Here is a 55903-nt window from a genome sequence, read left to right as displayed (position 1 = left end):
GCCTCGTGCAGGGGCCAGGGGGCGTGCTCCACCTCGGCCGCGGCGAGCCGGCCCGCGACCACGGTGAAGAGCCGGTAGCGGTCGGTCAGGAAACTCGCCAGGTCGTCGCGGGCAGGCCCGGTCAGCTCCGCGCCGACCTCGACCCGGACGTCGCCGCGTGCCCCCGGCCGGCCGGACAGGTGGCGGCGGCTCCGGTACCACCACCGCGTGCCGTCGATGTGCACCGACATGTCCGACCAGAAGTACGGCAGCCAGTAGCCGGCCCGGCCGCCCAGCGCCGCCGTGAGCCGTCCGGCGTCCAGGGAGAAGAACCAGATGCCGCTGCGGCCCCGGCCGTCGCGGACGTAGGTGCGCACGTTCGTCTCGGGGAAGCGCGACAGCCAGGGCAGGGCCGGCACGCCCGGCGGCCGGACGTCGTCCATCAGGAACGGGGTCATGCCCACCCAGGCGCTCCCGTCGAACGTCTCCACCTCCAGGCCGCCGGGCACCATGGCGCGCAGGGTCTCGGCGGGGTAGCGCCAGTGCAGGAAGGTGATGTTGGCCCAGCGGTGGTGCATCACCGGCACGGCGACCTTCGGGGTGGGGCGTACACGCATGGCCCGCTCCTACCCCGGTGCGGCCCGGTATGCGCGCGGGGCGGCTCGGGGCGGCCCGCACGCGCGGGCCTTGTCAAGGCTCCTGTTACGGTAGGGCCCGCAGCCCGCCGGGACACCCGGCCGGCCCGTTTCCTCGCACCATCTCCCGCGATCAGGAGAAGTTCGTGACGGTCGCGTCATCGTTGCTCCAGCGTTTCCAGCACCCCGCGCAGGTGATCACCACCGGCTTCGGGTTCGTGGTGCTGGTGGGCACGGCGCTGCTGACCCTGCCGATCGCCACAGTCTCGGGTGTGTCGGCCGGATGGGTGAACGCGCTGTTCACCGCCACGTCGGCGGTCTGCGTGACCGGCCTGGTGGTCGTGGACACCGAGACCCACTGGTCGGTCTTCGGCGAGCTGGTGATCATGGGGCTGATGCAGGTCGGCGGGCTCGGGATCATGACGCTGGCGACGCTCTTCACGCTGCTGATCTCCGGCCGGCTCGGGCTGCGCGCCAGGATGTTCGCCCAGGCCGAGACGAAGACGCTGGCCATGAGCGACCTGCGCCGCGTGGTGCGCAACGTCGCGCTGTTCACCCTGGTCTGCGAGGTGATCACCGCGGGCGTGCTCACCGGGCGGTTCCTGCTCGGGTACGACGAGCCGTTCGTCCGGGCCGTGTACCTGGGGGCCTTCCACGCGGTGTCGGCGTTCAACAACGCGGGGTTCGCGCTGTGGTCCGACAGCCTGATGAGATTCGTCACCGACCCGTGGATCTGCCTGCCGATCGCCGGGGCGGTGATCGTGGGCGGGCTGGGCTTCCCGGTGATGTTCGAGCTGTTCAGGTCGTGGCGGCGGCCGAGCCACTGGTCGGTGCTGACCCGGATCACCCTGGGCGTCACGGCGCTCCTGCTGGTGGTCGGCACGCTGGTGTTCCTGGTCACCGAGTGGCGCAATCCCAGGACGCTGGGGGCGCTCGACGACTCGGGCAAGGTGCTGGCGGCGTTCTTCACCGCCGTCATGCCGCGCTCGGGCGGTTTCAACAGCCTGAACATCGCCGACATGTACCCGTCGAGCTGGCTGGTGACCGACCTGCTGATGTTCGTCGGCGGCGGCAGCGCGGGCACCGCCGGCGGCATCAAGGTCACCACGTTCGGGCTGCTGGCGTTCGTCATCTGGGCGGAGATGCGCGGCGAGTCGGATGTGAACATCGGCCACCGCCGCCTGCCCCAGGCCGCGCAGCGCCAGGCCATCTCCATCGCGCTGCTGAGCGTGGCCCTGGTGGCGGTCGCCACCTACCTGCTGTTGGTGCTCACGCCGCACGGGCTGGACCAGGTTCTGTTCGAGGTGGTCTCGGCGTTCGGCACCGTGGGGCTGTCCACCGGCATCACCGCCAGCGTCGGACCGGTCGGTCACGTGCTGCTCGTGGTGCTCATGTTCATCGGCAGGACGGGACCGCTGACGCTGGGGACCGCGCTGGCGCTGAAGGACCGGACGCGCCGCTACCAGCTTCCCGAGGAGCGGGTCATCGTCGGCTGAGCGTCTCCCCCGCGGACCGCGTGCCGGCCTCGTCGCGGGCGGGCCGGGCGCCGCGGGTGGCGCTCCAGAGGGCGACGGCGATGTAGAGGACCTGCTCGGGGACGCGCAGCCACAGCGGGGTGGCCTCGCCGCCGTTGAACGGCGTGCCCGCCAGGGCCGCGTGGACGTTGGCGGGCAGCAGCAGCACGAACATCACGGCCAGGCCGAGGCCGGCGAGCCGGCGGGTGCCCGCCATGACCAGGCCCGCCGCGCCGAGCACTTCCAGCACGCCGGTCAGGTACACCATGGCGGCGGGGAACGGCACGAACGGCGGCACCATCCGGACGAGGTCGGCGTGGTTGGGCATGACCGTGACGCTCTCGGGGACGAAGTGCGCCGAGGCGGTCATGAGGAGCATGACGGCCAGCGCGTGGGCGGCGCTGACGGACCACGAGGCGAACCGGCTGACGCCGAGCGCCCCCAGGCCGCGGAACACGAGCAGGGCGGCCAGGAGGACGAGGGGAACCTGCATGACGACTCCAAAACGGATAGCTCCACTATCTAGATAACCTAGATAGTGGAGCTATCCAAGGGAGATGTCAACCCGCCTGCGGCCCGGGGGAGGCCGGGAGGGGGATCAGCCCTGCAGGACCGGGTAGCCATAGCCGGCCACCTGCGAGACGGGCCGCACCCGGCGCTCGACCTTGCCGTTGCCGGTGTTGCCCTCGACGGTGCTGATCGTCCCGTCGCCGTTGTCCTTCTTGACCAGGCCGACGTGGTCGATCGCGCTCAGGTTCCTGCTGCCGTCCCAGTCGAAGAAGACGACGGCGCCCGGCTTCGGCGTGGTGCCCCAGCGCTTGTTGGCCTTGAACCACTTGGCGTAGGTCACGGTGTAGGCGTCCCAGCCGACGGAGGGGCGGGCGCCGGCCTTCTCGCCGACCCACGAGACGAACATCGCGCACCACGGCGCGTTGGCGTAGGCGCGGACGTTGCCGCCGTCGCGGGCGACGGTCTCGGCGGCCCGCTGGGAGGACATGTACCAGCTGTGGAACGGGGTGCCGCCGCCGGCGGCGTTCTCCTTGACGCCCACCTGCGACTCCGCCACCCTCAGCAGGGCGTCGGCGCTCAGCGGCTTCTGGTAGGCCGCGGCGGCGGCCCGGGGCTGCTCCTGCGCCTGCGGGGCGGTGTCCGCCGGCATGCCTACCTGCGCCTGGGCCGGCTGCGCGATGGTCATGGCCGGGACAGCACCGAAGGCGGCGCCTGCCGCCACGGTCAGACCGATGACGAACCGCGGGAGGTTCGCGGGCACGATGGCACGGGAGAGGTCACGCTTGGTCATACTGGGGTTTACTCCTTGCTTCCATGCCGCCTACCGGGTTAGCTGACGGATTCGGGCCTGGAAGTGCCCTACGGCACGCCGCCGCCTGTGGCGGGCGTGCCGATTCACCCCATGAGAGATTGGGTCCCCGGTTCCGCGATCTGTCGCGGATTCGGCGGCCGCGTCGTCCCCTGCGCATCGATCATGCAGGCGGCGCGAACGCGGTCTCGGCGTTTGGCTAGGGCATCACGCGGCGGAGGTACTGACATGCCGGACGTGTGCCTCGATGTCCTCAAACGTAAGCGAAGCGTATAGAGCGGTGCAAGCGGAGTCCGGGTCCGCACCTGTGAACCCCCCGCTCCACCTGGGGTTTAGCGCTGAAGTTTTTACCTACCTCCCCTGGCGAAAGTGGTTTCGAGATGCTGTCCCCCCGTTCGGTAAAGAGGCCCGGGACCTGATCGGCGCCGTGGCACACTGGCCGGACGTCCGACTCCCCGAGCGAGGTCGCCCCCACGATGAAGCGCATCCTCAGCACCACCCGAGGCCGCGTCGCCGCGTCGATCGCCGCCGTCCTCGCCCTGCTCCTGCTGGCGTACGGCATGCCCACGCTGGCCCTGGCCGGAGAGGTGCCGCCCAGCACCGACGCGGGCGGCGTCGACATCGGCGGCCTCTCCCCCGAGGCCGCGCGGGCCAGGCTGGAGGAGGAGTTCGGCCGGCCGGGCCCGCTGAAGGTCGAGGTCGCCGGCCGCACCGTCACCATGAAGCCCAAGGACCTCGGCGTGACGCTCGACGCGGGCACCACGGTGGCCCGCGCCATGGACGGCCACACCACTCCGGCCGGCATCGCGCGCTCGCTCTTCGGCACCCGCACCGTCCCACCCGTCGTCGAGGTGGACGACGAGCTGCTGGGCGAGCGGATCGCCGCCCTCGCCAAGCGGGTCGACCGGAAGCCGCAGGAGGGCGCCATCGCCTACCGCGGCCTGGAGCCAAAGGTGACGCTGCCCAAGGCCGGTCGCGCCCTCGACCGGAAGGAGGCCGCGCGGGCGATCCGCGAGGCGTTCCTCGCCCGGCGCGACGAGGTCACGCTGCCGGTCCGCACGACGCCCCCGTCGGTGCCGGCCGCGAAGGTGAAGGAGATCGCCGGCTCCACCGCGCGCACCGCGGTGGCCGCGCCGCTGACGCTGTCGGCCGGGGACAGGCGGGCGACCCTGTCGCCCGCCCAGCTCGCCGCCCACCTGCGGTTCGTCCCCGACGGGCGCGGCGACATGCGGCCCTCGTTCGACGCCGCCGAGCTGGTGGACGGCCTGCGTGACACGCTCGTCGAGGAGGACCGGCGCCCCAGGAACGCGGCCTTCCGGATCGCCGGGGGCCGGCCGAGGGTCGTGCCGCACCGCGCCGGCCGTGACATCGACCCCGACGGGCTGGCCAAGGCCGTCGCCGCCGCCCTCACCGGCGGCGAGCGCGCGGTGCGGGTCCCGATCGTCGAGGCCCAGCCCGACCTGACCACCGCCAAGGCCAGGCGGCTCGGCGTGAAGGAGAAGGTCGGCTCCTACACCACCCAACACCCGTGCTGCGCGCCGCGGGTGACGAACATCCACCGGATCGCCGAGATCGTCGACGGTCACCTGGTCCTGCCGGGCCAGACGTTCTCGCTGAACGGCCTGGTGGGCAGGCGTGACCGGGCGCGCGGCTTCGTCGAAGCACCGATGATCATGAACGGCCGGTTCGTCAACGACGTCGGCGGCGGCGTGTCACAGTTCGCGACCACGATGTTCAACGCGGTGTTCTTCGGCGGGTTCCAGGACGTGCAGCACACGCCGCACCAGTTCTACATCTCCCGCTATCCAGCGGGCCGCGAGTCGACGGTCTCCTTCCCGCAGCCGGACTTCCGCTGGCGCAACGACTCGCCGTACGGGGTGCTGATCAAGACGTCGTACACCAACACGTCGATCACCGTGCAGTTCTGGAGCACCAAGCGGTGGGACATCGAGTCGGAGAGCTCGGGCCGCTACAACGTCAAGGACTTCCGCAAGATGAAGGACTCCGGGCCCGACTGCCTGCCGATGGAGGGCGTGCCGGGCTTCGCCATCGACGTGTGGCGGATCTTCAAGAAGGGCGGGAAGGTCGTCAGGAAGCAGCGCTTCCACACCGTCTACCAGCCCGAGCCCCGCCTCACCTGCACGGCGCGGACGTAGCCGCCCCCCGCGGCCCGTCAGAGGACGTAGCACTCCACCTCGGCGCGGCGGTAGGACAGGCCCCCGGCGACCGAGTCGTCGATGCAGGCGCGTTCGGCCTCGCTGAGGGGCAGCACGCCGCACACGGTCACGCCGGAGTAGGTGCGGCAGTCCAGCGTGGGGTCGGCCCGGCCGACGCGGTAGGAGGCCCGGACCGAGGCGCGGCACCTGGTCCGCACGGCCGGGGCGTCCGCGTGGCGGCACTGGGCCAGCAAGATCCGGTACTGCCGTTCGCTCACCTCGCCCTGGGAGCCGCCCGCCTGGGCGGAGCCGGCGAACAGGGTGAGCGTGAAGAGGGCGGACAGGGTCCCGAGCCCGACAGTGATGATCTTCCTCATGGTTCCCCCCTTCCCCACGACGTACCGCCGTGGGACCTCGCCAAACCAGGCCCACCGCCGACCGGGCGGCCCACGGCGATCGTGGGGACATGCCCCCTCCGCGCTCCACCGGTATGAGCTGGCCTCTCCTGGTGCACAGGGCTGGAGCAGGGCGCGACATCCAACTCTTCGGCGCCGTCCTGTTGTCTGACCAGGCGTCCGGCGGGCATGGTGGGGCAGGTGAGCGCAGATGAGACGCGTGACGGGGTCAGGCTGACCAACCTCGACGGGCCGCTGTTCGACGGGGCCGAGGCGACCAAGCGGGACCTGGTCGACTACCTCGACACCGTCCGCGACCGTATCCTGCCGGTCCTGCGCGGCCGGGCCCTGTCGGTGATCCGCGTACGGCCGGGGCAGGCGCCCTTCATGCAGAAGAACCTGCCCACGTACGCGCCGCAGTGGATCCGGAGGGTGTCCGTCTGGGCGGAGGCGTCGCAGCGGCAGGTGTCGTACGCGTTGTGCGACGACCGGCGCACCCTGCTGTGGTTCGCCAACCAGCGGGCCGTCGAGTTCCACCCGGCGCTGGTGCTGGGCGACCGGGCCACCCACCTGGTGCTCGACCTCGACCCGCCGGGCGACGGGGCGTTCGGCCTGGCCGTACGGGCGGCGCTGCTGGTGCGCCAGGCGCTGGACGACGCCGGGCTGGCCGGCGCGGTGAAGACCAGCGGCGCCAAGGGCGTGCACGTGTTCGTGCCCATGGCGGAGGGGGTGGCCATGGACGACCTGGCCGCCGCCACCCGCGCCCTGGCGGCCCGCGCCGAACGGCTGGACCCGGCCCTGGCGACCACGGCGTTCATCCGGGAGGACCGCGAGGGCAAGGTGTTCATCGACTCCACCCGGGCCGGCGGGGCGACCGTGGTGGCCGCCTACAGCCCGAGGATCCGGCCGGGCACGCCGGTGTCGTTCCCGGTGGCGTGGGCGGACCTCGACCGGGTGTCACCGGCCGACTTCACCGTCCGGACCGTGCCGGACCTCCTGGGCGACGGCGACCCGTGGGCCGCCCTGATGCCCGGTCCGCAGCGGCTGCCCGCCGACCTCGTGGAGGAGGGCCACACGATCCCGGTGGCCCGCGTCCAGGCCATGCACGAGGGCAAACGCCGCACCCGCGCCCGCCGCGGCGGGTGACCTACCTTGGCGCGCGGGAGCGCCGTGGCCGTCTCTTCGTGATCACTCCTGGGTGGGGGCGACGACCGCCACGCCGCCCGGGGGGACGTCGCCGGTGAAGGGGGCGCCGGTGAGGAGGTCGGTGCCGGAGAGGCCGGTGACCGTGGCGGGGGCGGGGCCGTGGTTGATGAGGAAGGTGTGCGCGCCCCGCCGTACGAGCTCCAGGTTCTCGGGCAGGTCGCGGGGCCGGGAGACGCCCGCGCGGTCGAGCAGCGCGCCGAGCAGGGGGCGCAGGCCGGCGGGGGTGAGGCCGGCGGCCAGGTAGCGGGCCGTGCCGGCGCCGAAGTCGTGGCTGGTGTAGGCCGGGTGGCCGGCGTCGGGGCCGTCGGCGAAGTGCTGTTCGGCCCTGGCCCCCACCAGGTGGACCCGCTCGGACCAGACGCGGCCGGTGCCGCCTCCGGTCAGCGTCACGGTCTCGTGCTCGCGCAGCGGGTGGAACTCCTCCACCGACAGGCCCAGCAGCTCGCGCAGCGCTCCCGGGTACGGGCCCTCGTGGACGGTGTCGTGCTCGTCCACGACGCCGGAGAAGTACGAGACGAGCAGGTGGCCGCCGCCCTCGACGTACCGCTGCAGGTTCTTGGCGGAGCCCTCGGTCAGCAGGTACGAGCTGGGCAACACCACGACCTTGTACGCCGAGACATCGGCGGAAGGGTGGACGAAGTCGACGGTGACGTGCTCCCGCCACAGCGCCTCGTAGAAGGCGTCCACCCGCTCCCTGAACGCCAGGTCACCTGTCGGCCGCCACTCCAGCTCCAGTGCCCAGTACGACTCCCAGTCCCAGGCGACGGCCACCTCGGCGGTCACCCGGCCGCCCCGCACCGGGGCCAGGCGGCGCACGTCCGCTCCGAGCGCGACGACGTCCTGCCAGATCCGCGTGCCGGTCCCGCCGTGCGGCAGCATCGCCGAATGCCACTTCTCCGCGCCGGACCGGGAGGCCCGCCACTGGAAGAACAGCACGGAGTCGGAGCCCCTGGCGACGTGGGCGAGGCTGTTGCGGCGCATCTCGCCGGGCCGCTTGGCGATGCCGCGCGCCTGCCAGCTGATGGCGCCGGTCGAGTGCTCCATGAGCATCCACGGCTCGCCGCCGGCGAGGGAGCGGCTGAGGTCGGCCGACATGGACAGCCAGATGTGGTTGTCGGGCTGCTCGCCGTTCAGGTAGTGGTCGTTGGCGATCACGTCCAGTTCGGGCGCCCACCGCCACAGGTCCATGGACTTGCAGTTGACGGTGCCCGCGAAGTTGGTGGTGACGGGCTTGCCGGTGCGGCGCAGGATGTCGCGCTGCAGCCGGTAGTGCGACAGGTGCTCCTCGCTCGCGAAGCGGGCGTAGTCGAGGCGCTGGGCCGGGTTGACCACGGTGTGGCTCCACCGGGGCGCGTCGATCTCCTCCCAGTCGCCGTAGCGCTGGCCCCAGAAGGCGGTGCCCCAGGCGGCGTTGAGCGCGTCCAGGTCCTCGTGGCGCCGGCGCAGCCACAGCCGCCAGGCGGCCGTGCTGGCGGCGCAGTAGCACTCGCCGAGCGGCGCGCCGTACTCGTTGTGCACGTGCCACATCACCACGGCCGGGTGGTCGCCGTAGCGCTCCGCGAGCCGTTCGGCCAGCCGGGCGCTCGCCGCGCGGAAGGCGGGGTGGCTGGAGCAGGCGTGCTGCCTGCCGCCCGCGCCGACGCGCACGCCCTCACGGGTGACGGGGAAGGCGTCCGGGTAGGCCCGGGAGAACCACGCGGGGGGCGCCGCGGTCGGGGTGCCCAGGTTGACCGAGATGCCCGCGTCGTGCAGCCGGTCCACGATCGCGTCCAGCCAGCCGAACTCGTAGACCCCTTCGCGCGGCTCCGTCTGGACCCAGGAGAAGACTCCCAGGCTGACCAGGGTGACCCCGGCCTCCCGCATGAGGCGGACGTCCTCTTCCTGCACCTCGGCGGGCCATTGCTCCGGGTTGTAGTCCCCGCCGAACGCGATGCCCTCCGGCACGGCCGGGTATCGACTCACAAGTCCCCCTATGTTGCGATATATGGGTCAGGCCTTGACGGCGCCGCTGCTGAGGTCTGTGCGCCAGAACCGCTGCATGGTCAGGAAGAGCGCCACCAGCGGGATGAGCGCCACGAACGTGCCGACGAGGATGAGGTTGTAAAGGCTCGGGTTGTTCGCCCCGGCGTTGAGCATCGTGAACAGCCCCACGGTGAGCGGGAACTTCGTGTCGTCGCCGAGCATGATGAACGGCAGCAGGAAGTTGTTCCAGATGGCTACGAACTGGAACAGGAAGATGGTCACCATCCCCGGCGCCATCAGCGGCAGCGCCACCCGCCGCAGCAGCGTCAGGTGGGAGGCGCCGTCGATGCGCGCCGCCTCCAGCAGCGAGTCGGGGATGGCCGCCGCCGCGTAGACCCGGGCCAGGTAGATGCTGTACGGGTGCAGGATCTGCGGCAGCAGGACCGACCAGTAGGTGTCGGCCAGCCCGATCTTGCTGAACAGCAGGTACTGCGGGATCGCCAGCACCACGGCGGGCACCAGGATGCCGCCGATCAGCAGGTTGAAGATCAGGTCGCGGCCGGCGAAGCGGTACTTGGCCAGCGTGTAGCCCGACACCGCCGACACGGCCGTCGACAGCAGCGCCCCTCCCCCGGCGTACAGGAGGGTGTTGAGCATCCACAGCCCGAACACCCCGTCCCGGTAGGCGGCGAGGTCGGCGAGGTTGTCGAGGAAGCCGGTGCCGATCGCGTACGTGCCGGTCGAGAACAGCTCGCCCGGCGTCTTGGTGGCGGCGACCACCACCCAGCTCACCGGGAACAGGCAGTAGACGGCGCCGAGCAGCAGCACCCCGGTCGGCACCAGGCCGAGCGGCCGTCGCCCGGCCGCGGGCGCGTGGCGGGAGGCGGGGGCGGAGGTCGAGGCGAGCGTCGAGGTGGCCATCACGCCTGCGCCTCCCCGAACGCCCGGTCGCGCACCACGCGCAGGAACCCGAACGACAGCACCAGCGACACACCGGCGATCACGATGGCGGTCGCGGCGGCGGAGTACAGGTCGCCGGTCACGAAGGCGTCCCGGTAGACCTTCATCAGGGGGCTCCAGGTCGAGCTGATCGTGTTGGACAGGGGCCGCAGGGTGCTCGGCTCGGTGAACACCTGGACGGTGGCGATGACGGAGAAGACGGTCGTCAGGATGATCGCCGGCGCCAGGATCGGGATCTTGACGCGCAGCGCGATCTGCAGCTCCGACGCGCCGTCGATGCGGGCGGCCTCGTAGAGGCTCTGCGGGACGGCGCGCAGGTTCGTGTAGAGGACGAGCATGTTGAAGCCGGTGCCGCCCCAGACCGCGATGTTCGCCATCGAGTAGACGACCGTGGTGCGGCTCAGCAGGTCCGCCCCGAACAGCTCGTGGAACGGGCTGAGGCTCGGCAGGTAGAGGAAGCCCCACATGAGGCCGGCCGCCACCCCGGGCACCGCGAACGGCAGGAAGATCGCGATCCGGGCGAATCTCGCCAGCCGTACCCGGGCGGTGTCCAGCATCAGCGCGAACAGCAGGGCCAGGCCCAGCATGACCACCAGCACCAGCGCGCCGTACCCGAGGACGCGCAGCCAGCCGGCCCACAACTCGCCGTCGCCGACCGCGGCGACGTAGTTGTCGAGCCCGACGAACACCTCCTTGCGCGCCCCCTTGCCCAGCCCCAGGCCGGACACCTTGGTGCGGTGCAGGCTGAGGTGGACCGTGTAGCCGATGGGCACGACCATGAACAGCGCGAACAGGATCATGGCGGGGGCGAGGAACAGGTACGGCACCAGGCCGCCCCGGCGTCGCGTCCTCGTGGCGTGAGCCGCACGGGCGCTCACGGTGCGAGCCCTCACTGCGCGATCTGGAAGCCGGACTTGGTCATGTCGGCCACCGTCGCGTCCTGGATCTCGACCAGGGCGTCGGCGAAGGACGACTTGTCGGCCGTGGCCTTGTCGAAGGCGTCCTTGTAGGCGTTGTAGGCGACGTTGACGTTCGGGCCGAAGGTGAAGCCGCGGGCGCCGGCGGTGTTGGCGGCGGCCTGCTTCCAGAAGTCGGGGACGTCGGAGAAGTAGGCGGGCGGCTCGGTGAGCAGCGAGGTGCCCTTGGTGGCGGCCGGGTAGATCGCGCCCTCCTTCACCAGCAGGCCGAGCGCCTCGGGGTCGGTGTTGAGCCAGGTGGCGAACTTGGCGGCGGCCTGCTGATGCTTGGAGGCCGCGGCGACGGCGACGGCGGAGCCGCCCCAGAAGCCGGTGTGGTTCTCGCCCGCGTTCCACTGCGGCAGCGGCGCGATGGCCCACTTGCCCTTGGCCTTGGGCGCGTTGCTCGCCAGCGGGCCCGGCGCCCAGACGGCCGACGGCCAGGTGAGGAGCTTGCCGTCGTTGAGCGCCTTGTTCCACTCGGGGGTGAAGTAGGGCATGGTGTCGATCACGCCCTCCTTGACCAGGCCGCCCCAGAAGTCGGCCATCTTCGTGGTGGGCTCGTCGTTGACCGCCACCTTCCACGCCTCCCCGCTGATCGACCACCACTGGGCGCCGGCCTGCTGCGCGAGCCCGGCGAAGCTGCCCGGGTCCTTGCTGGAGAACGTGCCGAGGAACACCTTCGGGTCCTTCTTGCGCACGGTCCTGGCGGCCTCGGCGTACTCCTGCCAGGTCCTCGGCACCTCGATGCCGTACGTGTCGAACAGGTCGGCGCGGTAGTAGAGCATCATGGGGCCGCTGTCCTGCGGGATGCCGTAGACCGCCTCGGTGCCCAGCGTGACGAGCCCCCACACACCCTCGCCGAACTCCTGCCTGACCGGCTCCGCGGCGGCCTTGATGTCGGCCACGGCGTCGGCCGCCACGAAGGACGGCAGCGCCTGGTACTCCGCCTGCATGAGGTCCGGCGGGTTGCCCGCCTTGGCGGCGGTGAGGAACTTGGTCGCCGCGTCGTCGCCGCCGGCCTGGGTGCTGGACACGACCTGGATGCTCGGATTGGCCTTGTTCCACACCGCGACGACCTTGTCCATGCCGGGCACCCAGTTCCAGAACGTCAGCCTGACGTTCTCGGCGGGCGCGGCGGTGTCGGCGGGGGCGGCCGTGTCCTGGGCGCCGCCGGAGCAGCCGGTCACAAGGGCGGCAGCGAGGGCGGCGGCGGCGAGCCTGTTCATGCGCATGGGGGCCTCGACTGGTGGAAGGCGTCTGTGAACGTTCACAGCGTGTTGGCCGGGAAGTCGGCTGTCAACCCCTCGTTACGTTCTCGTTAAACCACCCCAAATGGGATCTAGCGCCGCATACATCCGTCTGTGTACGCTCACAGAGTTCTGACAACGAGCCATGAGATATTGGGGAACGTGAAGAGGCCGACCATCCACGACGTGGCCAGGGTGGCCGGGATCTCGCGCGGCACGGTCTCGCGCGTGCTCAACGGCGACCGCTACGTCAGCCCCGCGGCCCGCCTCGCCATCGAGCGGGCCATCGCCGAGACCGGCTACGTGGTCAACCGCAACGCCCGCAACCTCGTCAGGCAGCGGGCCGGCTCCGTCGTCATGGTGCTGTCCGAGCCGCACGAGAAGCTCTTCGAGGACCCCAACTACAGCACCACCATCCGCACCGCCATCCGCCGCCTCGGCGAGCGCGACCTGTCACTCGTCATGATGATCGCCGGCGACGACCGCGACCGCGAGCAGGTCCTGCGCTACATGCGCGGCGGCCACGCCGACGGCGTCCTGCTCGTCTCCACCCACGCGGGCGACCCCCTGGTCGACGCGCTGCGCGACGCGCGCCTGCCCGCCGTGTCGTGCGGCGCCGTGATCGGCCGCGAGTCGGTCATCCCGTACGCGGCCTGCGACGAGCGGGGCGGCGCCCGCCAGATGGCCGAATACCTGGTGTCCCGGGGCCGCAGGCGGATCGCCATGATCACCGGCCCGATGGACACGCCCGGCGGCATCCAGCGGCTGGAGGGCTTCGCCGACGTCCTCGGCCGCAAGGCGTCCACGAAGCTCGTCGAGCACGGCGACTGGACCCAGGCCAGCGGCGAACGCGCCATGGCCCGGCTGCTGGAGCGGGTGCCCGACGTCGACGCCGTGTTCGCCGCCTCCGACGTGATGGCCTCCGGTGCCCTCCACACGCTGCGCCAGGCGGGGCGCCGGGTGCCGGACGACGTGGCGGTGGGCGGGTTCGACGACTCGTCGGTGGCGATCTCCACCCACCCACCGCTGACCACGGTCCGCCAGCCGCTCGCGGACGTCGCCCAGGAGACGGTCCGGCTGCTGCTCGCCCTCATCGACGGCGCCGACCACGTCGACCCCGTCACCCTCCCCACAGAGCTGATCGTCCGCGAATCGGCCTAACCTTCACGACGTCGCGACGGCCATCCACCGGGAGTCCCGGCAGGCGCGCCCGATCCTCGTGGCGGCCGCGGTGGACGCAGGACACCCTCCGGCAGGCCGTACGGACAGGTCGCCGCACTACGATTCCCGGCGTGGAGATCAGACCAGGAACGACGGCGGATGCCGACCCGATCGCGGCCCTGCACACGGCGAGCTGGCAGACCGCCTACGCGGGGATCATGCCGGGCGCCTACCTCGACGGACCGCTGCCTGACGAGCATCTGGCGCTGTGGCGGGCCCGGCTGAGCCGGCCGCCCGGAGGTGACACGTGCCTGCTCGTCGCCGGTGACGGTGACGGCCTCGCCGGGTTCGCCTACCTCTGCCTCCGCCCCGACGGCCGGGTCCTCCTCGACAACCTGCACGTGCGGCCCGCGCTGAAGCGCTCCGGCATCGGCTCGCTGCTCGTCCGGCGGGCCTGCGGCTGGGTCGCCGCCGACCACCCCGGCAGGGTCCTGTTCCTGGAGGTGCTGCGCGACAACGCCCCGGCGCGGGCGTTCTACGAGCGGATGGGCGGCGTGCCCAGCAAGGAGTTCGTGGAGAAGGCCGCCGGCGGGGTCGAGCTCGACGTCGTCGAGTACACCTGGGACCCGTCCGTCCTGGCCGCCGTCCGCGGCGCCTGAGCGGTCAGTCCGGGCACAGCGGCAGGCGCACCACGAAGCGGGCGCCCGGACGGTGGTCGGTGAGGACGAGCCTGCCGCCGTGGGCCACGGCGATCTCCCTCGACAGCGGCAGGCCCAGGCCGGTGCCCCCCTTGTCCAGGGCGCGGGCCTCCTCCAGCCGCACGAAGCGCTCGAAGATCCGCTCGCGGTCCTCCGGCGCGATGCCCGCGCCGTCGTCGGTGATCGTGATGACGACCTCGTCCCGGTCCTCCTCCACGACCACCTCGACTCGGCCGGCCGCGTGCCTGGTGGCGTTGTCCAGCAGGTTCGTCAGCAGGCGGTCGAGCTGCAGCGGGGAGCCGAGGACCGGGGCTGGCGGGCAGGGCGGGGCGGCGATGGCCACCCGGCCGCCCGCGCGGCGCCGTACCTGCTCCCTCACCAGGTCGCACACGTCGACGACCCGGCGCTCGGCCGCGACGCCCGTGTCGAGCCGGGCGAGCATGAGCAGCTCGTCGACGATGCCCGTGAGCCGTTCGACGGACTCCAGGGCGCGGGCGCCGGCGGCGGGCCAGTCGGTCTCGTCCGGGTACGCGGCGGCCAGCTCCAGTTGCGTCCGCAGCCCGGAGATGGGGCTGCGCAGCTCGTGCGAGGCGTCGGCGACGAAGCGGCGCTGGGTCTCGGCCGAGCGTTCGAGCCGGTCGAGGGTCGTGTTGGCGGTCACGGCCAGGTCGGTGATCTCGTCGCCCGTGTCGGGTACGGGGACGCGGCGGCTCAGGTCCTTGCCGCTGATCTCGGCCAGCACGGACCGGATGCGCTCGACGGGGCGCAGCGCGGAACCCACGATCATCCAGGTGACGCCGGCCACGCCCAGCAGGATCAGCGGGGTGCCCAGGAAGACCAGGGCACGCAGCCGGCCCAGAACCGTGTTCACCCTGTCCAGCGACGCGGCCCCGTACACCGTGACCGGCCCCTCCGGCGTGCGCACCAGCATGGCCATGACCATGCAGTGGTGGTGGCGCGCGTCGGTGGCATGGTGCAGGAGGTGCTCGGTGACGTGGGCGACGCCGGGGTTCCGCGGCCGGATGGTGGTCAGGCGGGGTTCGAGTGGCCGGCCGGGGGTGGCGGCGAGCACCTGGCCTTGCGGGGACACGACCTGGAGGAGCTGGAGGCTGGACGGGGTATTCAGCTGCGCGGGAAGCCGGCCGGTGCGGGCCTGCTCGGCCACCCATCCGACGGCCGTCTCCAGGTCGGTCCGCACGGCCGTCCGGAGGCTGCCGGGGACCGCGGCGAGGGTGATGGCGGACGTCGTGATGAAGACCAACGCCGCGACCAGGGTCGCGACGGTGGTGAGGCGCGCCCGGATCGAGCGAGGAAAGATCCGTATCACTGTCTCGAATACCCCTGTATCACTATCCGTGACCGTCACCCCGACAGTTCGCTGGAACTGCTTCTTTTTCCGTCACGTCGGGTAATGGTTGGGGGCTCCTTGGTGTGGCGGTGAGCGCCGGGGGGCCGGCCCGCCGGGTTCGCTCTGGGCGATTCCGCTGTGGGCGTGCGCAGCCCCTCGCACGGACGCGCTGCGTCAGAGTGGGCGCATGAGGCTACTTGTGCTGGGCGGGACCGAGTTCGTCGGCCGTGCCTTCGTCGACGAGGCGCTCGCGCTCGGCGGCGACGTGACCGTCTTCAACCGGGGCACCCATGAGCCGCCCCCGGGCGTCACGGCCCTGCGGGGCGACCGGTCGGCTCCCGGCGGGCTCGCCGCGATCGAGCGGGGCGAGTGGGACGTGGTGGTCGACACCTGGTCCTGGGCGCCGTCCGCCGTCCGCGACAGCGCCCGGCTGCTGGCCGGCCGCGCCGGCCACTACGTCTACGTCTCCAGCCGTTCGGTCCACGGCTATCCGGCGCCCGCGGGGGCCGACGAGAGCGCGCCCGTGGTGGCGGCCTCGCCCGACGACGAGGACGCCGCCGACTACTCCCGGGCCAAGACCGGCGGCGAGCTGGCCGCCGTGGCGGCGTTCGGCGACCGGGCGCTGCTGGCGCGGGCCGGGCTCATCCTCGGGCCGTACGAGAACATCGGGCGGCTGCCCTGGTGGCTGACCCGCGTCGCCCGTGGCGGCCCCGTCCTCGCCCCGGGCCCCGCCGACCTGGGCCTCCAGCTCATCGACGTGCGCGACCTGGCCTCGTGGTGCCTGTCCGCCGCCGGGCGCGGGCTCGGCGGCGCCTACAACGTGGTCAGCCCGCCGGGGTTCACCACGACGCGCGAGCTGCTGGAGAGCTGCGTACGGGTGACCGGGTCCGACGCCGAGCTGCGCTGGCTCGACGCCGAGACGATCCTCGCGGCCGGGGTGCGGCCGTGGTCCGACCTGCCGGTCTGGATCGTCGGAGAGGGACACGACACCATGCACCGCGGCGACGTGTCCAAGGCGGTGGCGGCGGGGCTGCGGTGCCGGCCGATCGAGGAGACGGTGGCCGACACCTGGGCCTGGCTGCGGAGCATCGGCGGCCACGCCCCCATGCGCGGCGACCGTCCCGCCGTCGGCCTGGACCCGGAGGCGGAGGCCAAGCTCCTCGGCGGCTGACCGCCGCCACTGATCTCCCCAGGATCGGCGGCCAGTCTGCGCCACGCCGGAGACCTGCGGACACTACGCTTGGTAAGCGTATGACTGCATGGTTTCCGGCGAGGCGACGGGCGGCGCCGTGGATGGTCCACGGCGCCTTCGGGCTGTCGCTCGTGTTCGCGGCGGCCGGGGTCGCGGGCGAGGGGGACATGGCGGCCGGCCTGGGCGGGCTGCTGCTGGGTGTGCTGTACGCCGCCGCGGTGGTGCCGTTCACCGGCGATCCCGGCTCGGGGCGCTACGGGCCTGCGTGGATGGGGCTGGCTCTCGTGACGCTGGCCTGGGGGGTGCTGGCGATGGCCGCCGCCTGGTACGTGCTGCCGGCGGTGCCGCTGGTGTTCGCGTGGATGCGGCTGGTGCCGTTGTGGGCGGCGACGTTCGGGGTGACGGTGCTGGGCTGCGCGTCCGTCGTGTCGGTGGCCCGGCAGGTGGGCGGGGTGTCGGCGCCCGCGGTGCTCGGGCCGCTGGCCGTCGCGGCGGTGGCGGCACTGGCCGCCCTCCGGCGGCCGGGCACCCCCCACGCGAACGGCGGCCCCCATGCGAACGGCGGCCCCCCGCACGACCGCCCGGCCGCTCCGGGCGAGCCCTTCCCCAACGACCGCCCGGCGGCTCCGGGTGAGGCCTTCCCCTACGACCGCCCGGCCTTCCCTGGTGAGCCCCATCAGCGGCGCCGTGCCCCCGGCGCGCACCGCCGCCGCGGGCACCTCCCGTCCGGCCGGCCGGGACACCCGTACCCGCGGGAGGAGCCCGGCGGCGAGCGGCCCGGCCCGGCGACCCGCCACGATCCCCGGACCGCCGTCGGCCGCCCCCCGGCGGAGCCGCCCGAGCCCGCGGGGACGCCGCCCGGGCCCACGGCGGGCCACCGGCGGCTCCGCAGGTCGTCGCTGGTGGGAGCGGTGCGCCGGCTCAGCGACGCGACGGCGGCCCGTGCCCGGATCCCGGTACGGTTCGGCGTGTCAGGCGCGCCCGTCGAGCTGCCGCCCGCCCACGACGTGGTGCTGCTGCGGGTCGCGCGCGGCGTGCTGGGCAACGTCGGCCGGCACTCCGGGGCCCGCAACGCCGGGGTGACGCTGGCCTACCTCGACGACCTGGTCATGCTGTACGTGTCCGACGACGGCCGCGGCTTCGACCCCTACACGACCACCGGGCGCGACCTGCGCGAGATGCGCGAGCGGGTCGAGGCGCTGGGCGGCACCCTGACCGTGCGGTCCGCGCCGGGCGGCGGCACCGCCGTGGTGGCGGGCCTGCCCCGATGACGCCCGTTCAGGGGGTGACGATGGGGAAGTCCGGCCTCGGCTCGTCCAGCACGGACACCAGCCGCTGCAGCACCGCGACGCTCCCCTCGCGTTCCACCCCCTCCACACCCCTGCCCGCCAGCAGGCCGATGAGCTGCGCCTTCGTCAGGCTCAGCGTCAGGTCCACCGGCTCGTCGGGTGGGTCGATCTGGTGGACGAACGCCCCGTTGGACAGCGTCGTCCGGTAGCGCTCCCCCAGATCGGTCAGGTGCCAGTCGATGGACAGGCTCTCGTTCCACGCCCGTGGCCCGTGGACGCGGATGGCGATCGAGTCGAAGATCTGGTCAACGCCGAGCGCCTGCGCCAGGTCGGGGCAGGCGGTCGCCGTGACGGCGGGCACGATGCCGTCGGCCAGTTCCCGCGCGCCCGTCAGGTAGACGTTGCGCCAGGTGCCGTTCTCGGCGCCGTACCCGAGCCGGGTGTAGACCTCGGCGAGCAGGTCGCGCGCCTGCTTGTTGCCCTCGTCGGCGAAGACGGCGTGGTTGAGGAGCTGTGCGGCGAAGCGCAGGTCGCCGTCGCCGATGTACCCCTTGGCCAGGGTCACCACGGCGGCGCCGCCGCCCATGCAGTCCACGTAGCGGATGGCGCTCTCGCGGGGCGGGTGCTCCCACAGGTGGGCCGGGTTGCCGTCGAACCAGCCCAGGTAGCGCTGGTAGACGGCCTTGACGTTGTGGCTGAGGGAGCCGTGGAAGCCGCGGGCGTGCCAGGCCCGTTCCAGACGGGGCGGCATCCGCAGGGTCTCGGCGATCTCGGGGCCGGTCAGGCCCTTGTTCATCAGGCGTACCGTCTGGTCGTGCAGGTAGGCGTACAGGTCGCGCTGCTGCGACAAGAAGCGCACGACCGCGTCCGCGCCCCAGGTGGGCCAGTGGTGGGAGGCGAAGGCGACGTCGGCGCGCCCGCCGAACAGCGAGATCGCCTCGGTCAGGTGGCGCGACCACGCGCGGGCGTCGCGGACGGCGGAGCCGCGCAGCGGCAGCAGGGTGTGCTGGTTGTGAGTGGCGTTCTCGGCGAGGCAGAGGGCGCGGTGGTCGGGGAAGAGGATGTTCATCTCCGCCGGCGCCTCGGCGCCCGGGGTGAGCTGGAAGACGATCCGCACCCCGTCCACGACCTCCTCCTGGCCGGTTCGGATGACGCTGAGCGTGGGCGGGAGGAGCGAGACCGTGCCGGTCGAGGTGGCCATCCCGAGGCCGGCGCCGACCTGGCCGCTCGGTGAGCGTTCGAGGGTCTGGCCGTACATGTAGACGGAGCGGCGGGTGATCGCCGGCCCCGCGTAGACGTGCTCGGCGACCGCGTGCTCCATGAACCCGGCCGGGGCGAGGATCGGCACGCCGCCGCCGGTGACGCCGCGCACGCCGCCGAAATGGTCCACATGGGCGTGGGTGTAGATCACTCCGGTGACGGGCCGGCCGCCGCGGTGCTCCCGGTACAGGCCGAGCGCCGCCTCGGCGCACTCGACGGAGATGAGCGGGTCGATGACGACGACGCCGGTGTCGCCCTCGACGATCGTCATGTTCGACAGGTCGAGCCCGCGCACCTGGTAGACGCCGTCGGTCACCTCGTACAGTCCCTGCCTGGCGCACAGCCGTCCCTGCCGCCACAGTCCGGGGTCCACGCTGCCGGGGCGCTCCTCCTCCAGGAACGCGTAGGCGTCGTTGTCCCACACGACCCTGCCGTCGGCGGCGGTGACCACGGCCGGGGTGAGCCGGGCGACGAGGCCGCGGTCGGCGTCCTCGAAGTCGCTGTGGTCGTTCGACTGGTCGTGGAGTGGAAGGTCGGCCATGCTCACCTGCATGCCCGGCCGACGGTACGGCCACAGTCAAAGCCCAGCCTCTTTTATCCGGCAATCCACACAAAACACCCTGCATCGGGCGCGGATGGGCAGGTGTGATTGGCTGGACGCTCGGCTGATCGTCCGGGGGGTTCGCGGTGGAAGCGTGGGTGTTCGACCTCGACGGCGTGCTCGTCGACTCCGAGCCGGTCTGGGAGGAGGTACGGCGCGCGTTCGTCGCCGGGCACGGCGGCACCTGGCAGCCCGACACCCAGTCCAGGCTCATGGGCATGAGCACGCCCGAGTGGGCCTCCTACCTGCACGAACTCGGCGTCGCGCTGCCGCCCGGCGAGATCGCCCGCCAGGTGGTCGCCCGGATGGCCGAGCGCTACCGCGAGCACGTCCCGCTGATGCCGCACGCTCAGGAGACGGTACGCCGGCTGGCCGGCCGCCACGCCCTCGGCCTGGCCAGCTCGTCGCCCCGCGCCCTCATCGACGTGGTGCTCGACGCCGCCGACCTGGCCGGCTGCTTCGCCGCAACGGTGTCCACCGAGGAGGTCGCCCGCGGCAAGCCCGCCCCCGACGGCTACCTGGAGGCGGCCTCCCGGCTGGGGGTCGAGCCGCGCAGCTGCGTCGCGGTGGAGGACTCCAGCAACGGGCTGCGCTCGGCCCACACGGCGGGCATGCGGGTCGTGGCCGTCCCGCACCCGCGCTATCCTCCCGCCCCCGACGCCCTCGCGCTGGCGTCGGCGGTCGTGCGCGACCTCGGCTCACTCACCTCCGACCTCTTCGGGTGACGGTCCGCCTCCTGACACCGGCGGCGAACCCGGCGCGTCTCGCCGGCGAGACGAAGTGCCGCCGCGCCCCCAGAAGTCATTTCCCGCGATAATCGCCGCTCAATTGTCCGGCGATCAGCAACGGCACGCGAACAACGAATAACCCTTATCAGAGTCACTCGCGACGAGACAAGCCGTTGCGCCGGGGCCCGGCCAGAACTAATTTACTTGCCATGACCCCCCGAAGATTCGCCCATCGCCATTCCGTCCACCCCTCCAGGGGGTGCGACCAGGCGCTCCCGAATCATTGACCCGGCAGCACAACAATTCTTCGAAAGACAATCCGCAACGACCGGCAGCGATGCGAATATTCACGCGTCCCCTAAGCCCGGGTTGATCCGGCCGCCGCATGGCCGGCCCCGGCGCGCCAGAAAAACGCGCCGCCACATAATCCCCTCCTCCCGGAGGAGGGTTTCACAGCACCATGGCCCGCCCACACGTATGCCCTGAACGGCATTTCGGATCATCACACAGAGGACGGTGGCGATGCAGCACTCACCGAGCACGGACGTCGTAACCGACGAGCCGGACGGCGCGGCGGCGCCGGCCGCGCCCCTTGCCTTCGTCCGGCCGCGGTTACGGCACGACGTGGTCTTCGCCGACACCGGACGGGACGGCGCCTTCCTCCGGCACAGCGACGGCGGGTTCGTGCTGTCCGGACGCACCGCGTACGCCTGGTTGTCCGCCCTGAGCTCCCACCTGGACGGCACGCACACGGTGGCCGAACTGTGCGAGGGCCTGACGGACGAGCGGCAGAAGATCGTGCGGGACGTCATCGGCACGCTGCTCGACCGCGGCTTCGTCCGCGACGCCGTCACGCACCCGCGGACGCTCCCGGCCCGGACGGCCGAGACGTTCGCCCGCCAGCTGGAGTTCATCGCGCACTACGCCGACGACGAGCACCGACGCTTCGCCCGCTTCCGGGACGCGCGGATCCTGCTGGCCGGCGACGACGAGATCGTCACCGTGGCGGCGGCCAACCTGCTGCGTAACGGCGCCGCCCGGGTCGCCGTCGCCGGCGCGAACGCCGGCGCGGCCGCGGCCCTCGTCGCCGCCCGCACGGCCGACGCCCGCACGAGCGCCACGGACACGAGCGCCACGGACACGGCCGACACGGACACGGGCTCGACCACGGGCGCGGTCACCGTGCACACCGGCGGGCTCTCGGCGGACGAGCTGAGCGGGTACGACGTCGTGGTGGTGCTGCTCGGCCGGGGCATGCGGGCGGAAACCCTGCTCGGCCGCCGGTCGGTCGACCACCCGGTCGTGTTGCCGGTGACCCTCTTCCCCGACCACGTGGTGATCGGGCCGATGACGTTCCCGGGAAGCGCGCCGTGCTGGAACTGCGCCATGCTGCGCCTGGAGCCGAGTCTCGGCCCGGGTGCGCTGGCCGGTCTGTGGCGCTCGGTGGCGTCGGGCACCGCACCCGCCACGGTCGCTCCGCTGGACGCGGGGACGGCGGGCATGGTCGGCAGCGAGGTGGCCTTCGAGCTGTTCAGACACCTCACCCACTGCCTGGTCGCCGAGACCGAGGGCAGCGTCCTGGTGCAGGATCGCCTGACGCTGGAGGCCGTGCGCGAGCGGCTGTCGCCGCACCCGGCGTGCCCGGCCTGCGCGGGCCTGCCGGTCCGCACCGCCGGGGATCGGGCGCCCGAGCGGGCGGAGATCGTGCGGCCGCCGAAGCAGAGCGGCGCGCAGCCCTACGAGCGGCAGTTCGAGCTGGTGGCGCGGCATGTCGGCGTCATCATGGAGTTTCCCGACGACCGGCTGGAGCAGGCTCCGGTGAAGGTCGCCCGAGCCAGGTTCGCGGGCGCCGCGGGCCGGCCCGGCGAGGCCGTCGAGGTCACGGACTTCGACCTGCATTCCCAGCTCGACGCGCGTACCAGGGTGCTGCACCGTGGTCTGATCGGCTACGTCGACGCCGTCGCCGCGCCCCCCGCCGAGCAGGTCGCAGGCCTCCCGGTGGTCTCCGGCGGCGGCCTGCTGACCAGGACCGGCCTGCCCGCCCGGCCGGACGAACCCCTCGTCCGGGCGACGTCCATGCTCACCGGCGAGGCCGTCGCCGTCCCGGCCGCCGCGGTGTACCCCTTCCACGAGGTGAACACCGGGCGGCTGGTGGAGAGGAGCCGGGCGGGCGCCGGCAGCGGCCACTCCGGCGAGGACGCCCGCACCGCCGCGCTGCTGTCCGCGGTGAGCCACCGCAGCATGCGCGCGGCCCTGGAGGGCACGAAACCGGTCCGGCTGGACCTGGACCGGCTCGCGACCGCCGAGGACATCGGCTTCCTGGCTCGGGCGGCCGGGCGCCTCGGGGCGGCCCCCGAGGTGCTCCTGCTCAACCCGGGCGAGCCGGCGCCGACCGTGCTCGTGGACGAGCCGTCAACGCCCGGGATGTGGGCGGTGGTGTCCGGCCTGTCCCTGCACGATGCGGTGCTGGAGGCGCTGACCGAGGTCGTCGGCCGGTCGCAGCTGGCCGCCGCCGGTGAGCCGGCGATCTGGCCGGACGCACCGCTGGTGCCCGAGTTCGATCCGCGCGCCATGGCGGCCCCCACCACGTCCGACGCCGCGTCCGATGTCGCGTCCGATGTCGTGGTCACCCCTCGCGAGGTGCTCGACGCGCTCGCCGAGGCCGGCTGCGACGTGTTCGCCGCCGACCTCACCACCCCCGACCTCGCGCTGTCCGGCTACTACGCCGTGGCGCGCGTGCTGATCGTCGAGCGGGACACGTCCCGCTCGACTCGGTGACGGAACGAACAGGGAGAGGAGGGAACAGCGATGAACACGCTGAGCAGCGAGCTCAACGGGCTGGAGACCGAGACGTTCGAAATCAGGGATATGACGGAAGCGTCCGACGATCTCGCGGGCATCTGCAGCTCCAGTTGCAGCACCAGCAGTTGCTGCAGTTCGAGCACCAGCACCAGCAGCACCTGCGGCACATCCAGCTGTAGCTGCGGCAGCACCAGCGGCTGAGCAGGCCGGACGCTCAGCCGCCACACGGGGAATCTTCGACAGCGAGGGACATGTCAATGCTTCTTCAGGAGCTGAACACTCTCGAAACCGAGACGTTCGAGGTCAAGGACGTCTCCGAGGCCGGTGACGCGCTGGCGGCCACCGGGACCAGCAGTTGCAGCTGTACCGCGACGTCCAGCACGACGAGCTGCAGTTCCAGCACGAGCAGTTGCTGCGGCACGAGCAGCTGCAGCAGCGCCAGTACCAGCTGAGCCGGCTGCTCACGGCGACGGAAGGAGAGGGGGTGAAACATGAAGGAGTCACTGTCCGCGTACCTCAACGAGCTTGAGGCCGAGACCTTCGACATCCACGACCTCGAGACGAGCGACGCGTTCGCCATGGCGGCGACCGCGTCCAGCACGGCGAGCACGAGCTGCTGCAGCACGACGAGTTGCGCGGTCTGCAGCACCGTCAACCCATGGGGCTGATCGGCATCAGAGCCTCATGAGACGAAGCAGGGCCACGTCGCACGGCCGCTGATCTCGGTCTTGACCGCCGGCGTCCGGTGGGCCCGCAAGATCCGGGTGGTTGGCGGCCGCCGGTGCGCCTTGCCGCGCGGACGTCAGCCACCTGGACCGCGGCACCGACAAGACTCGCGCGACCTGGCCGACCGAGGAGTGATCATGACAGTTACCGACATCCCACCGTCCACCGACAGCCGCGCGTGCGCGTTCCTGCGCGCGTATCTCGAAGCGGCACTGGAATCGGTGCCGCACCCCCCGCTGCACGTCGCGTCGCTGGGCGCCAGGAACGAGCTGGCCGCGACGCCTGCCGAGTACGCCGCTCCCCCGCTGGGCGTCTTCCTGTACGGACGCACGGCCGTGGTCGGCCCGGCCGGGGCCGTCGACGGCCGCACGTCGCCGTGCCACCACTGCCTGGCGCTGCGCTGGCAGAAGCTGCGCTCGCTGGAGGAGCGCAACACCCTGGAGCAGGGCGTCCACCAGCCGGACCCGGGTGTGTCGCCGTTCCTCTTCGACCAATCGTGCCGGCTGATCGCCGACGTCATCACGACGCTGCTGTCCATGCCCGCGTCCCGCCTGCGCACCGAGGACCACTCCTTCCCGTACGTGTACGAGATCGAGCTGGACAGCGGCCAGGTCCGCCGGTACCCGCTGATCGCCGACCCGGAGTGCGCCCGCTGCTCGGTCCGCCCCGCCGACTCCGCCGAGCACGCCACCATCGAGCTGCGGAGCAGGCGCAAACGCGACCCGGACACCTTCCGCGAGAAGTCCATCCACGATTACCGCCTGCCGGTCGAGGTCATGGCCAACCCCGTGTGCGGCGCGCTCGGCCGGGCCGCGCTGCCCGACATCCGCTGCACGACGACCGCACCGGTGACGGGTTACATGTACATGCGCGGCTCCCAATTGCTGCACGAGTTCTTCTGGAGCGGGCACGCCGACACCTACGCCGACAGCACGCTGCTGGCCGTGTTCGAGGGGCTGGAGAGGTACGCCGGCCTGCACCGCCGTGGGGTGACCGACCCGCTGATCGCCTCCTACCGCGAGATCGCCGACCGGGCGCTGGACCCGCGCGAGTGCGGCGTCTACGCCGACACGTTCTACGAGACCGGGCGCGGTTACTACGTCCCGTTCACCCCCGACCTGCGGATGCCGTGGGTGTGGGGATACTCGTTGCGCGACGAGCGGCCGCTGCTGGTGCCTGAGCGCATCGTCTACTACCTGGGCCAGGACGACTCCTCGAACTTCGTTCAGGAGTGCTCCAACGGTTGCGCCAGCGGCGCCTCCCTGGAGGAGGCGATCCTGCACGGCCTCCTGGAGCTGATCGAGCGGGACGCCTTTCTCCTCGGCTGGTACGGCAGGGCCCCGCTGACCGAGATCGACCCCGCCAGCTGCCGGCGCCGGGACATCCGCACCATGATCGACCGGGTGAGGCTGGCCGGCTACGACATCCGCCTCTTCGACAACACCATCGACCTGCGGGTGCCCGTGGTCACCGGCGCCGCCGTCCGCCGCGACGGCGGCCTGGGCACGGTGTCCTTCGCGGCGGGCGCCAGTCCCGACCCCGAGTCCGCCGTCGCCGCGGCCCTGTGCGAGATCGCCTCGTACGTGCCCGGCTTCGAGGAACGCGTCACCGGCCAGTACGCCGAGGCCACCGCGATGGCCGACGACTTCTTCAAGGTCACGGACCTGCACCATCACCCGCTGGTCTTCGGCCTGCCGGAGATGCGCCGGCACACCGACTTCCTCCTGGACAGCGGCCGCCCGGCGAAGCCGCTGCAGGAGGTCTACGCCGGGTGGAACTCCGAACGGCCCACGTCCACCGATCTGCTCGACGACCTGCGGCACTGCCTGGACATCCTCTCCCACCGCGGGTTCGACGTGATCGTGGTGGACCAGACGTCGTCGGAGCAGCGCAGCCTCGGCGTGCACACGGCGGCGGTGATCGTCCCGGGGCTGATCCCGATCGACTTCGGCTGGGCCAAGCAGCGCGCGCCACACATGCCGAGGATGCGGACGGCCTTCCGCGACGCCGGCTGGCGCGACACCGAGCTCGACCCCTCGGAGCTCCATCTCGTCCCGCACCCGTTCCCGTGATCGCCGGAGGAACCGCCATGAACCTCGCGCAGGACAACCGGGAGACGGCCACGGCCCGGGACTACGTCGAAGCGGTCGTGCGCCGCGCCCGGGAGCCCATGCCGCCGTTCGGCTTCGAGCCGGACTGGGGCGACCAGCCGTACCGCCACAAGGTCTACACCGAGGCCGACCACCTGCCGCTGCCTCGGGACGGCAAGCCTGTCGGGCCGCTCGCGACAGGGCTGACCCCGGCACGGGACGCCGCGCCGGAGTTCGACCTGCCCACCCTGTCGGGGATGCTGGCCGACTCCTACGGGCTCGGGGTGCGGCGGATGGGCGTCAACGGCAACAAGGACAACGAGGGCCGCACCTGGTACGGGGCTGCGACCTGGGCGCGCGGCACCGCCTCGGGGGGCGGGCTGTACCCCCTGGAGATCTATCTCGTGGCCGGTCGGGGCGCGCCGGTCACGCCCGGCGTCTACCACTACTACACACCTCGGCACACGTTGCGCCGCCTGCTCGCCGGTGACCTGACCGGGCGGGTCCGCGACGCGCTCGACGCCGCGGGCGACAGCACGGGCGCCAGCACGGCGAACTGCTACCTGCTGATCAGCGTGAAGCTGTGGAAGAACGCCTTCAAGTACAACAGCTTCTCCTACCACGCGGTCACCATGGACGTGGGCACGCTGCTCGGCGGCTGGCAGACCTGGGCGCGGGCCCGAGGGCTCGGTCTGACGCCACGGTTGTGGTACGACGAGGAGGCCCTGGACCGCCTGCTCGGCCTGGAGACGGCGGCCGAGGGGGTGATGGCGGTGGTGCCCGTCGAGCTGCGTGACAGACCGGGCGCGCCCGCCTCGCCCCCCGTCCTCCGGGGTGAGCCGGCGGTCGCCAGGACCGAGCTCGAACGCTCGCGCACGCTCATCCGCTTCGACCAGGTGGAGAGCGTGCACCTCGCGGCCGCCGCGGCGGGGGCCGCCCCGCCGCCGGACGCCGCGGAAGCGGCCTTCGCGATCCCCGCCGCGGATGACGTCGGTTCGATCCGGTTGCCGGCCCCGGCGTCGCTGGACATGGACGTGCGCACGGCCGTGCGCCGGAGGCGGTCGAGCTTCGGGCGGTTCTCCGCGCGGCGGCGGCTGGCCGCCGACAAGCTCAGCGCGTTGCTGCACCACGGCACGGAGGGCGGCCGGCTGCAGACCGCCGAGGTACGCCAGGGCCGGCACGGCCTGCACCGGATCGCGGTGTTCGCCAACCACGTGGACGGCGTGCCGAGCGGCGCCTACGACTTCACCCCGGACGGCGGGCTGCACCCGATCACCGGCGACCCGCTGAGCCCTTTCCTGCAGCAGCAGTACTTCCTGGACAACTACAACCTGGAGCAGGCGGCGGCCGTGCTGGCCGTGATCGGCCGGCCCACCGCGGCGGTGGAGGCACTCGGCGCGCGCGGCTACCGACTGGCCAACGCCGACGTCGGCGCGCTGGCTCAGGCCTTCTACACCTGCGCGGCCGCGTTGGGCGTGGGCTGCGGCGCCGCGCTCGGATTCGACAACGTCTCGCTGCGTGACCGCGGGGGCCTCGCGGCGGGCGACGAGTGGCCGATGCTGATCGTCATGGTCGGCCACGAGCGGGAGCGGTCCGCCGAACTTGACCTGAGGATGGCGTGAGCCCGGGCCCCACGGCCTGGAGAGAGCGAGGGTGTCCAGTGGTGGACGACCACGACGGGGAGGACGGGGAGAAGGTCTGGCGCGTTCCCCCGGTCTTCATGGCACGCATCGGCGGCCTGCCGTACGACAGCGTCCTCGGGTTGCGCTCCCCCGCGCTGGCGGCCTGGGCCGAGGACGTGCTGAGCACCGAGAGACGCCTGGACGCCGACCGGGACCGGATCTGCGACGCGCTGTCGGAGCTGGTGCACGGCCTGGCCGACGAGGCCCTCCGCCACGAGCTGCTCGCGCTGCGGCGCGACGTCTTCAACCGCCGGGCGCCCCGGCCGGGCCCCCGGCATGAGACGATCCGGGGCCTGCTGTCCCCGCCGGACCGGCGGACGCTGGACGGCTGGCTGGTGACGCGGGAGGGCTACGGACGGCTGCGCGCGGGCGGCCAGGCCATCCACGACGCCGACCTGGAGCGGGCCCGGGAGCACCTGCGCGCGCTGGCCGGCACGGAGACGCTGCGCAACGGGCTGGTCCTCGCCTCCCCCACGCTGGACTCCTACATCGACCGCTACCGGGCCGCCGGCCGGGGGACGCTGCCGAAGCGGTTACGCAAGGTCGAGCGCACGCTGCTGCAGTACACCTTCCGCACGGCGTGCAAGACCAGCCCGTTCAGCACGCTCACGCCGGTCGCGCTCGGGCACTTCGAAGAGGGCGCCGGATCGCTGCTCGACTGTCCCGCCCCGCACGCGCGGGGCCGCGGCCACGCCCGGGTGAACGTGGCGGCGCTCGGCCGGCTGTTCGAGGCGATCACCCATGAGCCCGCGCTGCGAGCGGACCTGCCGGTGCAGGTGGTCGGCGGCTGGCAGGCGCACGGCGGCCGGGTTCGGTACGTGCGCCGCACCCGGCGGCTGGGCGACGAGGAGGCCGTGGTCAATCTGGACCAGCTTGAGGAGCAGCTGTTCTTCCTCTCCGAGGGCCGGATCCTGGCCGAGATCCTCGACGCCGTGGGCGCCGGCGGCACGGCTCGGTTCGGGGAGCTGGTCGCCGCCCTGCACGAGGCCGATCCCGGGCGGCGCGACCCGCAGGACGTGGAGGCGTTCCTGGCCCTGCTGCTGCGCCTGGGCTTCCTCACCGTGCCGTTGCTGCGCCTGGACGTGCACAGTGACGAGCCGGTCGCCACGTTCGCCGACCGGTTGCGCGGGATCGACCGGGTGTGGGCCAAGCGGCTGGCGGCCCGGCTGGACACCGTGGTCGAGCTGGTGGCCGCGTTCGCGGGCGCGGGACGTGACCGCCGCCGCGACGTGGTCGGCCGGGTGCGCGCGGAGTTCGAGGCCGCGCAGGTGGAGCTCGGGCTGACGGACGTGCGGACGCCTCGCACGCTGATCTACGAGGACGTCGCCGTGGGTGACCCGGCCGCAGTGAAGGCGGAGCCCGGGCAGTGGCGCGACCACCTCATGGGACCACTCACCAAGATCGCGAATGTCCTCCCGGCGATGGACCGGACGCTGCCCGACCGGCTGGCGGCCAAGGGATTCTTCGTGGCCCGCTACGGCCGCGGCGGGCGCTGCGCGGACCTGATGGAGTTCGTGCAGGCCTTCGGGCAGGACTGCTACGAGCAGTTCCAGATGATGAACATGCGCAGACGGCCTTTCACCGGCGACGGCGTGTACACGCCGCACGAGAACTGGTTCCGTCTGCCCGAGGTCACCGCCGTCGACCGGGCACGGTTGCGGCTGCTGGACGCCGTCCGATCGGCCGCGGCCGGCCTGCCCGCCGGCGCGGAGGAGGTCGAGCTGAGCGAGGAGGCTCTGGAGCGGGTCGCGGGCGAGTTTTCCGGCCTGCGGCCCACCCTGGACCCGCGCAGCTTCTTCCTCCAGCTGGCCCGCACCGACGGCGCGCCGAGGGCCGTGCTGAACCGCAGCTACAGCGGCCTGACCATGCTGTTCTCCCGGTTCGCGCACTGTTTCGCGGACGCGGACGGCGGCGGGCTCCGCGGGGAGCTGGCCGCGTTCCTGCGCTCGCTCCCGCCGCCGGACACCGTGCTGGCCGAGCTGGTCGGCGGCCACGACACCACGAACCTCAACCTGCATCCGGTGGTCACCGCGTACGAACTCGTCTGCCCCGGCGAGGTCAGCGGCCGGCCCGAGGAGGAACAGCTGCGGCTGGAGGACCTGCGGCTGGTGCACGACACGCGCACCGACGAGGTGCGGCTGTGGTCGGACCGGCTGGAGCGCTACGTGGTGCCCGTCTATCTCGGGTTCCTGGTGCCGATGGCGCTGTCGGAGGTGCAGCGGACCCTGCTCGTCTTCGGGTACACGCCGATGACCGGCCTGGACTTCTGGGAAGGCGTGCCGGAGCACGCCGAGATCGACGGCGTCGTTCACCGGCCACGGCTGCGCTGCGGCGACGTGGTGATCCAGCGCCGGTCCTGGACCGTACCGGCCGGGGGCATCCCGCGCAGGCAGCCCGGCGAGGGGGACGCCGAGTGGTTTCTGCGCTGGCGGAGCTGGCGGCGCGCGCATGGGCTGCCGGTCAGGGTGTTCGTCGCGAACGCGCTCGGCAAGGACGCGACGGACCAGCCCGGGGGTGGCATCCCCGAGTTCAAGCCGCAGTACGTGGACTTCGACAGCGTCCTGTCCCTCGGGGCGCTGGAGGGCATGGTCAAGTCCGGCAGCGGCCGGGTGGTGATCACCGAGATGTCCCCGGACGCCGGCGAGCTGTGGCTCTCCGGTGAGAACGGCCGGTACGTCAGCGAGCTCGTCCTGGAGATGGATGGAGTGCGGCATGTATGACCCGACCGTGGCGAAGGCCGAGCGGCCGTGGATCGCCATGCACATCTACTACACCAGCAACCCGAACCCCCTGCTGCTGAACTGCGTGCAGCCGCTGGTGCGCGGCCTGCAGCGGGACGGCCTGATCCGGCGGTACTTCTTCATCCGCTACTGGCTGGAGGGACCGCACGTGCGGCTGCGTCTGCTGCCCGCGCCCGGTGTGGATCCCGCGGCGATCACGCGGATCGCCGAGGAGCGGGTCGGGGAGTTCCTCCTGAGACGTCCAGCGGTGTACGAGGTCGACAACGAGATCATGTCCGGGATCTACAAGGACATGTACCTGGCCGAGTACAGCCTCGACCAGTGGAACGCCGACTACGGCGAGAACGGGACGATGCCCATCCAGCGGAACAACAGCTGGATCTACCGGGACTACGAGCCCGAGTTCGACCGCTACGGCGGCCCGGCCGGCATCGAGCTGGCCGAGTGGCACTTCGAGAAGTCCAGCGACGTGGTGCTGAGCCTGATCGGGCGCACGAACGTGCACGTCCGCACCGTGCTGCTCGGCCTGTCCGCGCAGCTCATGATGACCATGTGCGCCACCTTCATCCGCGACCCGGGCGAGCTGGCGGAGTTCTTCACGGGATACAACCGGTTCTGGGAGCGGACGTACGAGAGCGCCGGGGCCGAGAAGCACGACCAGTTCGACCTCCTGTACGAGGACATGCGGGAGCGGCTGGCCGGCCGGGTGGCGGTGATCCACGCCGCCACGGCGGGCGACGGCGAGGACTCCGCCCCCGGCGCGTTCCTGCTGCCGTGGGCGCGGCACTGCGCCGAACTGCGTGACCGCATCATCGCCCGCACCCGCCAGGGCAGGCTGATGTTCCGCGCGCGTGACGGATCGGACCGGATCGGAGCCGCCACCGACCCCGAGCTCGCGCTCCGCGTGCTGATGGGCGCCTACCTGCACATGACCAACAATCGGCTCGGCGTGGCGATCAACGACGAGGCCTACCTCGCGTATCTGCTGGACAAGGCGGTTCGTCACGGGCTGGGGATCGGGAGCGCGGCATGACGACGGACGCCGGCGATCTGCTGCGGGCGCGGCCCGCCGTGCGGCCGGATCTGACGATCGGCCCGGCGATGATCGACGGCAACCGGATCCGCCACCACCTCCGGATCGGCGACCGGGAACGCCTGCTGGGCGTGGGCGCCAAGGAGTGGTTCGTCATCGCCCGGCTGGACGGAAGCACCACGCTGGCCGAGATCGGGGCCGCGTACGCGGCGGAGTACGGCAGGCGGATGGACGAGGCCGGCTGGCGGCAGGTGCTCCGCGTGCTGGCCGACAACGGGTTGTTGGCCGGCGTCCCGGAGCCCCCGGCGGGACCGGACGCCCCTCGCCCTTCGAGGTGGCGGACGCTGATGTCCTACCGGTTCCCGGTGACCGACCCCGACAGGCTGCTGGAGCGGCTGGCCGCCGCCACGCCGTGGTTGTTCGCGCGGGCGGTGGTGCTGCCGCTGGCGGTCCTGGTCACCGCCTCGCTGGCCGGCGTGCTGGTCGCCCTGCCCGAGCTGTCGGAGGCGTTGCGGGCCGGATGGCGGGACGGGCCGGTGATCGCGGCGGCGATCCCCCTGGTGTGGGCGTCCGTCGTCATCCACGAGGTGGCGCACGGGCTGACCTGCAAGCACTTCGGTGGCAAGGCTCCGGAGATAGGCGTGATGTGGCGCTTTCCGATCCTGGCGCCCTACTGCCGGACCGAGGGGCTGCAGTTCTTCACCCGCCCGGCGCACCGGGTGTACACGGCGTTCGCGGGAATCTTCGCCGGGCTGGTGGTGATCCTGCCGTTCTGGCCGGTCTGGCTGCTCGCCGAACCGGGCGGGCGCGCCTCGCGGCTGGCGGCGGTCATGCTGGTGGGCGGCACTCTGGTCGCGGTGTTCAACCTGGTGCCGTTCTTCCGGCTGGACGGCTATTTCATGCTCACCTACGCGTTGAACATCGCCGATCTCCGCTCGGCCAGCTGGGAGTACCTGCGGCAGCGCCGTCGGGCATGGCGCGGCGGCGGCGCGGAACCGTACCCGCGCGGGCTCGCCCTCGTCTACGGCACGTACGGCGTGGCCTCCTTGCTGTTCGGGTCCGCCGTGGCCGTGGTCACGCTCTGGTCGTGGTACGCGCTGCTGCGGCCGCTGGTCGGCGACGTGGCAGCGGTCCTGGTGCCGGCCGCGACGGCCGTGCTCGCGCTGTCGGTCGCGCTGGTGGCGGGCAGAGCGCAGCGGCGGACCGGGGCGGGGGCGGCGCGAGGCCGGCAGACATGAGGAGAACAGATCACGGTTTCCGATCATGAGGGGAGGTGTCGGGGTGGGCGAGTCAGTGCCTCCGGACCGGATGCGCGCCGGCGACCGCGACCGCGAGGTGGCCATCGAGAGCCTGCGGGCGGCGTTCGAGGAGGGCCGGCTGGACCTGGCCGAGTTCGACGCCCGGCTGAGCCGTGCCAGCACGGCCGGCACGTTCGGCGAGCTGGAAAGGCTGGTCGGCGACCTGCCCGCGACGCCGGCGCAGGGGGCCGCGTCCCGGAGCGTCCCGCGCCGCGCCGAGCGCCCGCCCCGGCCCCGGCCCGCTGGGGCGACCAACGTGTTGCGCGGCGGATTCGCCGTCGTGTTCCTGAATTTCAGCGTCTGGCTGGTGCTGGCCGTGAACCAGGGGTTCGACCGGGTCCATCCCTGGTGGATCTGGGTGGCCGCCGGCTGGGGAGCGGTCCTGCTCGGCGCTCGGACGATCAGGAAGCAGCGCGCGAAGCGGCCGGGCATCGACGGGACGCACCGCCGCGCATGGGACGAAGGCAGGAGTTAGCCGGAGATGGAGGTGTTGATGAGCCAGGCGTCGAGGAGTGACGAGGCCGTGGTCACCGAGGGCTTGGAGAAGCGGTACGGCCCTGATCGGTACGCGGTGGCCGGCATCGACCTGTGCGTGCGCAAGGGGGAGGTGTACGGCTTTCTCGGCCGTAACGGTGCCGGGAAGACGACGACCATGCGCATGCTGGTCGGGCTGGCCAGGCCCACGGCGGGCCGGATCTACTTCAACGGCCGGCTCTTCGACGGGCGCAGGCCGGTGGCGAGGATCGGCGCGCTGATCGAGGAGCCGAAGTTCTACCCGCATCTGTCCGGCCGGGCGAACCTGCGGTTGCTCTCCCACTACTTCGGCACCTCTCAGCGGGCCATCGACGGCATGTTGGAGCAGGTGGAGCTGGCCGACCGGGCGGACTCGAAGGTCGGCGGCTACTCGCTGGGCATGAAGCAGCGTCTCGGCGTGGCCGCCGCCCTGCTGGGCGACCCGGAGATCCTCGTGCTGGACGAGCCGACCAACGGGCTCGACCCGGCCGGCATGGCCGACATGCGCGGGCTGGTGCGCAGCCTGTGCGACGCGGAACGCACGGTGCTGCTGTCCAGCCACCTGCTGAGCGAGGTCGAGCAGGTCTGCGACCGGGTCGGCATCATCCACGACGGCCGGCTGGTCGCCCAGGGCAGCCTGGCGGAGGTGCTCGACGCGTTCGGCTCCGGCGCCAAGGTGGTGGTCGCCGTGGACGACGTGCCGCGCGCGGCCGAACTCGTCCGTGGGCTGCCCGGCGTCACGGGCGTGACGGCGACGGAGGGGCTGATCGAGGTGGGCGTCACGTCACAGGCGCTGGTGGGCACGATCAACCGGCGACTCGTGACGGACGGGCTCGCGGTGACGGAGCTGCGGATGTCGCACCGTTCGCTGGAGGACGTGTTCCTCGGCCTGACCGACCGTCACGACGAGCTCTCGGGAGCCACCGCATGATCGCCCACAGCCTCCGCGCGGAGCTGTTCGGCCTGCGCCGCCGGCCCAGCATGTGGATCTTGGGAGGCTTCTGGGCCTTCCAGATCGTCTTCTTCGCGTACGCGGTGTTCTTCGTCGTCTACAGCGTTCAGGGCGACAGCATGACCGCCGCCCAGGCCGAGAGCGCGTTGCGGCAGTTGTTGCCCGCGAGCGTCCACCACAAGGTGCTGGGCTCGTTGCCGTTGTACGGCGGGCCGGTGATGCTGATCATCGGCGTGCTCGTCGCCGGGTCGGACTATCGCTGGGGCATCCTGCAGACGATCATCTCGCGCACCGGCGAGCGCACCGGGTTCCTGCTCGGCCGGTTCGCCGGGATGGCTGTGGTGATGGCTCTCATCTCGGCCGGTTCGCTGGTTCTCAGCGTCGTGTGCAGCGCCGTCGTCGCCGCGGCGACCGGGCGACCCTTCGCGTATCCGCCGGTCTCCGGACTGCTGCTCTTCGTGCCCGCGTTGGCGCTGATGACCACCGCGTGGGGGGCGCTGGGCTTCCTGCTCGGCGTGCTCAGCCGCAACCCGGCGACCGCCATCGCGGTCGGCCTCCTCTGGACGCTCGGCCTGGAGAACGCGCTGGGGGCGCTCGCGTACGCCGTGCCCGCGCTGGACGGCGTGCGTCATCTCATGATCGGCACCAACACGGGGTCGCTCGCCCACGCGCTCGGGGCGCCGACGGTCTCCGAAGGGGGCGCGCCCGGCGTGGTCGACATGGCGAGCGGGCCGGTGGCGGCCGCCGTGCTCGCCGGGTACGTGACGGTCGCGCTGGCGATCAGTCTGATCACGTTCCGGCGCCGGGACATCTAGGGCCCGGTGCTGGTCACGGCGCCTCGTGGAGGGTCGCGACCAGCACCGACACCCCCACCTCCGACCGGTGCGTCTGACCGGACGGTCCGAAGGGTGGTCAAGGCGGCCCGCAACGTCTAGGCTTCGCTTCCGTGCTTGATCGACATCCCCGTGTGAGATCTGCTCACGGACCCGCGACGCATGGATGAGAACGCCTGGCCGGATCCCCATGCCGCACGCGACATCCCCGAGTTCCTCGCCGCGATGCGGCAGATCAAGGCCGCCAGCAATCTGTCCTATCGCGGGTTGGCCGAGCAGGCGGCGGCGGCCGGCGAGTCGCTGCCCATCTCCACCTTGTCCTCGACGCTGAGCCGGGAGAGCATGCCGAGTCCCGAGGTCGTGCGCGCCCTCGTCCGGGCCTGCGGGGGTAGCGTCGGGACGGCGGAGTCGTGGCTGGCCGCGCGCGCACGCCTGGCCATGGCCATGGCTTCCGGGCCGGCCGTCGTCGCGGCCGGGCGAGCGGCCGAACCGGTGGTCCCCCAAGCCGAACCGGCTGCCAGCCGAGCCGAACCGGCGGCTCCCCAGGCCGGGCCGGGTTCCTCGCCGCGATGGCGCCCAGGCGTCCTGGGCCTCGCGTCGATCGCCGTCATCGGTCTCGTCCTCGTGGCCTCGTGGGCCTTCGGCCCGCAAGGCCGCTCGGCGACCTCGGGCGGCTCGGGCCCCTCGGCGGCCGCCTACGCCGCTTCGTCGACCGCCCCGTCGGCCGAGCGGGACGGCCGTTACCGATTACGGGTCGCGCACAGCGGATTGTGCGTGGGCGAGGGCCCCGAACTGCTCAAGGGATCCGAGCGGATCGTGCTCGGGCAGCACGACTGCGCCGTCGCGAAGCCTGCGATCATCCTCGAACCGACGGCGGAAGGCCTCTTCCGGATCCAACTCGACCATCCGACGAACGGCATCGGATGCGCGACCGTGGACCTCGGCGGGCGAGGTCCACGCCTCCTGATCTCCGGCTCCACCTGCGACCCCGACCGTCCCGACCAGAGATTCAGGCTGGAGGCGGTCGACACCGTCAGGGGTGGACATCTCCTGCGCTCCGCGTCCGGTCCCGCGTACTGCATCGGTGTCCACCAGGCCAGCAAGGAGCCGGGAATGCAGCTCATCCAGGATCGCTGTACCCGGGGGGCGCACCAGGTGTTCACCCTCGACCCCCGTCAGCGGTGACAGGCGCCGTCCGTCACCCTGGCCGGTCCTGCCCGGCCGCCTCGTCCAGGACGTGCACCATCCAGCTCGCCAGGTCACGATTGACCTTGGTGGCGGCCTCCTCCCAGCGTTCGCGCTGTTCCGCCGACGGCTTGACGCTGACGGCCGGCGCCCGGGTGCGGCCCGGCCGGCCCGTTTCCGTGGCGGCCTCGCCTCTGATGCGCCTTCGGAGTTCGTTCCGCGACCAGCGATGTGTCTCGGCCTCGGTCAGCCACCGGTCCTGGTCGGGCTCGGGCAGGGCGGCCACCTCCACATGGTGCTGCACGCTGAGTCCAGGCCGCCGCCGTCCGACGTCGAACTTGCGGGCCACCCATGCGTAGTTCCGTAGCGTCTGGTAGTCCAGCGAGGTCCGCTCGATGGCCTGGAGGTAACGGTCCGGGTACTCGGTCTGGCCGTAGACGAGCCAGTCACCCAGCCACCACTTCGACGCGTCCGAGATCAGACCGATCTGCGCGCCGATCCGCCGCCACTCCTCGATCGGCAGACGCGGGGGAAGCCGCAGGCTCGCCCGTCTGGTCGCCGCCGCCGAGCCGACGCCCAGCCGGTCTCGCGCCGGCCGGCGGAGAGGCTTGCCGCGGCCGGAGGCCTGGTTCTCCGCTTCGAGAAGCTGGTCGACCGACATCACCCGCATGATTGTCATCGCCGTTTCACCCTCGGTGCACTCAGGTTCCTTTCGGACAGTCGGACGATAGCCGGGCAAGATGGGGCAAGTAAGAGTGATCGTCACCGGTAGGGTGTTCCGAACTGTTCCGAACTGTTCAGGGCCCGAGAGGCGCGATTGAGCTGCGAGAAGACATCGGTGATCCGTCCCCGTACCGGCGCCGACCTCGACGCGTGCGTGCAGGCGCTCGCCGAGGTGCACGCCGCTGACCGCTACCCGGTCGACTGGCCCGACACCCCGGCGCGCTGGCTGACGCCCGCCGACCTCGTGCGGGCCTGGGTCGCGATGGAGGACGGCCGCGTCACGGGTCACGTGGGGCTGGCGGAGGTCGAGCCGGACGTCGCCGTGTCGGCCGGCATGTCTGTCGCCGGTGCCGTGACGCGCCTGTTCGTGGTGCCCGGCGCGCGGGGCGGCGGGCTCGCGGCCCGCTTGCTCGACGCCGTGCTGGCGGAGGTCTCCCCGCTGACGTTGGAGGTGTCCGACGAGGGCCGGGCCGCCATCGCCCTGTACGAGCGGCACGGCTGGCGGCGCCTCGGCAGCACCCGCGCCCGCTGGCTCAACGCCGCCGGAGAGCCCGCCCTGCTGCACCACTACCTGAGCCCGTAAAGCTATCCTCTGGGAAACGTGCGTGACATCACGGTTTTCAGCGGAAGCGCCCACCCCGAGCTCGCCGAGGAGATCTGCGCCCACCTCGGGACGCCCCTCCATCCCGTCCAGATCAACCGTTTCGCCAACGACGTCCTGGAGGTCCAGCTCCAGGCCAACTGCCGCGAACGCGACGTCTTCCTCATCCAGCCCCTGGTTCCGCCGGTCCAGGAACACCTGGTCGAGCTGCTGCTCATGCTCGACGCCGCGCGCGGCGCGTCCGCCGCCCGGACCACCGTGGTTCTCCCGCACTATGCCTTCGCCAGATCAGACAAAAAGGACGCACCGCGCATCTCGATCGGGGCGCGGCTGGTCGCCGACCTGATGGTGACGGCGGGCGCCAGCCGGGTGCTGGCGATGACGCTCCACTCGCCGCAGGTGCACGGCTTCTTCAGCGTCCCCGTCGACCACCTGCACGCCCTGCGCGAGCTGGCCGGCCACTTCCGCCGGTACGACCTGTCGAACACCGTCGTCGTCTCCCCCGACCTGGGCAACGCCAAGGAGGCCGCGGCCTTCGCCCGGCTGCTCGGCACGCAGGTGGCGATGGGCGCCAAGCAGCGTTTCAGCGACGACCGCGTGGTGATCAGCTCGGTGATCGGCGACGTCGCGGGCAAGGATGTGATCATCCTGGACGACGAGATCGCCAAGGGCAGCACGGTCATCGAGCTGCTCGACCGGCTGCGCGAGCGCGGCGTCAACTCGGTGCGCATCGCCTGCACCCACGGCCTGTTCGCCGGCGGCGCGATCGAACGGCTGAGCGCGTTGCCCGAGGTCACGGAGATCGTGTGCACCAACACGGTGCCGCCGCCCAAGCCGAGCGACAAGCTCACGGTCCTGTCGATCGCCCCCGCCCTGGCCGAGGCCATGCGCCGCATCCACGACGGCGAGTCGGTGAGCGCCCTGTTCACCACTCCCTGACGACCTTGCCCGGCCCTCGCCCCGTTTGCCATGATCGTCCGATGGCCGACACGAGACTCAGGGGCAGGGTCGTGCTCGTCACCGGAGGCGGCGGGGGCATCGGCGCGGCGATCTCCCGGGCCTTCGCGGCCGAGGGGGCTCGGGTGGCCGTGCACGGCGTCGCGGAGACCCCGCCGCCTCCAGGCGTGACGTGGGAACACGTCACGCCCCCGCCGGACCGGGCCGAGGCGCTGGCCGCCGAGCTGGGCGACGCCATCGCCGTCCAGGCCGACCTGCGGGAGTCCGGCGCGCCGCCGCGGCTGTTCGACGAGGTCGAGAGCCGGCTCGGCCCGGTGGACGTGCTGGTGAACAACGCCGCGCACTGCGAGAGCCCCGACACGATCGACACGGTCACCGCCCCGGCGTTGCGGCGCGCCTACCAGGTGAACGCCATCGCCCCGGCCCTGCTGATCGCCGAGCTCGTACGGCGGCGCCCGGCCGGCGGCGTCCCGTGCGTGGTGAACATCTCGACCGACGCCGCCCGCGCGTTCCCCGGCCAGCTCGGCTACGGGACGTCCAAGGCCGCCCTGGAGGCGCTGACCCGGGCGGCCGCGCTCGACCTGGCCGCCACGGGCATCCGGGTCAACGCGGTGGCCCCCGGGCCGGTGCAGACCGGGTGGATGGACGCCGCCGCGGAGGAGCGGGTCCGCTCGATCGTGCCCATGGGGCGGGTGGGCGAGCCGGCGGACGTCGCCGACGCGGTGGTGTTCCTCGCCTCGCACCAGGCGCGCTGGATCACCGGCCAGGTGCTGCAGGTGGCCGGGGGCCACGCGCTCTGACCGGCCCCGGTCAGGAGGTCCGGCTCGGCCGTCTCCTGACAGCGGGCGCGGCCGTCCCGCGTCCTCCCTGTCCACGGCGCCGCGAGAGCGGGATCGTCCCTTCGCGGATAATCCGCACCGGGACTGCTTGGGTAGGCTGGCGGTATGACGGCGATGGCTCCCACGCGTACCGAAACGGATCTGTCCTTCCTGCTCGACCACACCAGCCACGTGCTGCGCACCCAGATGACGGCGGCGCTCGCCGAGATCGGCCTGACGCCGCGCATGCACTGCGTGCTGGTCCACGCCCTGGAGGAGGAACGCACCCAGATCCAGCTCGCCGAGCTGGGCGACATGGACAAGACCACGATGGTCGTGACCGTGGACGCGCTGGAGAAGGCCGGGTACGCCGAGCGCCGCCCGTCCAGCACGGACAGGCGGGCGCGGATCGTCGCGGTCACGGAGGCGGGCGCGGCCGTCGCCCAGCGCAGCCAGGAGATCGTGGACGGCGTGCACCGGGCGAGCCTCGGCGCGCTGCCCGACGACGAGCGCGAGGTCCTGGTGCGTGCCCTGAACCGCCTGGCCGGCGGGCATCTCGCCACCCCCGCCGAGACCTCCCAGGGGGCTCGCCGGGCACGGGAGCGCGCACGTTAGATCCGAAAGGGATCGTCTGTAACAGAACTATCTGCTACGGTCTCTCCTGTCGACTTGAGACGGGAGAGACGATGTCGTACGCACGAAACTCGCGCTGGACCGCACTCGGCGTGCTGTCCGCGGCGGGACTGATGACGATCCTGGACGGCAGCATCGTGACGGTGGCGATGCCCGCCATCCAGAAGGACCTGGGCTTCTCGGCCGCCGAGCTGAGCTGGACCATCAACGCCTACCTGATCCCCTTCGGCGGGTTGCTGCTCCTGGCGGGGAGGCTGGGCGACCTGATCGGGCGGCGGACGATGTTCCTGGCCGGGAACGCGGTCTTCACGGCCGCCTCCCTGCTGGCGGGCGCGGCGACCGGGCCCGGCCTGCTGATCGCCGCCCGGTTCCTGCAGGGCGTCGGCAGCGCGCTGGCCTCCGCCGTGGTCCTGGGCATCCTGGTGACGCTGTTCACCGACCCCGTCGAGCGGGGCAAGGCAATCGCGATCTTCAGCTTCACCGGGGCGGCGGGCGCGTCGATCGGCCAGGTGCTGGGCGGCGTCCTGACCGACGCGCTGAGCTGGCCGTGGATCTTCTTCATCAACGCGCCGATCGGGGCCGTCACCGTCGCGCTGGCGCTGCGGGCCCTGCCCGCCGACCGCGGGATCGGCCTGGCGGCAGGCGCCGACATCGCCGGGGCCGCGCTGGTGACCACGGGACTGATGCTGGGCATCTACACGGTGGTCAAGGTCGAGGAGCACGGCTGGCTGTCCACCCACACCCTCGGCCTCGGGGCGGTGTCGCTGGCCCTGCTGGCCGCGTTCGTGGCGCGACAGGCGACGGCCAAGGAGCCGCTCATGCCGCTGCGGATCCTGCGCTCACGCAACGTGGCCGGCGCGAACCTCGCCCAGATGCTGAGCCTGTCGGGGATGTTCGCCTTCCAGATCCTCGTCGCGCTCTACATGCAGCGGGTCGTGGGTTACGGCGCCCTGGAGACCGGCCTGGCGATGCTCCCGGCCGCGGTGGGCATCGGCTCGATCTCCCTGTTCGTCTCGGCCCGGCTCAGCGCCCGCTTCGGCGCCCGCGCCGTCCTGGTGGCCGGCCTGGCGCTGCTCGTCGCGGCGATGCTGCTGCTCACGCGCATCCCGGTGAACGCCGACTACGTCACCCACCTGCTCCCTGCGATGGTGCTGATCTCGGGCGGCGGGCTGGTGCTGCCGGCGCTGGCCACGCTGGGCATGTCCGGCGCCCGGGAGAGCGACGCGGGGCTGGCCTCCGGGCTGTTCAACACCACCCAGCAGGTCGGCATGGCCATCGGCGTGGCGGTGCTGTCCACGATGGCCGCCTCGCGTTCCGGGGAGCTGCTGGCCGCCGGAGCCGGCCAGGCGGCCGCGCTGACCGGCGGGTACCGGCTGGCGTTCGCCATCTCCGCCGGGCTGCTGCTCGCGGCGCTCGCCGTGGCGCTCCTCGTCCTGCGCCGGCCCGCCCCCGCCGGCCCGGTCGCCGCCGCCGACCGGCCCGCCCAGGAGGAGCACGGCTTCACAGGCAGCGGGTCAGCCGGGTCAACGCCTCGGTGATCTCGGCGGGGGTCAGGCCGAGGTCGGAGCGCTGGTAGCCGTACACCTCGGGGGCGAGCGGGGCGAGTAGGGCGTCGACCAGCGCGCCCGGCGCGGGGGTGCCGGCGGCGACGAGCAGCGAGCGGACGTGCGCCCGCCAGAACCCGTACGCCCCGGTCTCGAACCGCGACCGGCCGACCTCGCTGCCGAGCACCAGGTGGGCGTGGTCCTCCAGGAGCCGCACCATGGCGGCGTAGAAGGCGGCCAGGCGTTCGGCCGGCGGCGCGCCGGGCCCGAGCGGCGGCTCGCCGCGCAGCAGCTCCTCCTGAAGGGCCCGCTCGTGCTCGTCCAGCAGGGCCACCGCGATGGAGGCGCGGTCCGGGTAGCGCCGGTAGAGCGTGCCCCGGCCCACTCCGGCCGCCTTGGCGATCTCGTCCATCGTCACCTCCTGCGGCGGCCTGGCGGCGAACAGGGCGGCGGCCGCCTCCAGGATCCTGGCGCGGTTGCGCGCGGCATCGGCTCTCTCCATGCCGACAGTCTATGTGGACACAGCGTCCGGTTATGATTAAATGGACGCAGTGTCCGCTTAGAGATCGGAATCCTCATGTTGCTGCACCTGGACGCCAGCGCCCGCCGCGCCTCCTTCTCCCGCGAGCTGTCGCGGCGCTACGCCGAGACGTGGCGAGCCGCCCATCCGGACGCGGGGTACGTCTACCGCGACCTGGCCGCCGACCCCGTGCCACACATCGGCGAGGCGTGGACCGAACTGTGCGACTACGTGCTGGAGCACCAGATCACCGACATCGCCCGCTACAAGGAGGCGGTGCGCACCCCCGCGCAGGAGCAGGCGTGGGCGGTGCTGGCGCCGCTGCTCGACGAGGTGGTGGCGGCCGACGTGATCCTCATCGGCACGCCGATGTACAACTTCTCCATCCCCTCCTCGCTCAAGGCGTGGATCGACCAGATCACCTTCCCCAAGATGTCGCTGGCGGGCCGCTCCTTCGTGGTCACCGGCGCCCGCGGCGGCGCGTACGGCCCCGGCACCCCCCGCGAGCCGGTGGACCACGAGGAGCGCTACCTGCGCGACTTCTTCAAGGGGCACTTCGCGGTCGAGGACGTGACGTTCGTGCACGCCGAGCTGGTCAACGCCTGCCTCGATCCGGCGCTGGCGCACCTGCGCGGCGCGCACGAGGCGTCGCTGAGCGCCGCGTTGGAGGCGGTGTCGCGATGAGCTGGCTGGTCCTGCTGCTGGCGGGCCTGGTCGAGGTGGCCTGGGCGCAGAGCATCAAGCCGACGCAGAACTTCACCAGGCCGCTGCCCACCCTGGTCTGCCTCGTCCTGATGGCAGCGGCCGTGTGGCTGCTGTCGCAGGCGATGAACACGCTGCCGGTCGGCACGGCGTACGCCGTCTTCACCGGGATCGGCGCGGCGGGGGCGATCACGCTCGGCATCGTGCTCCACGACGACCCCGTCTCCGTCGGCCGGATGGCGGCGCTGGCCCTGATCGTCGGAGGGATAGTGTTGGCCCGAGTCACCACCTAACCAGGACGAAAGGGCTGTTATGGGGGACATCAGGCGGGCCTACCTGACGGCGGCGGAGTCGGCCGTCACCCTGCTGCACGACCCGGCGGTGGCCGCGGCCTGGGACAGGCCGAGCGCGCTGACCGAGTTCAGCGTCGCGGGCCTGGCCGGCCACCTCGCCCACCAGCTCGTCCGCGTGGCCGACGCGCTCGACTCGGAGGCGACACAGGAGCCGGTGAACCTGCTGGACCACTACGTGATGTCGCCATGGGTGCAGGCGGGCCTCGACCACGAGAGCAACGTGGGCATCCGGCGCGCCGGTGAGGCGTCGGCGGCCGACGGACCGGCCGCGCTGGCCGCCAGGACGGCCGAGCTGCTGGAGCGCCAGCGGGCCGTGCTGCCCGCCGAGCCCGCGGACAGGATCGTGCACCTGGCCTCGTCGGGCTGGTCGCTTCGGTTGGACGACTTCCTGCTCACGCGCGTGATGGAGCTGGTCGTGCACTCCGACGACCTGGCCGCGAGCGTGGGCGTGGACACGCCGGAACTGCCCCCCTCGGTCATCGACCCGGTGGTCGAGCTGCTGGCGCGGCTGGCCGTGCACCGCCACGGCGCGACGGCGGTCATCCGCACGCTGAGCAGGGCGGAGCGGGCCCCGGCCACGATCAGCGCCTTCTGACCCTCTTCGACGGGAGCACCGGCGGGATCTCACACACCGAACTCTATGGAATGAATCATTCCGTTCTGCTATTCTGAGAACAGAACGATCCGTTCCGAAGAGTGCAGAAGGAGTCCGCCATGACGATCCTCGTCACCGGTGCCACCGGGACCGTCGGCCGCCACCTCGTCGCCGAGCTCGTCCGGGCCGGTCAGCGGGTGCGCGCCCTCACCCGCGACCCCGGCCGCGCCACCCTCCCCGAGGGCGTCGAGGTCGTGGCGGGCGACCTGGCCGACCCCGACACGCTCGTCCCCGCCTTCGACGGCGTCACCGCCGTCCACTTCATCAACTTCGCGGGCGACGACTACGCCCCGCTGGAGCACGGCGACCGGATCGTCGAGCTGGCCGTGAAGGCGGGGATCCAGCGGGTCACCGTGCTCGGCGGGCGCGCCGACGGGCCCCTGGAGCAGGCTCTGGCCGCGACCGGCATGGAGTGGACCCTGCTGCACCCGGTCGAGTTCATGTCCAACACGCTCCAGTGGTGGACCCACTCGGTGAGGTACGAGGACGTCGTCAAGGAGCCGTTCGGCGACCGGCTCAGCGCGATGGTGCACGAGAGGGACATCGCCGCCGTGGCCGCGGTGGCGCTGACCGAGAGCGGCCACGGCGGCAGGACGTACCCGCTGACCGGCCCGCAGGCCCTGACGACCCGGGAGAAGGTCCGCATCCTCGGCGAGGCGCTCGGCAGGGAGATCGCCTTCGTCGAGCTGACCGAGGACGAGGCCCGCGACCAGTGGCGCGCGGTCGGCATGGGCGAGGAGACGATCGGGTTCCTCATCGAGGCGCTCGGCAACACCCCCGAGGTCGGTTACACCGTGGTGCCGACCGTCGAGCAGGTCACCGGCCGGCCCGCCCGGAGCTTCGCCGAGTGGGCGGCCGAGCACGCGGACGCCTTCCGCGCCTAGAGTCGCGCGGGACCCATGGCCGCGCCGGGCGGCCACGGGATCACGCGTCCGCCTCGGCCACCTGCGCGTAGTGGCAGGCCGCCTGCGCGGCCGGGACGGCGGGCAGGACGGCCAGCGGCTCCGACCGGCACCTGCCGTCCACCCCGGCCTCCGCCGCCCGGCCGGAGGCGAGCACCTGGCAGCGGGCGTGGAAGCGGCAGCCGCCCGGGATGCGCGTCGGGTCCGGCGGCTCGCCCGTGAGCACCACCCGCTCGGGCGACTCCGGCAGCACCGACAGCAGCGCCTGCGTGTACGGGTGGCGCGGCGCGGTGAGCACCTGCTCCACGGGCCCCGACTCGACGATCCGGCCCAGGTACATCACGGCGACCCGGTCGGCGATGTTCCAGGCCAGCCCCAGGTCGTGCGTGACCACCAGCGCCGACAGGCCCAGGTCGTCGCGCAGCCTCAGCAGCAGGGCGAGGATCTCGCCCCGCACCGAGGCGTCCAGCGAGGCCACCGGCTCGTCGGCGATGAGCACCTTGGGATCCAGCGCCAGCGCGCCCGCGATCACCACGCGCTGGCGCTGTCCGCCGGACAGCTCGTGCGGGTAGCGCAGGAAGAACCGCTCCGGAGGCCGCAGCCCGGCCCGCGCCAGCGCCGAGGCCACGATCTCCCGCTCGTCCGGCAGGCCGTGGATGCGCGGACCCTCGGCCACCGCCTCGTAGACGGTCTGCCTCGGGTTCAGCGAGCCCATCGGGTCCTGCAGGACGAGCTGCACCTCCCGCCGGTAGGCCTTGAGCGCCCGCGACCGGTAGCTCAGCTCCGTCCCGCCGTACCGGACCGAGCCGGAGGTGGGGCGCTCCAGGCCGAGCAGGGTGCGGGCGAGCGTCGTCTTGCCGCAACCGGACTCGCCGACCAGCGCCACGATCTCGCCCGGGCCGACGGCGAGGTTGACGCCGTCCACCGCGCGGGCGCGCCGGCCGCGCGCGGCGAACTCCACGTGCAGGTCGCGCGCCTCCAGCAGCGTGGAACGGCCGTCCGCGGTGACGGGTTCGGCCGAGGCCTGTGTCTCCGTCATGACGTCTCCCCCTTCGTTGCGGCCGGCGACTGCTCGCGGACGTGGACGCAGGCCGCCCGGCGGCCCGCGCCGGCGGGCCACAGCTCGACGTCCAGGGTCGGGCACTCCTCCCGCGCCACCGGGCAGCGCGGGTGGAACGAACAGCCGCTCGGCAGCCGCATGGGGTCGGGCGGGTCGCCGCCGAGGCCCCTGGGCGCGAGCCGCGAGGCCGGGTCGCCCACCGTGGGGAACGCCGCCGCCAGCGCCTGGCTGTACGGGTGCCGGGCCTCGTGGAAGACCTCCCCCGCCGGCCCGTGCTCCACCAGGCGGCCCGCGTACATGACCGCGAGCTGGTCGCAGACGTCGGCGAGCACCGACAGGTCGTGCGAGATCATGATCAGTGAGATGCCGTTCTCCGCCACGAGCTGCTTGATCAGCGTGAGCACCTGCGCCTGCACCATCACGTCGAGCGCGGTCGTCGGCTCGTCGGCGATGATCAGCCGGGGCGAGCAGGCCAGCGCCATCGCGATCATGACGCGCTGCCGCTGCCCGCCGGACAGCTCGTGCGGGTAGCTGCGCGCCCGCCAGGTGGGCAGCCCCACCTGCTCCAGCAGTTCGGCCACGCGGCCGCGCGCGGCCTCCGGCCTGGCCAGCCCGTGGACGAGGAGCGGCTCGGCGATCTGGTCGCCGATCCGGCGCACCGGGTTGAGCCCGTGCTGGGCGCCCTGGAACACGATGGACGCCTCGGCCCAGCGCACGGCCCGCAGCCGGCCCCACTTCATGGCCAGCACGTCCTCGCCGTCGAGCAGGATCCGGCCGCCGAGGCGAGCACCGCGCGGCAGCAGCCGCAGCAGCGCCATGGCCAGCGTCGACTTGCCGGATCCCGACTCGCCGGCGACCCCGAGCGCGGCCCCCGCGTCCAGCGACAGCGACACCCCGCGCACGGCGGGCACCTCGCCGGCGGCGATCCGGTAGGTGACGGACACGTCGTCGAGTTCGAGGAACGTCATGCGCCCGCCCTCCTGAGCTGCGGGTTGAGCACGGCCTCCAGGGCACGTCCGCACAGCGTGAACGCCATGACGACCGCCAGGATGCACAGGCCGGGCACGAGGATGTACCACCACGCGCCCTGGGTGGCCGCGCCGTAGTCGTACGAGGCGCGCAGCATGGTCCCCCACGAGGTCTTGTTGGAGCTCACGCCGAGGAAGGCCAGCGTCGACTCGGTGACGATGGCGCTGGCCACCTCCAGCGTGGTGCTGGCCAGCAGCAGCGGCGCCACGTTCGGCAGCACGTGGCGCGTCGTGATGTGCCAGTGGCCGCCGCCGAGCGCCCGGGACCGCTCGATGTACGGCCGGGCCTCCACCGACAGCGTCTGCGCCCTGATCAGCCGGGCGGTCGCCGGCCAGGTGGTGACGCCGATGGCCATGATGATGGTGAACGTGCTGCCGCCCAGGATGGCCGCCAGCACCATGGCCGTGACCAGCGAGGGCAGCACCAGGAACCAGTCGGTGATCCGCATGAGCACGGCGCCGGCCCAGCCGCGCAGGTGCCCGGCCGCGATGCCGACGACCATCCCGATCACGATGCTGACCAGCGCGGCGAGGAAGCCGATGAGCAGCGACGTGCGCGAACCCCACCAGACCATCAGCAGGATGGACCGGCCGGACTCGTCGGTGCCGAACGGCTCGTCCAGGCTCGGCGGCGCGAACTTCGCGCCGGTGCCGGACACCACGCTCGTCACGCTCTCGTCGATGAACAGCGGCGCGACCAGCGCGGCCGCGACGGCGGCGAGCAGGATCACCAGCCCGGTCAGGCCGGCCCGCTCGCGGCGGAAGCTCTCCCAGAAGCGGCCGGCCGCCAGCCGCCTGCGCGCCCAGGCGACGCTGGTCATGCCGACCTCACCCTCGGGTCCAGGACGTGGTAGACCACGTCGGCCAGCGTGTTCATGATGATCACCGACATGGTGATGAGCATGAACGTGCCCTGCATGAGCGTGAAGTCCGGCACCTTGATCGCCTCGTAGAAGAGCTGTCCGAGCCCGGGCCAGGTGAAGATGTACTCCACGGTGACCGCCCCGCCGACGATGAAGCCGATCCGCATGAAGACCAGCGTCACCGTGGGCAGCAGCGCGTTGGGCACCGCGTGGCGCCGCCGCACCTCGTCGTCGCGCAGCCCCTTGGCCCGCGCCACGTTCACGTAGTCCTGGCTGACCTCCTCCAGCAGCGAGGAGCGCATGACGAGCAGGTACTGGGCGTAGACGACGGCCACCAGGGTCAGGCACGGCAGCGCCATGTGCGCGGCCACGTCGAGGAGGTAGCCGAAGCCGTCGGGCGCGTCGACGCTCTCGATGCCGCGGAACGGCAGGATGCCGGGGATCGGCCCGATGCCGACGCCGAACGTCATCATCAGCAGCAGCCCGAGCCAGAACGTCGGCACGGACCACAGCAGCAGCGAGACGCCGGTGGAGACCCGGTCGAAGCGGGAGCCGTGCCGCCAGCCCGCCCGGGTGCCCTGCCAGATGCCCAGGCTGACCGCGATGACCAGGCCGGTCCCGGTGAGCAGCAGGGTCGCGCCGATCCGCTCGCCGATGAGGTCGAGGACGGGTCGCTTGTACTCGTAGGAGGTGCCCAGGTCGAAGCGGAGCGTCTGGCCGACGAAGTCGAAGAACTGCTCCAGCATCGGCTTGTCCAGCCCGAGCCGGCGGCGTTCCAGGTCGAGCTGTTCGGGGGTCATGCGGCGGCCCTGTGCCAGGTTGCGCACCGGGTCGCCGGGCAGCAGCCGGAAGACGAAGAACGTGCCGACGATGACCATGGCGATGCTGAGCACCGCCCCGCCGGCCTTCGACGCCACGTAGCGCAGCGTGCCCCGGCCGGCCGGACGGTCCTCGCCGGTGCTCCCCGACGAGCCCGCCGCCTGGGCGACGGCGGGCTCTGCCGATTCGAGCGGGGTCGTCATTCGCGGTCGTCCGCGGCGCTCCTGCGCCGCCTGGTCAGCAGGAAGGCTGCCAGCCCGAGGACCACCACGCCGCCGACGACTCCGGCGATCAGGCCGGTGTTGGAGCCGCCGCCGTCCGTGCCGCCGCTGCCGCCGGTGGAGGAGGCCGCCACGTCGACGGTGTAGAACGGCCAGTAGCTGCTGCCGCCGTACAGCAGGCCCTTCTCCTCGGGGATCGGGGTGATGGCGGTGACGCGGTCCTTGCGGTAGCCCTCAAGGTTGTTCGGGTAGTAGATGGCGATGACCGGGGCGTCGGTGTAGAGGCGCTCCAGCATCTGCTTGATGATCCCGGCGCGCTTGGTGCGGTCGAGCTCCTTGAGCTGCTCCTGGTAGAGCTTCTCGAACGTCGGGTCGCAGTAGAACGACTCGGTGCCGCCGCCCTCGCCCGCCGGGGTGGGCCGCCGGCTGCACAGGTGCGTCGCCAGGATCTCCTCGGGGTCGGGGTTGACCGACCAGCCGCTGATGGCGATGTCGAAGGTGGCGGCCACGCCGGTCTCGTCGCTGAACTTGCTGGAGTCGAGCTTCACGGTGGTCAGCGTGATGCCGATCTCCTTGAAGAAGCCGGCCAGGTACTCGGCGAGCTTGTCCTCGATCGGCGTGTCGGTGTGGATGGTGAAGCGGAACTCCAGCTTGCGCTTGCCGTCCGGCATCGTGCGGACGCCGTCGGAGCCCTTCTTGTAGCCCGCGTCGTCGAGGATCTGGTTGGCCTTGGCGACGTCGTGGGTGACCTTCGTGTCGCCGGTGGCCTCCCAGAAGAAGTCCTTGAACATGGGCGGCACGATCGAGCCGTCGGCAGGCCTGGCCAGGCCGCCCCACACCTCGTCGACCAGCTTCTGCTTGTCGATGGCGTGGTGCAGCGCCTGGCGCACCTTCACGTCCTTCAGCGCGGGGTGGCCGTCGCCGACGGGCTTGTTGTCCGTGGTGGTGGCGCCGTGGTTGATCTGCAGGTACGCCGCGCGGCGGCCCTGGGTGTCCCACTGCTCGATGTTCGGGTCGCCCTTCATCGCCTCGAACTCCGGCGGGTTGAGCCGGCCGATGAGGTCGATGTCGCCCTTCTTCAGGCCCGCGATGGCGGCCTGGGGGTTGTCGTAGAAGATGACCTGCAGCTCGTCGATCTTGGGCGCGCCCCGCCAGTAGGAGGGGTTGGCCTTGAGCTTGATGTACTGGTCCTTCTTGTGCTCGGTCGCGATGTACGGACCGCTGCTCACCGACGGGTACTTGTCACCGTCGAAGTTGGCCAGGTCGGTGACGCCCTCCCACGCGTGCTTGGGCATGATCGGGATCGGGTTGTCCAGCATCGAGGCCTGCGGGGCCTTGAGCTTGATGACCAGGTCCTGGCCGTTGGCCGTGACGCTCTCGAAGTTCTCGACGGCGGGGCCGTTCGCGGTCTTCGCGGCGTCGTCGGTCATGATCTTGTTGAAGGTCCAGGCGGCGTCCTCGGCCGTGACCGGCTTGCCGTCCGACCAGTTCGTCTGGCGGATCTTGAACGTCCACGTGAGCCCGTCGTCGGAGGCCGTCCACGACTCGGCCAGGTCGGGGCTGGGCTGCAGCGTCTTGGAGTCGGGCACCGTGAGGAACCCGTACATCCAGCGGTGCACCTGGGTCGAGACGATGCGGACGGCCAGGAAGGGGTTCATCGAGTCGACGGCCTGCGTGGCGCCCACGCGGAGGACCTTCTTCCCCGCCCCAGGTTCCTGGGCCAGCGCCACCTGGCCCTGACCTGCGACTAACAGCGCGACGCCCAGCACAGCCAGGCGTGCGAACCATTTCCTCATATGTGCCTCACCTTCAGGCGGGGATTCCTGTGTGTAAGAAGGCACACCATACGAAGACCGCGTGTCAACGAGCGGCGGAGAATTGTTTCATCATCGTTTCTTTGATCGGTGTAAATTTTCAGCGGGACTCGGAGACCCGTCCCTGGTCCACCCGTAGCCGCCGGTCGACCCGCACGGCCTCCAGCATCCGCCGGTCGTGGGTGACCAGCAGCAGCGTGCCGGGATAGCTCGCCAGCGCCGACTCGAGCTGCTCGATCGCGGGCAGGTCGAGGTGGTTGGTCGGCTCGTCCAGCACCAGCAGGTTGACGCCCCTGGCCTGCAGCAACGCCAGCGCCGCCCGGGTGCGCTCGCCCGGCGACAGGGTGGCGGCCGGGCGCAGCACGTGGGAGGCTTTGAGCCCGAACTTGGCCAGCAGGGTCCGCATCTCCCCGGGCACCATCTCGGGCACGTGCTCGGCGAAGGCGTCGAGCAGCGGCTCCTCGCCCTCGAACAGCGCCCTGGCCTGGTCCACCTCGCCGACCACCACTCCTGACCCCAGGGCGGCGTGCCCCTCGTCCGGCCCGATCCGGCCGAGCAGCGCGCCCAGCAGCGTCGACTTGCCCGAGCCGTTGGCCCCCGTGATGGCCACCCGCTCGGCCCAGCCGATCTCCAGGTTCACCGGCCCGAGCGTGAAGGCGCCCCGCCGGACCACCGCGCCGCGCAGCGTGGCCACGACCGCGCCGGATCGGGGCGCGGCGGCGATCTCCATCCGCAGCTCCCACTCCTTGCGCGGCTCCTCGACCACCTCCAGCCGTTCGATCAGCCGGTCGGTCTGGCGGGCCTTGGCGGCCTGCTTCTCGGTGGCCTCCACGCGGGCGTTGCGGCCGATCTTGTCGTTGTCGGTGGCCTTGCGGCGGGCGTTCTTGACCCCCTTCTCCATCCAGGCGCGCTGCGTGCGGGCGCGGGCCTCCAGGTCGGCGCGGGTGGTGGCGTACTCCTCGTACTGCTCGCGGGCGTGCCTGCGGGCCACCTCCCGCTCCTCCAGGTAGGCGCCGTAGCCGCCGCCGTACAGCCGGATCCGCTGCTGGGCGAGGTCCAGCTCCAGCACCTTGGTCACGGTGCGCGCCAGGAACTCCCGGTCGTGGCTCACCACCACCGTGCCCGCGCGCAGGCCGGTGACGAACCGCTCCAGCCGGTCGAGCCCGTCGAGGTCGAGGTCGTTGGTCGGCTCGTCCAGCAGGAACACGTCGTACCGGCTGAGCAGCAGCGACGCCAGCCCGGCGCGGGCGGCCTGGCCGCCGGACAGGGAGGTCATCGGCTGCTCCAGGCTCACCGTCAGGCCCAGCTCGGCGGCCACCGCCTCCGCCCGGTCCTCCAGGTCGGCGCCGCCCAGCGCCAGCCAGCGTTCGAGGGCCGTGCCGTAGGCGTCGTCGGCTCCCGGGGCCTGCTCGACGAGCGCCTGCGTGGCCGCGTCGAGGTCGTGCTGCGCCCGCGCCACGCCGGTGCGCCGGGCGAGGAACCGCCCGACCGTCTCCTCCGGCCTGCGGTCGGGCTCCTGCGGGAGATGGCCGACGGTCGCGGTGGCGGGGCTCAGCCGTACGGCGCCCTCGGCGGGCGCGTCGAGTCCGGCCAGCAGGCGCAGCAGCGTGGACTTGCCCGCGCCGTTCGCGCCGACGAGCCCGATCACGTCGCCGGGGGCCACCACCAGGTCCAGCCCCGAGAACAGGACACGGTCACCGTGCCCGGCCGACAGTTCCTTGGCCACCATGGTCGCGCTCATGTGCTCTGATGGTAGTTGCCCCGGTCGACCGAATATCGTGGGCCCGGTGCCCCGCCTGCCCGTCCTCCTCGCCGCCCTGCTGACCGTCGCCGCCGGGCTCGGGGTGCGCGCCCTGTGGGACGGGCCGGTCGCCAAGTACGCGGGCGACGCGCTCTACACCGTGCTGATCTTCGTGCTGGTCGTGCTGGTGTGGCCACGGGTCCGGCCCGCCTTGGCGGCCGCGGTGGCCGCCGGGCTGAGCTGGGCGATCGAGTTCGCCCAGCTCGCCGGCATCCCGCCGGCGCTGCGGCCGCTGCTCGGCAGCACGTTCAACCCGCCGGACCTGCTCTGGTACGCCGTGGGCGCGGGCGCGGCCTGGGCCGTGCACGCCTGGCTGCTCGGGCGGCGCATACCTCCGGACCGAGCGGAAAGGGAGGAGGGAAGGCACGTCAAGGGGGAATCCAGATGATGCACGGCAAGACGATCGCGTTCCTCGTGGCTCCCGAAGGGGTCGAGGAGGCCGAACTCACCGAGCCGTGGAAGTCCGTCAAGCAGGCCGGCGGCGCACCGAGGCTGATCTCCACCGACTCGGGCCGGGTCCAGGCCTTCAACCACCTCGACAAGGCCGGCACCTTCGCCGTGGACGCCACGGTCCAGGAGGTCTCGGCGGCCGACTTCGCCGGGCTGATGCTCCCGGGCGGTGTCGCCAACCCCGACTTCCTGCGTATGAACGACAAGGCGGTGCGGTTCATCCGCGACTTCTTCGACGCCGGCAAGCCGGTGGCCGCGATCTGCCACGCGCCGTGGACGCTGATCGAGGCCGATGTGGTCCGCGGGCGCATGGTCACCTCGTGGCCCAGCCTCCGGACGGACCTGCGCAACGCCGGCGCGGAGTGGGTGGACCGCGAGGTGGTGGTCTGCACGGCCGGGCCCAACATGCTGGTCACCAGCCGCAGGCCGGACGACCTCAAGGCGTTCGACCAGGCGATGATCGACGCCTTCAGCGCGTAGCCGGGCCCCGGTCGCGGGCGACGGCGCCGAGACGGCGCGCGCCCTCGGCCAGCTCACCGGCGTCGGCGGCGGCCGCGAACCCGAGCCGCAGATAGGAGCCCTGCGGCTCGGCCGCGAAGTAGTCGCGCCCCGAGGCGACGGCGACCCCGCGCGCCCGCGCCGCCTCGGCCACGCCGTCGGCGTCGCCCGCCCGCACCCACAGGTGCAGCCCGCCGGCCGGGACCCGTTCGGGCACCCACGCGGGCGCCTCGCGGGCGAGCGCGCCCACCAGCGCGGCGCACCGCTGCCGCAGCGCCGCCGCCAGCGCCCGCAGGTGCCGGTCCCACGCCGGCGTGCTCACCAACTCCAGGGCCGCCTCCTGCAGTGGCCGGGCGATGAAGAAGTCGTCCACCAACCGCATCGCGCGCAGCCGTTCCAGCACGGGGCCCCGCGCCACCAGCGCCCCGATGCGCAGGCTGGGTGAGGCGGGCTTGGTCAGCGAGGTCAGGTAGACCACCGTGCCGTCACGGTCGTCGGCCACCAGCGGCCGGGGCACCGGCCCGCCGTGGCCCAGGTGCCGCGCGAAGTCGTCCTCCAGCAGGAAGGCGCCCGCCGCCCGGGCCACCTCGACCACCTGGCGGCGGCGCTCGGGGGCCAGCACGGCGCCGGTCGGGTTGTGGAAGGTCGGCTGGCAGTACAGCAGGCGCGCGCCGGTCGTGGCGAAGGCGTCGGCCAGCAGATCGGGCCGCACCCCGTCGCCGTCCATCGGCACCGGCACGGGCCGCAGCCCGGCCGCGCGGGCGGCGGCCAGCGCGCCCGGATAGGTCGGCGACTCCACCAGGAGCGGGCTGCCCGGCGCGGCGACGGCCCGGAACGCCATCGACAGCGCCCCCTGCCCGCCACCCGTGACCAGCACGTCGCCCGGCTCCACGTCGCCGCCCACCAGCCGGGCGAACACCGCGCGCAGCGGTTCCAGGCCCATCGTCGGCGCGCGGTCCCAGGCGTCCGGCCGCCGGGCGGCTCTGGCCAGCGCCGCGGCCAGCGCTCTGCCCGGCTGGAGCGACCTGTGCAGGTAGCCCCCCGCCAGCGCGACGGCCTCGTCCGGAGGCGGTCCCACGAGGCCCCGCGGCGCCGCCACGCTGCGGTCGCCGAGGACCACGGCCTGCCAGGACGTGTCGGGCTCGGCCGCCTGCGACCGCCGCGCCGCCACGAACGTGCCGCTGCCCGGGCGCGTCACGACGGCCCCTTCGGCGGCGAGCTGGGCGATGGCCCGCGCCACCGTCACCGGGCTCACACCGTGCCTGCGCACCAGGTCACGGCTGCTCGGCAGCCGGTCGCCAGGTGCGAGGCGGGCGACCTCGCGCTGCAGGCTGGAGACGATCATCTCGAAAGTGCTACTCTCGGCCATGAGAGATCATAGTAGCGCTTTTGCGCAGCGTGGAGAAACGCTCCTCGACGTCTCGGCCCTGCGCGCCGACACGCCCGGCTGCGACTCGGTGATCCACTTCAACAACGCGGGGTGCGGCCTGATCCCCCGGCCGGCCCTGCGGGCGATGCACGACCATCTGGACCTCGAAGCCGGCATCGGCGGCTACGAGGCGTCGGCCGCCCGTGCGGAGGAGGTACGCGACTTCTACGCGGCCGTCGCCGACCTCCTGGGCTGCGGCCCGCACAACGTCGCCTTCGCCGGCAGCGCCACCCACGCCTACAGCAAGGCCCTGTCGGCGATCGCCTTCGAGCCGGGCGACGTCATCCTCACCACCCGCAACGACTTCATCTCCAACCAGATCGCGTTCCTGTCGCTGCGCAGGCGGCACGGCGTCGAGGTCGTGCACGCCCCGGACCTGCCCGGTGGCGCCGGGGTGGACGTCGAGGCGATGGCCGCCCTCATGCGCGCCCGCCGGCCCCGGCTGGTCGCGGCGACGCACGTGCCCACCAACTCCGGCCTCGTCCAGCCGGTGGCCGAGATCGGCCGGCACTGCCGCGAGCTGGACCTGCTGTACATGGTCGACGCCTGCCAGTCGGCGGGCCAGCTCCCGCTCGACGTGACGGAGATCGGCTGCGACCTGCTCACCGCCACGTGCCGCAAGTTCCTGCGCGGGCCGCGCGGGTCGGGCTTCCTGTACGTCTCCGACCGCGTGCTGCGCGCCGGGTACGAGCCGTTGTTCATCGACATGTACGGCGCGCGCTGGGTCGAGCCGGGCGCGTACCGGCCGGTCGAGACGGCTGCCCGGTTCGAGGAGTGGGAGTTCCCCTACGCCACCCTCCTCGGCTGCGCCGCCGCCGTCCGCTACGCCCTCCAGGTCGGCCTGGACCCCATCTCCCACCGCACGCCGGCCCTCGGCGACCGGCTGCGCGATCTGCTGGCCGCCGTCCCCGGCGTCCGGGTGCTCGACCGCGGCCCCCGTCCGGCCGCCCTGGTGACGTTCGCCGTCTCCGGCTGGGAGGCGGAGCCGTTCAAGCGGGCCCTGGACGCCCACCGGATCAACTCGGCACTGAGCCTGCGCGAGTTCGCCC

The 55903-nt window shown here is 72.4% G+C and carries 52 protein-coding genes and 1 riboswitch (2 of these 53 running past the window's edge); of the genes, 32 read left to right on the top strand and 20 right to left on the bottom strand.

Annotated features, from left to right (window positions below):
* Positions 1 to 596, bottom strand: the 5' portion of a protein-coding gene (locus FHU36_RS32890; RefSeq protein ID WP_185087989.1) for a YqjF family protein. Its footprint begins 121 nt before the window's first position; 596 of the gene's 717 nt are visible here — the first part of the coding sequence; it begins with the start codon at positions 594 to 596; the stop codon falls past the left edge of the window.
* A gap of 29 nt (positions 597 to 625) precedes the next feature.
* On the opposite strand from FHU36_RS32890, the gene FHU36_RS32885 reads away from it, so the two are divergent.
* The gene (locus FHU36_RS32885; protein ID WP_185088866.1) at positions 626 to 2110 is read left to right on the top strand and encodes a TrkH family potassium uptake protein; all 1485 of its coding nucleotides are present in this window, start codon (positions 626 to 628) and stop codon (positions 2108 to 2110) included.
* Here FHU36_RS32885 and FHU36_RS32880 read toward each other — a convergent pair.
* Entirely contained in the window at positions 2097 to 2621 is a 525-nt protein-coding gene (locus FHU36_RS32880) for a DoxX family protein (RefSeq protein ID WP_185087988.1), read from the bottom strand. The two genes, FHU36_RS32885 and FHU36_RS32880, sit on opposite strands and share 14 nt — an antisense overlap.
* A gap of 105 nt (positions 2622 to 2726) precedes the next feature.
* Complete coding sequence (locus tag FHU36_RS32875; protein ID WP_185087987.1) at positions 2727 to 3428, bottom strand: CHAP domain-containing protein; 702 nt, start codon at positions 3426 to 3428, stop codon at positions 2727 to 2729.
* Between the two features lie 12 nt (positions 3429 to 3440).
* A riboswitch (cyclic di-AMP (ydaO/yuaA leader) is annotated at positions 3441 to 3595 on the bottom strand.
* A 327-nt stretch (positions 3596 to 3922) separates the two neighbouring features.
* On the opposite strand from FHU36_RS32875, the gene FHU36_RS32870 reads away from it, so the two are divergent.
* A complete protein-coding gene (locus tag FHU36_RS32870; protein ID WP_185087986.1) occupies positions 3923 to 5602 on the top strand; it encodes a VanW family protein in 1680 nt (559 codons plus the stop codon).
* A gap of 17 nt (positions 5603 to 5619) precedes the next feature.
* Here FHU36_RS32870 and FHU36_RS32865 read toward each other — a convergent pair whose 3' ends face one another.
* Positions 5620 to 5979, bottom strand: a complete 360-nt coding sequence (locus FHU36_RS32865; protein ID WP_246503027.1) for a hypothetical protein — start codon at positions 5977 to 5979, stop codon at positions 5620 to 5622.
* A gap of 219 nt (positions 5980 to 6198) precedes the next feature.
* On the opposite strand from FHU36_RS32865, the gene FHU36_RS32860 reads away from it, so the two are divergent.
* A complete protein-coding gene (locus tag FHU36_RS32860) occupies positions 6199 to 7143 on the top strand; it encodes a DNA polymerase domain-containing protein (RefSeq protein WP_312892008.1) in 945 nt (314 codons plus the stop codon).
* A gap of 42 nt (positions 7144 to 7185) precedes the next feature.
* Here FHU36_RS32860 and FHU36_RS32855 read toward each other — a convergent pair whose 3' ends face one another.
* From FHU36_RS32855 to FHU36_RS32840, 4 genes are read right to left on the bottom strand one after another with little or no spacing between them, the layout of a single operon-like run.
* Positions 7186 to 9165, bottom strand: coding sequence for a beta-galactosidase (locus FHU36_RS32855; protein ID WP_312892007.1), 1980 nt, complete (start codon positions 9163 to 9165; stop codon positions 7186 to 7188).
* Positions 9166 to 9192: 27 nt separating this feature from the next.
* Positions 9193 to 10086: a carbohydrate ABC transporter permease gene (locus FHU36_RS32850; protein ID WP_185088863.1), complete on the bottom strand. Its 894-nt coding sequence runs from the start codon at positions 10084 to 10086 to the stop codon at positions 9193 to 9195.
* A complete protein-coding gene (locus tag FHU36_RS32845; RefSeq protein ID WP_312892006.1) occupies positions 10086 to 11003 on the bottom strand; it encodes a carbohydrate ABC transporter permease in 918 nt (305 codons plus the stop codon). Before FHU36_RS32845 ends, FHU36_RS32850 begins: the two co-directional genes overlap by 1 nt.
* An 11-nt stretch (positions 11004 to 11014) precedes the next feature.
* The gene (locus tag FHU36_RS32840; protein ID WP_185087984.1) at positions 11015 to 12316 is read right to left on the bottom strand and encodes an ABC transporter substrate-binding protein; all 1302 of its coding nucleotides are present in this window, start codon (positions 12314 to 12316) and stop codon (positions 11015 to 11017) included.
* Between the two features lie 177 nt (positions 12317 to 12493).
* Here FHU36_RS32840 and FHU36_RS32835 point away from each other — a divergent pair, with 177 nt between their 5' ends.
* The gene (locus FHU36_RS32835; protein WP_312892005.1) at positions 12494 to 13492 is read left to right on the top strand and encodes a LacI family DNA-binding transcriptional regulator; all 999 of its coding nucleotides are present in this window, start codon (positions 12494 to 12496) and stop codon (positions 13490 to 13492) included.
* 131 nt (positions 13493 to 13623) lie between these two features.
* On the top strand, positions 13624 to 14151 hold the full coding sequence (locus FHU36_RS32830; protein WP_185087983.1) for a GNAT family N-acetyltransferase: 528 nt from the start codon (positions 13624 to 13626) through the stop codon (positions 14149 to 14151).
* Positions 14152 to 14155: 4 nt separating this feature from the next.
* Here the strand turns inward: FHU36_RS32830 and FHU36_RS46605 are convergent, their stop codons facing one another.
* Positions 14156 to 15517, bottom strand: a complete 1362-nt coding sequence (locus FHU36_RS46605; protein ID WP_185087982.1) for a sensor histidine kinase — start codon at positions 15515 to 15517, stop codon at positions 14156 to 14158.
* Between the two features lie 208 nt (positions 15518 to 15725).
* Here FHU36_RS46605 and FHU36_RS32820 point away from each other — a divergent pair, with 208 nt between their 5' ends.
* Positions 15726 to 16709 (top strand): NAD-dependent epimerase/dehydratase family protein, encoded by a 984-nt coding sequence (locus FHU36_RS32820; RefSeq protein WP_185087981.1) that lies wholly within the window; start codon positions 15726 to 15728, stop codon positions 16707 to 16709.
* An 80-nt stretch (positions 16710 to 16789) separates the two neighbouring features.
* Positions 16790 to 18001 carry a sensor histidine kinase gene (locus FHU36_RS32815; RefSeq protein ID WP_185087980.1) on the top strand — a complete coding sequence of 404 codons (1212 nt, stop codon included), beginning with the start codon at positions 16790 to 16792 and terminating at the stop codon, positions 17999 to 18001.
* A 7-nt stretch (positions 18002 to 18008) separates the two neighbouring features.
* Here the strand turns inward: FHU36_RS32815 and FHU36_RS32810 are convergent, their stop codons facing one another.
* A complete protein-coding gene (locus FHU36_RS32810; RefSeq protein ID WP_185087979.1) occupies positions 18009 to 19820 on the bottom strand; it encodes an alkyl/aryl-sulfatase in 1812 nt (603 codons plus the stop codon).
* A gap of 146 nt (positions 19821 to 19966) precedes the next feature.
* On the opposite strand from FHU36_RS32810, the gene FHU36_RS32805 reads away from it, so the two are divergent.
* Both FHU36_RS32805 and FHU36_RS32800 read left to right on the top strand, forming a co-directional pair.
* The gene (locus tag FHU36_RS32805) at positions 19967 to 20605 is read left to right on the top strand and encodes an HAD family hydrolase (RefSeq protein WP_312892004.1); all 639 of its coding nucleotides are present in this window, start codon (positions 19967 to 19969) and stop codon (positions 20603 to 20605) included.
* A gap of 525 nt (positions 20606 to 21130) precedes the next feature.
* The gene (locus FHU36_RS32800; RefSeq protein WP_185087978.1) at positions 21131 to 23386 is read left to right on the top strand and encodes a TOMM precursor leader peptide-binding protein; all 2256 of its coding nucleotides are present in this window, start codon (positions 21131 to 21133) and stop codon (positions 23384 to 23386) included.
* Here the strand turns inward: FHU36_RS32800 and FHU36_RS32795 are convergent.
* Positions 23329 to 23637, bottom strand: a complete 309-nt coding sequence (locus FHU36_RS32795; RefSeq protein WP_185087977.1) for a hypothetical protein — start codon at positions 23635 to 23637, stop codon at positions 23329 to 23331. The genes FHU36_RS32800 and FHU36_RS32795 overlap by 58 nt on opposite strands.
* A 24-nt stretch (positions 23638 to 23661) precedes the next feature.
* Between FHU36_RS32795 and FHU36_RS46975 the strand changes: the two genes are divergently transcribed.
* From FHU36_RS46975 to FHU36_RS32740, 11 genes are all read left to right on the top strand, one after another.
* On the top strand, positions 23662 to 23862 hold the full coding sequence (locus FHU36_RS46975) for a hypothetical protein (RefSeq protein ID WP_185087976.1): 201 nt from the start codon (positions 23662 to 23664) through the stop codon (positions 23860 to 23862).
* A 39-nt stretch (positions 23863 to 23901) separates the two neighbouring features.
* Positions 23902 to 24078: a thiazolylpeptide-type bacteriocin gene (locus FHU36_RS46970; protein ID WP_185087975.1), complete on the top strand. Its 177-nt coding sequence runs from the start codon at positions 23902 to 23904 to the stop codon at positions 24076 to 24078.
* A gap of 195 nt (positions 24079 to 24273) precedes the next feature.
* The gene (locus FHU36_RS32780; protein WP_185087974.1) at positions 24274 to 26208 is read left to right on the top strand and encodes a TOMM precursor leader peptide-binding protein; all 1935 of its coding nucleotides are present in this window, start codon (positions 24274 to 24276) and stop codon (positions 26206 to 26208) included.
* A 17-nt stretch (positions 26209 to 26225) separates the two neighbouring features.
* On the top strand, positions 26226 to 27848 hold the full coding sequence (locus FHU36_RS32775; protein WP_185087973.1) for a SagB family peptide dehydrogenase: 1623 nt from the start codon (positions 26226 to 26228) through the stop codon (positions 27846 to 27848).
* 41 nt (positions 27849 to 27889) lie between these two features.
* Positions 27890 to 30628 (top strand): lantibiotic dehydratase, encoded by a 2739-nt coding sequence (locus tag FHU36_RS32770; protein WP_185087972.1) that lies wholly within the window; start codon positions 27890 to 27892, stop codon positions 30626 to 30628.
* On the top strand, positions 30621 to 31682 hold the full coding sequence (locus tag FHU36_RS32765; RefSeq protein ID WP_221497062.1) for a thiopeptide-type bacteriocin biosynthesis protein: 1062 nt from the start codon (positions 30621 to 30623) through the stop codon (positions 31680 to 31682). Before FHU36_RS32770 ends, FHU36_RS32765 begins: the two co-directional genes overlap by 8 nt.
* Positions 31679 to 32920: a M50 family metallopeptidase gene (locus tag FHU36_RS32760; protein ID WP_185087970.1), complete on the top strand. Its 1242-nt coding sequence runs from the start codon at positions 31679 to 31681 to the stop codon at positions 32918 to 32920. Before FHU36_RS32765 ends, FHU36_RS32760 begins: the two co-directional genes overlap by 4 nt.
* A 43-nt stretch (positions 32921 to 32963) precedes the next feature.
* Positions 32964 to 33455, top strand: coding sequence for a DUF1707 SHOCT-like domain-containing protein (locus tag FHU36_RS32755; RefSeq protein WP_185087969.1), 492 nt, complete (start codon positions 32964 to 32966; stop codon positions 33453 to 33455).
* Positions 33456 to 33473: 18 nt separating this feature from the next.
* Entirely contained in the window at positions 33474 to 34424 is a 951-nt protein-coding gene (locus tag FHU36_RS32750; protein WP_185087968.1) for an ABC transporter ATP-binding protein, read from the top strand.
* Positions 34421 to 35260: an ABC transporter permease gene (locus tag FHU36_RS32745; RefSeq protein WP_185087967.1), complete on the top strand. Its 840-nt coding sequence runs from the start codon at positions 34421 to 34423 to the stop codon at positions 35258 to 35260. Before FHU36_RS32750 ends, FHU36_RS32745 begins: the two co-directional genes overlap by 4 nt.
* Positions 35261 to 35440: 180 nt before the next feature.
* Entirely contained in the window at positions 35441 to 36463 is a 1023-nt protein-coding gene (locus FHU36_RS32740) for an RICIN domain-containing protein (RefSeq protein ID WP_185087966.1), read from the top strand.
* Between the two features lie 13 nt (positions 36464 to 36476).
* Here the strand turns inward: FHU36_RS32740 and FHU36_RS32735 are convergent, their stop codons facing one another.
* Entirely contained in the window at positions 36477 to 37142 is a 666-nt protein-coding gene (locus tag FHU36_RS32735; protein WP_246503025.1) for an LmbU family transcriptional regulator, read from the bottom strand.
* A 159-nt stretch (positions 37143 to 37301) separates the two neighbouring features.
* On the opposite strand from FHU36_RS32735, the gene FHU36_RS32730 reads away from it, so the two are divergent.
* The 5 genes from FHU36_RS32730 to FHU36_RS32710 all read left to right on the top strand — a co-directional run bounded on the left by FHU36_RS32730 (position 37302) and on the right by FHU36_RS32710 (position 41733).
* Positions 37302 to 37769, top strand: a complete 468-nt coding sequence (locus FHU36_RS32730; RefSeq protein WP_221497061.1) for a GNAT family N-acetyltransferase — start codon at positions 37302 to 37304, stop codon at positions 37767 to 37769.
* A gap of 18 nt (positions 37770 to 37787) precedes the next feature.
* Positions 37788 to 38726 (top strand): ribose-phosphate diphosphokinase, encoded by a 939-nt coding sequence (locus FHU36_RS32725; protein WP_185087964.1) that lies wholly within the window; start codon positions 37788 to 37790, stop codon positions 38724 to 38726.
* A 41-nt stretch (positions 38727 to 38767) separates the two neighbouring features.
* A complete protein-coding gene (locus FHU36_RS32720) occupies positions 38768 to 39544 on the top strand; it encodes an SDR family NAD(P)-dependent oxidoreductase (RefSeq protein ID WP_185087963.1) in 777 nt (258 codons plus the stop codon).
* A gap of 144 nt (positions 39545 to 39688) precedes the next feature.
* Entirely contained in the window at positions 39689 to 40177 is a 489-nt protein-coding gene (locus tag FHU36_RS32715; protein WP_185087962.1) for a MarR family winged helix-turn-helix transcriptional regulator, read from the top strand.
* Positions 40178 to 40248: 71 nt separating this feature from the next.
* Complete coding sequence (locus FHU36_RS32710; RefSeq protein WP_185087961.1) at positions 40249 to 41733, top strand: MFS transporter; 1485 nt, start codon at positions 40249 to 40251, stop codon at positions 41731 to 41733.
* Here FHU36_RS32710 and FHU36_RS32705 read toward each other — a convergent pair.
* Complete coding sequence (locus FHU36_RS32705; RefSeq protein WP_185087960.1) at positions 41696 to 42241, bottom strand: TetR/AcrR family transcriptional regulator; 546 nt, start codon at positions 42239 to 42241, stop codon at positions 41696 to 41698. The two genes, FHU36_RS32710 and FHU36_RS32705, sit on opposite strands and share 38 nt — an antisense overlap.
* A gap of 75 nt (positions 42242 to 42316) precedes the next feature.
* On the opposite strand from FHU36_RS32705, the gene FHU36_RS32700 reads away from it, so the two are divergent.
* From FHU36_RS32700 to FHU36_RS32685, 4 genes are all read left to right on the top strand, one after another.
* A complete protein-coding gene (locus FHU36_RS32700; protein ID WP_185087959.1) occupies positions 42317 to 42943 on the top strand; it encodes an FMN-dependent NADH-azoreductase in 627 nt (208 codons plus the stop codon).
* Complete coding sequence (locus tag FHU36_RS32695) at positions 42940 to 43254, top strand: DMT family transporter (RefSeq protein ID WP_185087958.1); 315 nt, start codon at positions 42940 to 42942, stop codon at positions 43252 to 43254. Before FHU36_RS32700 ends, FHU36_RS32695 begins: the two co-directional genes overlap by 4 nt.
* A gap of 19 nt (positions 43255 to 43273) precedes the next feature.
* Positions 43274 to 43909 (top strand): maleylpyruvate isomerase N-terminal domain-containing protein, encoded by a 636-nt coding sequence (locus tag FHU36_RS32690; RefSeq protein WP_185087957.1) that lies wholly within the window; start codon positions 43274 to 43276, stop codon positions 43907 to 43909.
* A 119-nt stretch (positions 43910 to 44028) separates the two neighbouring features.
* On the top strand, positions 44029 to 44853 hold the full coding sequence (locus tag FHU36_RS32685) for an NmrA family NAD(P)-binding protein (RefSeq protein ID WP_185087956.1): 825 nt from the start codon (positions 44029 to 44031) through the stop codon (positions 44851 to 44853).
* 40 nt (positions 44854 to 44893) lie between these two features.
* Here the strand turns inward: FHU36_RS32685 and FHU36_RS32680 are convergent, their stop codons facing one another.
* From FHU36_RS32680 to FHU36_RS32655, 6 genes are all read right to left on the bottom strand, one after another.
* Positions 44894 to 45910, bottom strand: a complete 1017-nt coding sequence (locus tag FHU36_RS32680) for an ABC transporter ATP-binding protein (protein WP_185087955.1) — start codon at positions 45908 to 45910, stop codon at positions 44894 to 44896.
* Entirely contained in the window at positions 45907 to 46899 is a 993-nt protein-coding gene (locus FHU36_RS32675) for an ABC transporter ATP-binding protein (RefSeq protein WP_185087954.1), read from the bottom strand. Before FHU36_RS32675 ends, FHU36_RS32680 begins: the two co-directional genes overlap by 4 nt.
* Positions 46896 to 47780 carry an ABC transporter permease gene (locus FHU36_RS32670; RefSeq protein WP_185087953.1) on the bottom strand — a complete coding sequence of 295 codons (885 nt, stop codon included), beginning with the start codon at positions 47778 to 47780 and terminating at the stop codon, positions 46896 to 46898. Before FHU36_RS32670 ends, FHU36_RS32675 begins: the two co-directional genes overlap by 4 nt.
* The gene (locus FHU36_RS32665) at positions 47777 to 48844 is read right to left on the bottom strand and encodes an ABC transporter permease (protein WP_185087952.1); all 1068 of its coding nucleotides are present in this window, start codon (positions 48842 to 48844) and stop codon (positions 47777 to 47779) included. The genes FHU36_RS32670 and FHU36_RS32665 overlap by 4 nt, the downstream gene beginning before the upstream one ends.
* Positions 48841 to 50658, bottom strand: a complete 1818-nt coding sequence (locus FHU36_RS32660) for an ABC transporter substrate-binding protein (protein WP_185087951.1) — start codon at positions 50656 to 50658, stop codon at positions 48841 to 48843. Before FHU36_RS32660 ends, FHU36_RS32665 begins: the two co-directional genes overlap by 4 nt.
* Positions 50659 to 50776: 118 nt before the next feature.
* Positions 50777 to 52417, bottom strand: a complete 1641-nt coding sequence (locus FHU36_RS32655; RefSeq protein ID WP_185087950.1) for an ABC-F family ATP-binding cassette domain-containing protein — start codon at positions 52415 to 52417, stop codon at positions 50777 to 50779.
* Positions 52418 to 52463: 46 nt separating this feature from the next.
* On the opposite strand from FHU36_RS32655, the gene FHU36_RS32650 reads away from it, so the two are divergent.
* Complete coding sequence (locus tag FHU36_RS32650; protein WP_221497060.1) at positions 52464 to 52865, top strand: DUF2809 domain-containing protein; 402 nt, start codon at positions 52464 to 52466, stop codon at positions 52863 to 52865.
* The gene (locus FHU36_RS32645; protein ID WP_185087948.1) at positions 52862 to 53407 is read left to right on the top strand and encodes a type 1 glutamine amidotransferase domain-containing protein; all 546 of its coding nucleotides are present in this window, start codon (positions 52862 to 52864) and stop codon (positions 53405 to 53407) included. The genes FHU36_RS32650 and FHU36_RS32645 overlap by 4 nt, the downstream gene beginning before the upstream one ends.
* On the opposite strand, the gene FHU36_RS32640 is transcribed toward FHU36_RS32645, so the two are convergent.
* A complete protein-coding gene (locus FHU36_RS32640; RefSeq protein WP_185087947.1) occupies positions 53397 to 54794 on the bottom strand; it encodes an aminotransferase-like domain-containing protein in 1398 nt (465 codons plus the stop codon). The genes FHU36_RS32645 and FHU36_RS32640 overlap by 11 nt on opposite strands.
* Between FHU36_RS32640 and FHU36_RS32635 the strand changes: the two genes are divergently transcribed.
* Positions 54793 to 55903 carry the 5' portion of an aminotransferase class V-fold PLP-dependent enzyme gene (locus tag FHU36_RS32635; protein ID WP_185087946.1) on the top strand. The gene runs 134 nt beyond the window's last position, so 1111 of the gene's 1245 nt are visible here — the first part of the coding sequence; its start codon is at positions 54793 to 54795; its stop codon lies off the right edge, out of view. The genes FHU36_RS32640 and FHU36_RS32635 overlap by 2 nt on opposite strands.

This window comes from Nonomuraea muscovyensis, from assembly GCF_014207745.1.
GTDB lineage: Bacteria > Actinomycetota > Actinomycetes > Streptosporangiales > Streptosporangiaceae > Nonomuraea > Nonomuraea muscovyensis.
Note: the sequence above shows the minus strand (reverse complement) of the source record. Positions and strands in the feature narration are given on the sequence as shown.

Coding starts and splice junctions, on each gene's coding strand:
- FHU36_RS32820 (WP_185087981.1), top strand. CDS start 15,726: ATGAGGCTACTTGTGCTGGGCGGGACCGAGTTCGTCGGCCGTGCCTTC.
- FHU36_RS32695 (WP_185087958.1), top strand. CDS start 42,940: ATGAGCTGGCTGGTCCTGCTGCTGGCGGGCCTGGTCGAGGTGGCCTGG.
- FHU36_RS32665 (WP_185087952.1), bottom strand. CDS start 48,844: ATGACGACCCCGCTCGAATCGGCAGAGCCCGCCGTCGCCCAGGCGGCG.
- FHU36_RS32640 (WP_185087947.1), bottom strand. CDS start 54,794: ATGGCCGAGAGTAGCACTTTCGAGATGATCGTCTCCAGCCTGCAGCGC.
- FHU36_RS32675 (WP_185087954.1), bottom strand. CDS start 46,899: ATGACGTTCCTCGAACTCGACGACGTGTCCGTCACCTACCGGATCGCC.
- FHU36_RS32840 (WP_185087984.1), bottom strand. CDS start 12,316: ATGCGCATGAACAGGCTCGCCGCCGCCGCCCTCGCTGCCGCCCTTGTG.
- FHU36_RS32850 (WP_185088863.1), bottom strand. CDS start 10,086: ATGGCCACCTCGACGCTCGCCTCGACCTCCGCCCCCGCCTCCCGCCAC.
- FHU36_RS32750 (WP_185087968.1), top strand. CDS start 33,474: ATGAGCCAGGCGTCGAGGAGTGACGAGGCCGTGGTCACCGAGGGCTTG.
- FHU36_RS32800 (WP_185087978.1), top strand. CDS start 21,131: ATGCAGCACTCACCGAGCACGGACGTCGTAACCGACGAGCCGGACGGC.
- FHU36_RS32870 (WP_185087986.1), top strand. CDS start 3,923: ATGAAGCGCATCCTCAGCACCACCCGAGGCCGCGTCGCCGCGTCGATC.
- FHU36_RS32705 (WP_185087960.1), bottom strand. CDS start 42,241: ATGGAGAGAGCCGATGCCGCGCGCAACCGCGCCAGGATCCTGGAGGCG.
- FHU36_RS32865 (WP_246503027.1), bottom strand. CDS start 5,979: ATGAGGAAGATCATCACTGTCGGGCTCGGGACCCTGTCCGCCCTCTTC.
- FHU36_RS32690 (WP_185087957.1), top strand. CDS start 43,274: ATGGGGGACATCAGGCGGGCCTACCTGACGGCGGCGGAGTCGGCCGTC.
- FHU36_RS32885 (WP_185088866.1), top strand. CDS start 626: ATGCGCGCGGGGCGGCTCGGGGCGGCCCGCACGCGCGGGCCTTGTCAA.
- FHU36_RS32780 (WP_185087974.1), top strand. CDS start 24,274: ATGACAGTTACCGACATCCCACCGTCCACCGACAGCCGCGCGTGCGCG.
- FHU36_RS32760 (WP_185087970.1), top strand. CDS start 31,679: ATGACGACGGACGCCGGCGATCTGCTGCGGGCGCGGCCCGCCGTGCGG.
- FHU36_RS46970 (WP_185087975.1), top strand. CDS start 23,902: ATGAAGGAGTCACTGTCCGCGTACCTCAACGAGCTTGAGGCCGAGACC.
- FHU36_RS32765 (WP_221497062.1), top strand. CDS start 30,621: ATGTATGACCCGACCGTGGCGAAGGCCGAGCGGCCGTGGATCGCCATG.
- FHU36_RS32660 (WP_185087951.1), bottom strand. CDS start 50,658: ATGAGGAAATGGTTCGCACGCCTGGCTGTGCTGGGCGTCGCGCTGTTA.
- FHU36_RS32715 (WP_185087962.1), top strand. CDS start 39,689: ATGACGGCGATGGCTCCCACGCGTACCGAAACGGATCTGTCCTTCCTG.
- FHU36_RS32775 (WP_185087973.1), top strand. CDS start 26,226: ATGAACCTCGCGCAGGACAACCGGGAGACGGCCACGGCCCGGGACTAC.
- FHU36_RS32680 (WP_185087955.1), bottom strand. CDS start 45,910: ATGACGGAGACACAGGCCTCGGCCGAACCCGTCACCGCGGACGGCCGT.
- FHU36_RS32655 (WP_185087950.1), bottom strand. CDS start 52,417: ATGAGCGCGACCATGGTGGCCAAGGAACTGTCGGCCGGGCACGGTGAC.
- FHU36_RS32645 (WP_185087948.1), top strand. CDS start 52,862: ATGATGCACGGCAAGACGATCGCGTTCCTCGTGGCTCCCGAAGGGGTC.
- FHU36_RS32685 (WP_185087956.1), top strand. CDS start 44,029: ATGACGATCCTCGTCACCGGTGCCACCGGGACCGTCGGCCGCCACCTC.
- FHU36_RS32700 (WP_185087959.1), top strand. CDS start 42,317: ATGTTGCTGCACCTGGACGCCAGCGCCCGCCGCGCCTCCTTCTCCCGC.
- FHU36_RS32810 (WP_185087979.1), bottom strand. CDS start 19,820: ATGGCCGACCTTCCACTCCACGACCAGTCGAACGACCACAGCGACTTC.
- FHU36_RS32710 (WP_185087961.1), top strand. CDS start 40,249: ATGTCGTACGCACGAAACTCGCGCTGGACCGCACTCGGCGTGCTGTCC.
- FHU36_RS32720 (WP_185087963.1), top strand. CDS start 38,768: ATGGCCGACACGAGACTCAGGGGCAGGGTCGTGCTCGTCACCGGAGGC.
- FHU36_RS32735 (WP_246503025.1), bottom strand. CDS start 37,142: ATGACAATCATGCGGGTGATGTCGGTCGACCAGCTTCTCGAAGCGGAG.
- FHU36_RS32875 (WP_185087987.1), bottom strand. CDS start 3,428: ATGACCAAGCGTGACCTCTCCCGTGCCATCGTGCCCGCGAACCTCCCG.
- FHU36_RS32815 (WP_185087980.1), top strand. CDS start 16,790: ATGACTGCATGGTTTCCGGCGAGGCGACGGGCGGCGCCGTGGATGGTC.
- FHU36_RS46975 (WP_185087976.1), top strand. CDS start 23,662: ATGTCAATGCTTCTTCAGGAGCTGAACACTCTCGAAACCGAGACGTTC.
- FHU36_RS32880 (WP_185087988.1), bottom strand. CDS start 2,621: ATGCAGGTTCCCCTCGTCCTCCTGGCCGCCCTGCTCGTGTTCCGCGGC.
- FHU36_RS32740 (WP_185087966.1), top strand. CDS start 35,441: ATGGATGAGAACGCCTGGCCGGATCCCCATGCCGCACGCGACATCCCC.
- FHU36_RS32745 (WP_185087967.1), top strand. CDS start 34,421: ATGATCGCCCACAGCCTCCGCGCGGAGCTGTTCGGCCTGCGCCGCCGG.
- FHU36_RS32670 (WP_185087953.1), bottom strand. CDS start 47,780: ATGACCAGCGTCGCCTGGGCGCGCAGGCGGCTGGCGGCCGGCCGCTTC.